The 44,508-nt window shown below is 67.4% G+C and carries 57 protein-coding genes, 3 tRNA genes and 1 pseudogene; 8 read left to right on the top strand and 53 right to left on the bottom strand.

Annotated features, from left to right (window positions below):
• Positions 1–18 precede the first annotated feature (18 nt).
• Positions 19–1,557 (bottom strand): MFS transporter, encoded by a 1,539-nt coding sequence (locus ASG69_RS15540; protein WP_056445939.1) that lies wholly within the window; start codon positions 1,555–1,557, stop codon positions 19–21.
• 126 nt (positions 1,558–1,683) lie between these two features.
• Between ASG69_RS15540 and ASG69_RS15535 the strand changes: the two genes are divergently transcribed.
• Both ASG69_RS15535 and ASG69_RS15530 read left to right on the top strand, forming a co-directional pair.
• Entirely contained in the window at positions 1,684–2,346 is a 663-nt protein-coding gene (locus ASG69_RS15535) for a TetR/AcrR family transcriptional regulator (RefSeq protein WP_027505628.1), read from the top strand.
• Positions 2,347–2,393: 47 nt separating this feature from the next.
• Positions 2,394–2,795, top strand: a complete 402-nt coding sequence (locus tag ASG69_RS15530) for a GtrA family protein (RefSeq protein ID WP_155957030.1) — start codon at positions 2,394–2,396, stop codon at positions 2,793–2,795.
• On the opposite strand, the gene ASG69_RS15525 is transcribed toward ASG69_RS15530, so the two are convergent.
• Together ASG69_RS15525 and ASG69_RS15520 are read right to left on the bottom strand one after the other, a co-directional pair.
• The gene (locus ASG69_RS15525; protein ID WP_056445944.1) at positions 2,792–4,828 is read right to left on the bottom strand and encodes a cytochrome c oxidase assembly protein; all 2,037 of its coding nucleotides are present in this window, start codon (positions 4,826–4,828) and stop codon (positions 2,792–2,794) included. The genes ASG69_RS15530 and ASG69_RS15525 overlap by 4 nt on opposite strands.
• A gap of 147 nt (positions 4,829–4,975) precedes the next feature.
• Positions 4,976–6,067, bottom strand: a complete 1,092-nt coding sequence (locus ASG69_RS15520; RefSeq protein ID WP_156380557.1) for an XdhC family protein — start codon at positions 6,065–6,067, stop codon at positions 4,976–4,978.
• A 114-nt stretch (positions 6,068–6,181) separates the two neighbouring features.
• Here ASG69_RS15520 and ASG69_RS15515 point away from each other — a divergent pair.
• Positions 6,182–6,257, top strand: a tRNA-Arg gene (locus ASG69_RS15515).
• 324 nt (positions 6,258–6,581) lie between these two features.
• A complete protein-coding gene (locus ASG69_RS15510) occupies positions 6,582–7,100 on the top strand; it encodes a DUF2510 domain-containing protein (RefSeq protein ID WP_162246775.1) in 519 nt (172 codons plus the stop codon).
• A gap of 88 nt (positions 7,101–7,188) precedes the next feature.
• On the opposite strand, the gene ASG69_RS15505 is transcribed toward ASG69_RS15510, so the two are convergent.
• Positions 7,189–7,434, bottom strand: coding sequence for a hypothetical protein (locus ASG69_RS15505; RefSeq protein WP_056445951.1), 246 nt, complete (start codon positions 7,432–7,434; stop codon positions 7,189–7,191).
• Positions 7,435–7,570: 136 nt separating this feature from the next.
• On the opposite strand from ASG69_RS15505, the gene ASG69_RS15500 reads away from it, so the two are divergent.
• Positions 7,571–7,768, top strand: coding sequence for a hypothetical protein (locus ASG69_RS15500; protein ID WP_056445954.1), 198 nt, complete (start codon positions 7,571–7,573; stop codon positions 7,766–7,768).
• Positions 7,769–7,926: 158 nt separating this feature from the next.
• Positions 7,927–8,184, top strand: coding sequence for a hypothetical protein (locus ASG69_RS15495; RefSeq protein WP_156380550.1), 258 nt, complete (start codon positions 7,927–7,929; stop codon positions 8,182–8,184).
• 185 nt (positions 8,185–8,369) lie between these two features.
• Here the strand turns inward: ASG69_RS15495 and ASG69_RS15490 are convergent, their stop codons facing one another.
• Positions 8,370–8,789 (bottom strand): hypothetical protein, encoded by a 420-nt coding sequence (locus tag ASG69_RS15490; protein WP_056445960.1) that lies wholly within the window; start codon positions 8,787–8,789, stop codon positions 8,370–8,372.
• Positions 8,790–8,875: 86 nt separating this feature from the next.
• On the opposite strand from ASG69_RS15490, the gene ASG69_RS15485 reads away from it, so the two are divergent.
• Positions 8,876–9,334 (top strand): hypothetical protein, encoded by a 459-nt coding sequence (locus ASG69_RS15485; protein ID WP_056445963.1) that lies wholly within the window; start codon positions 8,876–8,878, stop codon positions 9,332–9,334.
• A gap of 249 nt (positions 9,335–9,583) precedes the next feature.
• Complete coding sequence (locus ASG69_RS15480) at positions 9,584–9,751, top strand: hypothetical protein (RefSeq protein WP_156380549.1); 168 nt, start codon at positions 9,584–9,586, stop codon at positions 9,749–9,751.
• 190 nt (positions 9,752–9,941) lie between these two features.
• Here the strand turns inward: ASG69_RS15480 and ASG69_RS15475 are convergent, their stop codons facing one another.
• From ASG69_RS15475 to ASG69_RS15245, 48 genes and pseudogenes are all read right to left on the bottom strand, one after another.
• Complete coding sequence (locus ASG69_RS15475) at positions 9,942–11,507, bottom strand: hypothetical protein (RefSeq protein WP_056445970.1); 1,566 nt, start codon at positions 11,505–11,507, stop codon at positions 9,942–9,944.
• A gap of 1 nt (position 11,508) precedes the next feature.
• Positions 11,509–12,300, bottom strand: coding sequence for a hypothetical protein (locus ASG69_RS15470; RefSeq protein ID WP_056445972.1), 792 nt, complete (start codon positions 12,298–12,300; stop codon positions 11,509–11,511).
• Between the two features lie 15 nt (positions 12,301–12,315).
• Positions 12,316–13,605 carry a hypothetical protein gene (locus ASG69_RS15465; protein ID WP_156380548.1) on the bottom strand — a complete coding sequence of 430 codons (1,290 nt, stop codon included), beginning with the start codon at positions 13,603–13,605 and terminating at the stop codon, positions 12,316–12,318.
• Positions 13,606–13,613: 8 nt separating this feature from the next.
• Positions 13,614–14,975, bottom strand: coding sequence for a hypothetical protein (locus ASG69_RS15460; RefSeq protein ID WP_056445976.1), 1,362 nt, complete (start codon positions 14,973–14,975; stop codon positions 13,614–13,616).
• Positions 14,976–14,985: 10 nt separating this feature from the next.
• Positions 14,986–15,417 (bottom strand): hypothetical protein, encoded by a 432-nt coding sequence (locus tag ASG69_RS15455; protein WP_056445979.1) that lies wholly within the window; start codon positions 15,415–15,417, stop codon positions 14,986–14,988.
• Entirely contained in the window at positions 15,414–15,803 is a 390-nt protein-coding gene (locus ASG69_RS15450) for a hypothetical protein (protein ID WP_056445982.1), read from the bottom strand. Before ASG69_RS15450 ends, ASG69_RS15455 begins: the two co-directional genes overlap by 4 nt.
• A gap of 1 nt (position 15,804) precedes the next feature.
• Positions 15,805–16,254 (bottom strand): hypothetical protein, encoded by a 450-nt coding sequence (locus tag ASG69_RS15445; protein WP_056445985.1) that lies wholly within the window; start codon positions 16,252–16,254, stop codon positions 15,805–15,807.
• Complete coding sequence (locus tag ASG69_RS15440; RefSeq protein WP_056445987.1) at positions 16,254–17,072, bottom strand: glycoside hydrolase family 19 protein; 819 nt, start codon at positions 17,070–17,072, stop codon at positions 16,254–16,256. The genes ASG69_RS15445 and ASG69_RS15440 overlap by 1 nt, the downstream gene beginning before the upstream one ends.
• Positions 17,072–17,800: a C39 family peptidase gene (locus ASG69_RS15435; protein ID WP_156380547.1), complete on the bottom strand. Its 729-nt coding sequence runs from the start codon at positions 17,798–17,800 to the stop codon at positions 17,072–17,074. Before ASG69_RS15435 ends, ASG69_RS15440 begins: the two co-directional genes overlap by 1 nt.
• Positions 17,801–17,808: 8 nt before the next feature.
• Positions 17,809–19,362 carry a Gp37-like protein gene (locus ASG69_RS15430; RefSeq protein ID WP_056445997.1) on the bottom strand — a complete coding sequence of 518 codons (1,554 nt, stop codon included), beginning with the start codon at positions 19,360–19,362 and terminating at the stop codon, positions 17,809–17,811.
• Positions 19,359–20,234, bottom strand: a complete 876-nt coding sequence (locus ASG69_RS15425; protein WP_056446000.1) for a hypothetical protein — start codon at positions 20,232–20,234, stop codon at positions 19,359–19,361. Before ASG69_RS15425 ends, ASG69_RS15430 begins: the two co-directional genes overlap by 4 nt.
• A complete protein-coding gene (locus ASG69_RS15420) occupies positions 20,231–23,956 on the bottom strand; it encodes a phage tail tape measure protein (RefSeq protein ID WP_056446002.1) in 3,726 nt (1,241 codons plus the stop codon). The genes ASG69_RS15425 and ASG69_RS15420 overlap by 4 nt, the downstream gene beginning before the upstream one ends.
• Before the next feature lies 1 nt (position 23,957).
• Positions 23,958–24,320, bottom strand: coding sequence for a DUF7426 family protein (locus ASG69_RS15415; protein WP_056446004.1), 363 nt, complete (start codon positions 24,318–24,320; stop codon positions 23,958–23,960).
• On the bottom strand, positions 24,320–24,994 hold the full coding sequence (locus ASG69_RS15410; protein ID WP_056446007.1) for a DUF7426 family protein: 675 nt from the start codon (positions 24,992–24,994) through the stop codon (positions 24,320–24,322). The genes ASG69_RS15415 and ASG69_RS15410 overlap by 1 nt, the downstream gene beginning before the upstream one ends.
• 3 nt (positions 24,995–24,997) lie before the next feature.
• Positions 24,998–25,798, bottom strand: a complete 801-nt coding sequence (locus ASG69_RS15405; RefSeq protein ID WP_056446010.1) for a phage tail tube protein — start codon at positions 25,796–25,798, stop codon at positions 24,998–25,000.
• A gap of 11 nt (positions 25,799–25,809) precedes the next feature.
• Positions 25,810–26,247, bottom strand: coding sequence for a minor capsid protein (locus tag ASG69_RS15400; protein ID WP_056446013.1), 438 nt, complete (start codon positions 26,245–26,247; stop codon positions 25,810–25,812).
• Entirely contained in the window at positions 26,244–26,561 is a 318-nt protein-coding gene (locus ASG69_RS15395; protein WP_056446016.1) for an HK97 gp10 family phage protein, read from the bottom strand. The genes ASG69_RS15400 and ASG69_RS15395 overlap by 4 nt, the downstream gene beginning before the upstream one ends.
• A 10-nt stretch (positions 26,562–26,571) precedes the next feature.
• Positions 26,572–26,916 (bottom strand): hypothetical protein, encoded by a 345-nt coding sequence (locus ASG69_RS15390; RefSeq protein WP_056446019.1) that lies wholly within the window; start codon positions 26,914–26,916, stop codon positions 26,572–26,574.
• Positions 26,895–27,269, bottom strand: coding sequence for a hypothetical protein (locus ASG69_RS15385; protein WP_056446023.1), 375 nt, complete (start codon positions 27,267–27,269; stop codon positions 26,895–26,897). The genes ASG69_RS15390 and ASG69_RS15385 overlap by 22 nt, the downstream gene beginning before the upstream one ends.
• A 1-nt stretch (position 27,270) precedes the next feature.
• Positions 27,271–27,648 carry a hypothetical protein gene (locus ASG69_RS15380; protein WP_056446025.1) on the bottom strand — a complete coding sequence of 126 codons (378 nt, stop codon included), beginning with the start codon at positions 27,646–27,648 and terminating at the stop codon, positions 27,271–27,273.
• Complete coding sequence (locus tag ASG69_RS15375; protein WP_056446029.1) at positions 27,645–28,571, bottom strand: phage major capsid protein; 927 nt, start codon at positions 28,569–28,571, stop codon at positions 27,645–27,647. The genes ASG69_RS15380 and ASG69_RS15375 overlap by 4 nt, the downstream gene beginning before the upstream one ends.
• A 27-nt stretch (positions 28,572–28,598) precedes the next feature.
• Positions 28,599–28,964, bottom strand: coding sequence for a capsid cement protein (locus tag ASG69_RS15370; RefSeq protein ID WP_056446031.1), 366 nt, complete (start codon positions 28,962–28,964; stop codon positions 28,599–28,601).
• A 3-nt stretch (positions 28,965–28,967) separates the two neighbouring features.
• Positions 28,968–30,119 (bottom strand): head maturation protease, ClpP-related, encoded by a 1,152-nt coding sequence (locus ASG69_RS15365; protein ID WP_056446034.1) that lies wholly within the window; start codon positions 30,117–30,119, stop codon positions 28,968–28,970.
• On the bottom strand, positions 30,116–31,432 hold the full coding sequence (locus tag ASG69_RS15360; RefSeq protein ID WP_056446037.1) for a phage portal protein family protein: 1,317 nt from the start codon (positions 31,430–31,432) through the stop codon (positions 30,116–30,118). The genes ASG69_RS15365 and ASG69_RS15360 overlap by 4 nt, the downstream gene beginning before the upstream one ends.
• Before the next feature lie 15 nt (positions 31,433–31,447).
• On the bottom strand, positions 31,448–32,998 hold the full coding sequence (locus ASG69_RS15355; RefSeq protein ID WP_056446040.1) for a hypothetical protein: 1,551 nt from the start codon (positions 32,996–32,998) through the stop codon (positions 31,448–31,450).
• Complete coding sequence (locus ASG69_RS22540; protein ID WP_156382969.1) at positions 32,955–33,317, bottom strand: hypothetical protein; 363 nt, start codon at positions 33,315–33,317, stop codon at positions 32,955–32,957. The genes ASG69_RS15355 and ASG69_RS22540 overlap by 44 nt, the downstream gene beginning before the upstream one ends.
• A gap of 242 nt (positions 33,318–33,559) precedes the next feature.
• Entirely contained in the window at positions 33,560–34,330 is a 771-nt protein-coding gene (locus ASG69_RS23100) for an ATP-binding protein (RefSeq protein ID WP_235578971.1), read from the bottom strand.
• Positions 34,327–34,635, bottom strand: coding sequence for a hypothetical protein (locus tag ASG69_RS15335; protein WP_056446049.1), 309 nt, complete (start codon positions 34,633–34,635; stop codon positions 34,327–34,329). Before ASG69_RS15335 ends, ASG69_RS23100 begins: the two co-directional genes overlap by 4 nt.
• Complete coding sequence (locus ASG69_RS15330) at positions 34,632–34,922, bottom strand: hypothetical protein (protein WP_056446052.1); 291 nt, start codon at positions 34,920–34,922, stop codon at positions 34,632–34,634. The genes ASG69_RS15335 and ASG69_RS15330 overlap by 4 nt, the downstream gene beginning before the upstream one ends.
• A gap of 395 nt (positions 34,923–35,317) precedes the next feature.
• Positions 35,318–35,405: transfer RNA gene (locus ASG69_RS15325), tRNA-Tyr, on the bottom strand.
• Positions 35,406–35,409: 4 nt separating this feature from the next.
• Positions 35,410–35,482, bottom strand: a tRNA-Trp gene (locus tag ASG69_RS15320).
• A 314-nt stretch (positions 35,483–35,796) separates the two neighbouring features.
• The gene (locus ASG69_RS22535) at positions 35,797–36,048 is read right to left on the bottom strand and encodes a hypothetical protein (RefSeq protein ID WP_156380545.1); all 252 of its coding nucleotides are present in this window, start codon (positions 36,046–36,048) and stop codon (positions 35,797–35,799) included.
• Positions 36,045–36,776 carry a hypothetical protein gene (locus ASG69_RS15315; RefSeq protein ID WP_056446056.1) on the bottom strand — a complete coding sequence of 244 codons (732 nt, stop codon included), beginning with the start codon at positions 36,774–36,776 and terminating at the stop codon, positions 36,045–36,047. The genes ASG69_RS22535 and ASG69_RS15315 overlap by 4 nt, the downstream gene beginning before the upstream one ends.
• The gene (locus ASG69_RS23285; RefSeq protein WP_268788578.1) at positions 36,769–36,900 is read right to left on the bottom strand and encodes a hypothetical protein; all 132 of its coding nucleotides are present in this window, start codon (positions 36,898–36,900) and stop codon (positions 36,769–36,771) included. The genes ASG69_RS15315 and ASG69_RS23285 overlap by 8 nt, the downstream gene beginning before the upstream one ends.
• On the bottom strand, positions 36,897–37,079 hold the full coding sequence (locus ASG69_RS15310) for a hypothetical protein (RefSeq protein WP_056446058.1): 183 nt from the start codon (positions 37,077–37,079) through the stop codon (positions 36,897–36,899). Before ASG69_RS15310 ends, ASG69_RS23285 begins: the two co-directional genes overlap by 4 nt.
• Positions 37,076–37,486 (bottom strand): RusA family crossover junction endodeoxyribonuclease, encoded by a 411-nt coding sequence (locus tag ASG69_RS15305; protein ID WP_056446061.1) that lies wholly within the window; start codon positions 37,484–37,486, stop codon positions 37,076–37,078. The genes ASG69_RS15310 and ASG69_RS15305 overlap by 4 nt, the downstream gene beginning before the upstream one ends.
• Positions 37,486–37,824 carry a hypothetical protein gene (locus ASG69_RS15300; RefSeq protein ID WP_056446063.1) on the bottom strand — a complete coding sequence of 113 codons (339 nt, stop codon included), beginning with the start codon at positions 37,822–37,824 and terminating at the stop codon, positions 37,486–37,488. Before ASG69_RS15300 ends, ASG69_RS15305 begins: the two co-directional genes overlap by 1 nt.
• Positions 37,824–38,729: a hypothetical protein gene (locus ASG69_RS22880; RefSeq protein ID WP_056446066.1), complete on the bottom strand. Its 906-nt coding sequence runs from the start codon at positions 38,727–38,729 to the stop codon at positions 37,824–37,826. The genes ASG69_RS15300 and ASG69_RS22880 overlap by 1 nt, the downstream gene beginning before the upstream one ends.
• A complete protein-coding gene (locus tag ASG69_RS15290) occupies positions 38,704–38,886 on the bottom strand; it encodes a hypothetical protein (RefSeq protein ID WP_056446070.1) in 183 nt (60 codons plus the stop codon). Before ASG69_RS15290 ends, ASG69_RS22880 begins: the two co-directional genes overlap by 26 nt.
• Positions 38,883–39,107 (bottom strand): hypothetical protein, encoded by a 225-nt coding sequence (locus ASG69_RS15285; protein WP_156380544.1) that lies wholly within the window; start codon positions 39,105–39,107, stop codon positions 38,883–38,885. The genes ASG69_RS15290 and ASG69_RS15285 overlap by 4 nt, the downstream gene beginning before the upstream one ends.
• A gap of 101 nt (positions 39,108–39,208) precedes the next feature.
• Positions 39,209–39,484: a VWA domain-containing protein gene (locus ASG69_RS15280; protein ID WP_056446075.1), complete on the bottom strand. Its 276-nt coding sequence runs from the start codon at positions 39,482–39,484 to the stop codon at positions 39,209–39,211.
• Entirely contained in the window at positions 39,484–40,194 is a 711-nt protein-coding gene (locus tag ASG69_RS15275) for a hypothetical protein (RefSeq protein WP_056446078.1), read from the bottom strand. The genes ASG69_RS15280 and ASG69_RS15275 overlap by 1 nt, the downstream gene beginning before the upstream one ends.
• Positions 40,191–40,640 (bottom strand): hypothetical protein, encoded by a 450-nt coding sequence (locus tag ASG69_RS15270; RefSeq protein ID WP_056446082.1) that lies wholly within the window; start codon positions 40,638–40,640, stop codon positions 40,191–40,193. The genes ASG69_RS15275 and ASG69_RS15270 overlap by 4 nt, the downstream gene beginning before the upstream one ends.
• The gene (locus ASG69_RS15265; RefSeq protein ID WP_056446085.1) at positions 40,637–40,984 is read right to left on the bottom strand and encodes a hypothetical protein; all 348 of its coding nucleotides are present in this window, start codon (positions 40,982–40,984) and stop codon (positions 40,637–40,639) included. Before ASG69_RS15265 ends, ASG69_RS15270 begins: the two co-directional genes overlap by 4 nt.
• Positions 40,981–42,054 carry a hypothetical protein gene (locus ASG69_RS15260; protein ID WP_056446088.1) on the bottom strand — a complete coding sequence of 358 codons (1,074 nt, stop codon included), beginning with the start codon at positions 42,052–42,054 and terminating at the stop codon, positions 40,981–40,983. Before ASG69_RS15260 ends, ASG69_RS15265 begins: the two co-directional genes overlap by 4 nt.
• Entirely contained in the window at positions 42,054–42,911 is an 858-nt protein-coding gene (locus tag ASG69_RS15255) for a PD-(D/E)XK nuclease-like domain-containing protein (protein WP_056446091.1), read from the bottom strand. Before ASG69_RS15255 ends, ASG69_RS15260 begins: the two co-directional genes overlap by 1 nt.
• On the bottom strand, positions 42,908–43,867 hold the full coding sequence (locus ASG69_RS15250; RefSeq protein ID WP_056446093.1) for a DNA cytosine methyltransferase: 960 nt from the start codon (positions 43,865–43,867) through the stop codon (positions 42,908–42,910). The genes ASG69_RS15255 and ASG69_RS15250 overlap by 4 nt, the downstream gene beginning before the upstream one ends.
• A pseudogene (locus ASG69_RS15245) lies at positions 43,864–44,508 on the bottom strand (hypothetical protein); the annotation flags it as partial. The pseudogene ASG69_RS15245 and the gene ASG69_RS15250, both read right to left, overlap by 4 nt.

The raw sequence follows: 44,508 nt of genomic DNA, 5'->3' as shown, positions 1-44,508 counted from the left end.
ATCCGGTGACTGTGTACGTCAGTGAGCGACGACGGTGGCACCCTCGGGTCCGTCGGGCAGCTTGCCCGAGCGGACGAGCAGCGCTGCCATCACCGAGCCGGCGAGGAAGATGCCCGACGCCCACCAGAACGTCGTGGTGTAGCTGGCGATCTCCGCGTTCATCCGGAGCAGCGTCGCGGCGGCCTGCGGATCCGCGGCCTGAGCCACGGCCGCCTGGTTGTCGGTCGCGTAGTTCGTCGCTGCCGTCGCCGCGATGGTGCTGAGCAGCGCCGTACCGATGGATCCGCCGATCTGCTGCATCGTGTTGACGGTCGCGGAGGCGACGCCGGCGTCGTCCGGCGAGACTCCGGACACGGCGCCCTGCATGGCCGGGGCCATCGTGGCGCCCATGCCCACGCCCATGACGAGCAGGCTCGGCAGGATGTGCGCGGCGTAGGAACTGTCGATCGAGATCTGGGTCAGCAGGGCCATGCCGGCCGACGCGATCAGCATGCCGGCGGACATGAGAACGCGAGGCCCGAAGCGCGGCAGGATGACCGACGTCGCGACGGTGGCCGTGACCACGAGGGTCGCGATCATCGGCAGGAACGCGAACCCGGTGGTGATGGGCGTGTAGCCGAGCGTGCTCTGCAGGTAGTACGTGAGGAACAGGAACACGGCGAACATGCCGGCACCGATGACGAACACCGCGAGGTACGCGCCGCCGCGGGTGCGGTCGAGCACGATGCGCAGCGGGAGAAGCGGATGCGTCGCCCGCGTCTGCAGGTAGACGAAGACACCGAGCAGGACCACACCGACCGCGAGGAAACCGATGGTCACCGCGTTGCTCCACCCGTCGGACTCGGCGTGCGCGAATCCGTAGACGATGGAGAACAGCGCCGCGGACACGGTGAGGGTGCCGGGGATGTCGAGTACCGGACGCTCGGTGGCGCGGTGCTTGGCCAGCAGGAGGAAGCCGCCGACGAACGCGATTCCCGCGAAGATCAAGTTGACGTACAGGCTCCAGCGCCAGTTCGCCCACTCCGTGAGCACACCGCCGAGAAGCAGGCCGATGGCGCCGCCGGCACCGGCGACCGCGCCGAAGATGCCGAACGCCTTCGCACGTTCCTTCGGATCCGTGAACGTCGTGGTCAGCAGGGACAGCGCTGCGGGAGCGAGCAGGGCGCCGAAGACACCCTGTCCCGCACGGGCCGCGACCAGCATGCCGAAGTTGACGGCTGCGCCGCCGACGGCGGACATCACCGCGAAGCCGACGAGTCCCACGAGGAACGTGGTGCGGCGACCGAAGAGGTCACTGAGTCGACCACCGAGCAGCAGGAGGCTGCCGAATGCCAGAGCGTAGGAGGTGACCACCCACGAGCGGTCCGCGTTGTCGAAGCCGAGATCGAGCTGTGCGGCGGGAAGCGCGATGTTCACGACGGTCGCGTCGAGCACGACCATCAGCTGGGCCAGGCCGAGTACGCCCAGGATGAGCCAGCGAGTGCGGTCGGGCGCGTCGTGCGCGCTCGACCGAATCGTCGGTTGGACGTTTCCGACGTCGGATGTGGTGGAAGACATTGATCCTCGCTTCGGTACGGCGTGAAATGGGAGCTATACGGAGGCGTACGCTCCGGATAGCAAGACGATAGCAGCGATGCGGAGGTATGCCCTCCGGTTAACCGACGAACCAGGACGAAACGGACTGTGAAACCCACCACAGCGGCGAAGCCGCTTCGAGCGGACGCCGAGCGGAACAAGCTCAAGATCATCGACTGTGCGCGAGAGTTGTTGGCACGCAAGGGTCTCGAGATCACGCTCGACGATGTCGCTGCGCGCGCCGGGGTGGGTGTGGGCACCGTGTACCGGCGGTTCGCCAACAAGCAGGAACTCATCGACGGCATCCTCGAGCAGCGTCTGGTCGACGTGCTCAGCCGCGCAGAGGTGGCCGCGGAGGCCGACGATCCCTGGGCTGCGATGGTCGATTTCTTCGAATTCATGTGTCGACACATGGCCGCGGACCGTGGTCTCGGTCACGTCGTCCTCGGGTGCGACGACGGCCTCGACCGCATCGCGGCAGTCCGGTCCAAGCTCGAACCGACCATCGACACTCTCATCCAGCGCGCCCAGAAGGCCGGGAAGCTCCGCCCGGACGTGCAGCCCGGCGACCTCTTCACCCTGGTGCGGATGATCGTGGCCGGCGCCGAGGTTGCAGACGAGGTGGACGAGGACAACTGGCGACGCTATTTCGCCCTGGTGATCGATTCCCTCGCGGCGGTGCCGGATCGGTCGGTGCCCCTGCCGGGTCGAGCGCTGACACCGGACGAGATCGTCAGCGTCAAGAGCAGATTGCACGGGAGGGCGTCGTGATCGACAACGTGGTCTCCCCCGTGCTTCCCTCGCACCCCGGGCATCCGATGCTGGTGGCGCTGCGCAGTGACGGAGCGTTCCCCCAGTTGGTCCGCTTCGCACTGGTCGGCGGGCTCAGCAACGTCCTCTACGTCGCCGTGTTCGTCGCGATGCACAGCGAGGGTTCCATCGTGGCCAATGCCGTCGGAGCAGTGGCGTCGACCGTTCTCGCCAACGAACTGCACCGCCGTCTCACGTTCCACGCCGCCGATCGGGTGGGCTGGTTCACCGCGCAGTGGGAGGGCGGCGGACTGGCACTCATCGGTCTGGGCGCCAGCACCGCAGCGCTGACCGCGCTCGACGTCGCACTGCCGACCGCCGGCGCCGCGTTGTCGGCCCTGATCCTGGTCGGAGTCACCGCCCTCGTCGGCGGACTCCGCTTCCTCGCCCTGCGCGGTCTGGTCTTCTAACTGCGCTCACGCTCGCGGCGCGCCAGCTCCGCGAACATCGCGTTGTGCGCCGCGAGGTCCGCACCGTCGTCGCGATCGGCCGCCCGGTCCGTGCGGACCGCTTCCTTCCGGTCCGTGTTGGACCACTGCACCAGCAACGCCAGCATGACGAGGATCAGCGGGATCTCGCCCGTCGCCCACGCGATGCCGCCGCCGAGTCGCTGATCCGCCAGGAGGTCGGAGTTCCACGGCAGCGACAGGCCGCGGAAGAAGGTCTGGCCCATCACCGTCTCGGTGCTCATCAGCGCGATACCGAAGAAGGCATGGAACGGCAGCGATCCGAACACCATCGCCAGCTTGGTCACGGGCGACAGTCGACGCGGTGCCGGATCGACGCCGATGACGACCCAGTAGAACAGGTAGCCGCTCAGCAGGAAGTGCGCGTTCATCAGCAGGTGGGCGCCGTGCGAGTCGACGGTCGCGCCGTAGATGCCGCCGAGGTAGAGCGCGTAGAAGCCACCCACGAAGATGACGGCCGCGACCAGTGGCTGGGTGAGGAACCGGGACACCGGGCTGTGCAGGGCCTCGAGGATCCACTCGCGCGGTCCCGGCACACCGTCCCGGCCGGCCGCAGGCAGCACCCGTAGGGCCAGGGTCACGCCGCCGCCGAGCGCGAGCAGCACCGGGGTGAGCATCGACAGCACCATGTGCGAGCCCATGTGCACGCTGAACATCGCCATCGAGTAGCGGTAGACACCCGACGACGTCGCGAACAGCAGCGTCGCGCAGCCCAGGACCCAGGCGATCGTGCGACCCACCGGCCACGCGTCGCCACGGGCCCGCAGTCGACGAACGCCGAGGAGGTAGACGACGGCCATGACGACGGCGGCGGTGCCGAAGATCAGGTCGAACCGCCAGTCGAAGAGGAAACGCCCGAGGCTCGGGGGCGCGGTGAGGTCGTATCCCAGTTCCGCCTCGGTGAGCGTCAGCTCCCGAGCGCTCCCCAGCGGGGGCGGTGTCCGGGAGAGTCCGACCGCGAGCCCGATCGTGGCCGCGAAGACCAGTACCTCGGCACCGGCGAAACGCACGAGATTCGCGCGCGACGTCGGGTCCGCGGCGAGCGCGGGCAGGGCGCGTCGACGCTGGGTGTAGCCGAACACGCCGAGGACGACCAGGGCGACGACTTTGGCGAGTACGAGTCGGCCGTAGGTGGTGTCGAACAGATCTGCGGGCTCGACGCGGACGAAGGCGTTGACCACTCCACTGACACCCATGACCACGAACGCCACCGTGGCGACCGCGGAGAAGCGGCGCGCCGCGACATCGGTGTGCGCGCCGGCGCGACGGGCATGCGCCAGGACGGCGAACAGTCCGCCCGCCCAGAGCGACGCGGCGAGAAGATGCAGGATGAGGCTGTTGGTGGCGACGTCGTGCGATCCACCGGACGACGAGTGCCCCGACAGTGCGAGAGGCATGAGCGAGCCGAGCGCGACCACCAGCAGGATCGGCGTCCACGACCACCGCAGCACGGCACGTGTCCCGAGTGCGAGCACGATCGCGATGATCGCGGTCCACTGCCACGCGCGGGCCAACTCGATCTGCGACAGGCCCGACCACAGGTTCTCGGGACGCAGCGCCTCGGACACCGGCTGACCGGACGTGTCCGAGAGGGTCAGCGGCACCAGCACGATCGCGCAGGCCGCCCACACGATTGCCGCCGACGACGCGGTGCGCAGCGCGCGATAGCCGTCGATGTCGAGGACGCCCGATCTCTGCGGCGGCACGAGGAAGGCTGCGAGCAGCAGAGAGCCCACGGCGATGACGGCCGCGACCTCCCCGAGCGCGCGCACAGCGGGCAGACCGTACGTCGTCACCGGACCCGGATCCGGGATGCCGAGCAGGACCAACGCCTGCGACGCGGACAGTGCGACGATCAGGCCGGCCACCACCGCGGCGATCAGTCCGGCACTCGCGAACACGCCTGCCGATCCGGCTCGTCGCGCCCCACCGTCCGGTTCCGCGGTCGCGGAACGCGGTGCCTCAGTCGTTGCCATACCTCCAGGGTAGGAGGTGACCGGCATCGCAGCACCTACGGGACGTAGTAGACGCGCAACTCACACGTCACCCCCTCCGGCGAGTACGCCGGAAACGTCGTGATCCTCCGTGCTGCAGCAGCAGTTCGGACGTACTCGCGAGGGGCGTCAATGGTGAATGCGTCCCTCGCGCTCCCCCAGCGGCCGTCCGTTCCCGCCCCAACGCCTCGCGACGATCTCCGCCGCGATCGACACCGCCGTCTCCTCCGGTGTCCGGGCGCCGAGGTCGAGCCCGATCGGGGACGACAGTCGCGCGAGCTCGTCGTCGCCGATTCCCACCTCGCGCAGTCTCGCGACCCGATCGTCGTGGGTCCGCCGCGACCCCATCGCCCCCACGTAGCCGACGCGGGGCAGCCGCAACGCCACCTCGAGCAGCGGCACGTCGAACTTGGGGTCGTGGGTCAGTACGCAGATCACGGTGCGCTCGTCGATCTCACCCTCGGCCAGCAGTCGCTCGAGGTAGCGGTGCGGCCACTCGACGACCACCTCGTCGGCCGTCGGGAATCGCTCGGTTGTCGTGAACACCGGCCGCGCATCGCAGACGGTCACGCGATAGCCGAGCAGCGCACCCTGACGCGCCACCGCCGACGCGAAGTCGATCGCACCGAACACGATCATGCGAGCACGGGGCGCGAAGGAGTTCACGAACACCGTCATTCCCTCGCCGCGCCGCTGACCGTCGGGGCCGTAGTGCAGGACGTCGGTGCGGCCCGCTTCGAGAAGGCCACGGGCGTCGTCGATCACCGCGGCATTCGCGCGGGGCGACCCGAGCGTGCCGGACGCCGCCACCGGGTCGACGACCAGGCGAGTACCGACCCGCGCAGCATCGGGGTGCTCGAGGACTGTGGCCACCGCGACCGGCCGGTGCTCCGCGATCGCCGACGCCACCGCGCCGAGCTCCGGAAAGGTCGATCGGGACACGGTCTCGACGAAGACGTCGAGGATGCCCCCGCAAGTCAGACCCACCGCGAACGCATCGTCGTCGCTGACTCCATAGCGATGCAGACCCGCCTCACCGTTCTGCGCGGCCTCGTACACCGCGCCTTCGACGCAGCCACCGGACACCGACCCGACGACTCTGCCGTCCGCGAGCACAGCCATCGACGCACCCGGCGGACGCGGTGCCGATCGGAACGTGCGCACCACGGTGCCCACGCCCACGGACTCCCCCGCGCGCCACGCCGCGAGCACCTGGTCCATCACGTCCTGCACGCCTGCTGCCTTCCCTCGGAGCGAGAAGTCTAAGCCGCACCTCCGGCCCGGGCAGGGCGCAGCGTCTCGCTACACTCGACGGCGCATCGGACACCGATGCGCGCCTCCGTAGCTCAGGGGATAGAGCAAGGGCCTTCTAATCCCTTGGTCGCAGGTTCGAATCCTGCCGGGGGCACCACGCAGGATTACTAGGCAGCGAATAGCGCCGCTGACCTGCACTGATCAGACCCTCTCGACGCGCACCTTCACAGGTCAGCGGTACCGCGTTCTGCCGCGTAACCCCGCCCTATTGCTCCCAAAGTGGAGAGTAAGTGGAGACCTCCGAGGCCACGTTCTGCCGCCTGATTGGGCGGCCCGAAGCGCGCCCGTGCCCACATTTTGCCCACACCTCGCGAGGTGAATGGTCCCGAAGAACGGACTTGGAGATAGTTACTTGCACGACGGAACTACCTCGCGGCCAGTGCCCGCACGCCGCGGCCAGTTCGCCCGGGACAATTCATCCATGACGACACCGAACCCCGGCTGGTACTCCGACCCGAATCCCGCCAACGCTGGTGGCCAGCGCTACTGGGACGGCGGCCAGTGGACCAACCAGGCCACCCCAAGCACCTCGCCGGGAGCGGGCGCACCGCAGCCACCGGCGGGCGGGAACCGCGGGCTCCGGATCTTCCTGGCGATCGCTGCGGGCATCGTGCTGCTCGCCGGCATCGGGTCGCTGCTCGGGCTCGGCCAGGAGGACGACGAGGGCGAGGAAGCCGCGGCCGTCACGACAACACGGAGCGCGCCCCGCACCGAGGGGCCGATCTCGTCGACGGGTGCCAGCGTCGTGTGTGAGGACACCGTCGAGGACCGACTGGGAGACGATGTGCGCTTTAACCAGACATCGATCCGGTCGAACAGTGGCGAGTGGGACGTGCGTGGCACCGCGGCGCTGAACGGCCGCCAGTGGGTGTACGGGTGCTTGGTGAGCGGGAAGCTGTCCGACCCGACGGTCGCGCTTTCGGAATTGAGCGAGCGGTAGCGTTTATGGCGAAGCCCGGTTACCTATAGACGATACCCTATAGGGTGCAATAGTGCAACCCCTGCGGCAGGGGGATTCCCCCTCCCCCTCAGGCTGCCAGGTGGAGGAGGTCGGGTGCACTCTCCCGGTGGGCTGCCTCGTTCAGCCACTCCCACACCGTCCCGTCGTCCGGGAGGCTGGCCGGAGTTCCCTCTGCGGCCTCGCCCATCTCGATGTCGTCCTGGTGGCTTCGGACGATCCGGCCAGCGGTCTCCGTGAGGCTGTAGTCGTGGTAGTCGTACCCGGCCTCGGTGATCGTCTCGATCAGGCTCTCGATGATCTCTGTCTTCGTCATGTTTATAGTTTAGCACCCAGTTGGGTGCATTGTCTACCCGAAATCAATATTTCTTTTCTCGGTTCACGCCTTGCGGTATTGCACCCTATCGGGTATCGTCTATAGGTAACCGGCCTCGATTCCCATCAGGAGACTCATGATCACCTACCTGTCCATCAGCGACATCGCCGAGCGCACCGGCTACAACATCAACACCGTGAAGGGTTACGCCCGCCGCGGGCAACTCCCCGACGCCGACGCGCAGATCGGGCTCGACGGCCGCGTCTGGTACGGCTGGCTGCCCGAGACCATCGACCAGTGGGCACCGCCCCGGAAGGCCGACACGGAGGCCTGAGACGCAGAAGGAGCCCCGCCCCTCAGCCGTGAGGGGTGGGGCTTTGTCGTTCGAACATGTGTTCGCTATCGTGTGTCACGCGGGGTCGAGTGGTGGTGGCCGGCCCGTGTTGGTCACCCGGGAAGCACTCGGCCCCGCATCACATCGAGGAGGGCGCGGTGGACTGGACCCACGCAGCCGAGCAGGTCCGCCGGCACGCCCAGGAGCACGCCGACCGCCTCGCCGCCGAGACCGGCACCAGACACCGCATGGACCCCGCGTACTACCGCCTCGCCGCCCAGTGCGACGCCGCGGCCTACTCCCCCACCGTGCCGAAGCCAAAGCTCGAACGAGCCGTGAAGGCCGCGCTCACCACCGAGCCGAAGCCCACCCCGTCGTGGGGCAGCTTCGACCTCAGCAGCGGAACCGGAGTCTGACGGAACCGGACAGTGCCGAGGTGCGTTCTACCGAACATGGCCGTGCCCGACGAACCGCTGACGCCTGACGAGGTCATCGAAGTCCTACGCGCGCACCGGCGTCTCGTCTCCGAGGACGGACCGCTGCGGGACTGGTGGCGTGAGACCCGGCGAGACGGGCGGCCACCGGACGATTGAGCTTGCCGTTACCGCAGCTTCCAATCTCGTTCAAGGCGCGCGCACTCGGTGCGCAGCCGCTTGGCCGCCTCCAGGAGGTAGTCACTGACATTGCCTGGGCGGTTGGAAGGACCGTCGTCGATGAAAGTCCGATGTTCCTGCGCCAAGTCTTCCCGAATGTCGATGAACCATTCCTGCGACGCCGCTCCGTTTGCTGCGTTGAGGATTGCCGCCTGTGACGGTTCGGGGGGCGGCATGCCTTCGTAGTAGACGAGGCTCTGCACGGGTTCCGTCGCCGCAACGAGGTCGTCTGCCCCGCTACGCGCTTGGGTAAGAATCTCTCGCCGCCGGTCCCGTTTGCTGGTCCAGCGATCCTGTCCCCACTTGACGAGGCCACCGGCGATGCCGCCTGACAGGATGGCAACAACGGCTGCCGTCAGCAATTCCATACGTCGATAGTTCCACGATTAGCGAGCTGAGTGGGTCCTTGCGCTCACTGTGCGGCTTCTGACATGACTCGTGTGAAGATGCTCAGATGAACGATTGGTTGGTGTTCGCGGCGGCCGTGCTTGTGCCTCTCATCGGCGTTGGCGCAACGTACTTCAAGGCTCGATTGGATTCGAACGATCTCCGTTCGCAGTTGACAACTGATATGGAGTTGCTCAACAAGGTGCCCGACACCTGGTCGTCGAAACCGGCTTTGCAGGCGAGCATCGAGAGGCGCATCGGTGAGATAGCGAACCCTCCGATTGGATGGGGGTTGGGGTCGAGCTGGGGTGTCTTGCTGATCGGCGAAGTCTTTGGCGTCGCCGGAACTTTGGGAATCATGGGGTCGCTCCCCGGCCTTCCCGACGACCTGTCCGACGACGCCCGAAACGTAGTGATCATCGCATCGGCGTGTGTGTACTCCGCCGGCGGCGCGATCATGGCATTCGCAGTGTTTCAGCTCCTTCGGCGGCGCCAGCACGAAGCTCGATCAACCCCTCGGCCTTGACCCCTCCCAGACCACACCTCGCGTTATGCGCGGGTCATTCGGACGACCGACACGCCCTCCAATACCGGGGCGGAAACTTGGTTCCCTGCCACACTTCGGGACGTGCGAAGGATCGACATCGGCGCCGGCCTCCCAGCCCTCATCACAAACCGCGCCCATCCCGGTAGTGACCCGCTACGAATCGCGCGCGTGAACACGATGCGGTGCCGCCTCCGATCCCACCGATGGGCCGAGGTCGCCACACGACCCGTGCAGTGGCTCGACCGGGGCAAGTTGATCGACGCCGAGATCCGCTACCGCCGCTGCGACTCGTGCGGCCGGCTGCAACGCCAGGACTTCTGGACCAGGCAGTACCAGGATGTCGACGTCATCGCCGCCATCGAGACCGACCCCGGACTCCCGCCCGACCTCGAATAGTTGGTCGTAATCCGTGGCATCCTCGGCCATTCTCGCCACGGCGCTCGACGTGGCGGAGGTCGGGCTCGAACCGACGTGGTTACCGGAGTCGTTCTCCCGGGCCACCCACTCCGTTCACCCTTTCGGGTTACTACTTCACCGCCACCAAGATCCTCCCACGCCCGACGCACCGCCGACCATCAATGACGGGTCACGCCCCCAGTCCGATACCGACCAGGTCAGCGCGGAAGTCGCGGGCGTAGAGCATCGCCAACCCCTTCTGTCCGAGCACCGTGGGATGTGTGCCGTCGGCGAACACCAGCACGTCGCGATTGCCATCGCCCTTGAGCTTCGAGAACACCGCAGAGACGCCCGAGGCCGTCGCGGTGGCCGCAGCGCTGAGCACTGCGGTGGTGGCATTCGTTCGGGAGACCAGCGTGGTGCCGGCGGGGATGCCCGCGCCGGTCACAGTCGCGCCCAGGTCGTTGTCGTTCAACGCACCGGAGGCGGTGGTGATCGTGGCAGACCCGCTGGTGGTCGCGACGGTCGCCACAGTCTTGTCGAGCGCCACACCTGTGCCTGTGTAGTGCGACGCGTAGGACCAGTACGCCGAGTCCAGCACTGCGGGGGCACTGGCGACCGGCACACGGCACGTCACGACACTGCCCAAGTAGAGGGCCTTGGCCCCCACTGCGTAGCTCGCACCTGCCGTGTAGGTGGTGACCGTCGAGTCGGTGTCGACGTAGTCGTGGTACCCGATGACGTTCGGTGCGGCCATCGCCGCGGCGCGCAGAATCGGGGCCGCGGCCTTGAGCGTCGCGTTCGACGAGAACGCGGCGTTGCGCGGGGGCATCCCGAACACCACGACCGGGACACCAGGCAAGCTGGTGTTGAGCAGAGCGAGGTACGCGGTAAGCGCGTCGGCGATCTGCTGCGGCGTGAAGCTGTCCAGATCATTGCCGGCCAGTTCGAGCGCGAGCGCATCCGGGTAGTACTGGAACAGCGGAACAGTCCGCGACGGGTCACCGTAGGGAACCGACGCCAGAAGACCCGAACCGGGGATGCTCGCCTGCGCGATGTCGACGCCGAGTGCTCGGCCGAATCCCCACGGCCACCCGTCGAGTTCAGAGTTCACGCCCGCGCCGCCCGCGCCGAACGACGCGGTCACGCACGCCACCTTGAGGCGCTTCTCGTTCAGCGGTGCGATCGCGCCGGTGGGTGCCACCAGAACGTCCCTGATGCCCCAGCGACGACCGAGGAACTTGATCCGGTACGCGCCGACCTGAGCGAACGTCAGGACGGTGACGTAGTAAGTGTTCGCCGTGACCGCGAACGGTTGGCCGTCCGGCCCCACCGGGAGGACGGGGTCCAGGGTGAGCAGTCGTCCGTCGACCTCGACGTGCTGGTAGGCGTTGACCACGGCAGAGCGCCACCGAATCGCGACCTGGTTGCCGAACAGGGTGAAACCCGGTCCCCACGCCATCTTCTCGGCGTCGGCGGTCTTGCCGTTGATGACGTTCGTCGTCGGGTACGTGGTGCCGTTGGGGACCGAGGGGATGCACCCGAGCAGCTCGATGCCGCCCGCCTGCGGGTACCAGGAGACAGGGTTGGCGATCGGGTTCGACGCCTGCGGGTAGGTGTAGACGGTGGGCGGGGACGGGTGGACCGTGGAGACCAGGGACGGCTCACGCTGGGTGATGGAGCGATACTGATCGCCACGCCGTGCGTACTTCTTCTTCGCCTGCGCCGCCGCGATGCCGAGGGTTACTACGTCCATGTCAGACCGCCGTCACTGTCGAAGAGGTGGGGAGACCGTTGGTGTAGGTCCAGGTCTTGCGGAGACCCTGACTGGTCTCGGTGTTGACGGTGCCGTCCGCGTTCCAGGTGTAGGCGGTCGTGATGCCACCCGACGTCGAGCTGGCGACGGTGCCGTCCGGGTTGTAGGTGATGCCGTCCGGGACGAGGGCTGCGCGCACCAGATTCCAGTTCGCGGCGCTGTAGGACGCGCCGGAAGTGAATGCCGCCTTCGCGGTGACGATGTCGCCCGTCGGGTTGATCACCCGAGCACCCGCGGGGTACGCGGTATCCGCCTGCCACAGTGGTGCATAAGTCGTGTCGAGTGCCGTCTTAATCGGCGCCCCGGGTGTCGTCGCTGCGGTCGCGATCTGCTGCTCGGTCAGCCCTCCTCCTCCGCCGCCCTCGATGGGGTTCGCTTCGAGGTACGCCTGCACGGCGGCGAGGAGCCGCTGGTAGCTGATGTCGGGTGACTGGCCGACGGCGACGGCGATCAGCGGCCACAGCCGGGAGGTGCCCGTGGCGGGGACGACGATCGGCCACGGGCCCATCTGTTCGCGGAGGCTGTTCCCGGAGCGCACTCGGACGGTGTACCGACCGGGCTGCAAGGTCGCGCTGAAGGTGCCGTCCGTGTTCACGGGAACGGGTTCCGGTCGGGTGGTGAGGATCTTCCCGCCCACGTCTCGAGGCTCGTCGGCTTCGAAGCGGATGGTCGATCCCTCGTCCCAGTCGGCTGACCCGTCCGGGCCGATGAGGGTGTCGCTGATCGTTGTCACAGTGCCTCCTGAGGGCTACGCCGCGTTGAGGACGCGAAAGTCGTTGAACGGGGCCGGGTTGGTGAACGCGAACCGCTGATGGATGGCGCCGTAGTACCGCTGATCGGCCAGCACCTGGCCGGCCACCCCGTCGCACCAGAACAGGCACTCGTTGCGGCCGCCGTCGATGCGGTCGACCCACGCGAGGTCACCGTCGACGTGGAAGGCGAGCTTCATGGGGTTGTCGAGGATGTACGGGATCCGTTGGCCGATGAGCTCGAGTAACGCACCCGAGGACGTCGGGACTCCCGTGATCCTCATGAGGGTGATCTGTTGCTTCTGGATGCGGAACGCGAGCCCGGACGACATAGCCGAGTTCGCGCGGACCACGACGAACGCGGACGCAAGATCTTCCGGCTTGCTCGTGCCGCCGCCGAAGGTGACCTCGACGCGTATGTTTTCCGACGGCGCCGGGCCGCGCCACGCTCGGCGGAAGCCGTCCCCCGGCGGGAGGAATGGGCTCTGCATCGACAGCGCGCCGCTGTAGATGCCGTACTCGCCACCGGCGTTCTGCCATCCGTTGCCGACGGTCGTGGTGTCCGGTCGGTTGAAGTCGTCGTAGAAGTGACTGATCCAGTTCGACCGCAGTCCGGCGACGTCGCGAGTCGCGAAGTTCGTCAGCGTGACGACGGGCCCGGACTGCTGGGTGAAGTTCGCCGAGCGCTGACCACCAGTGAAGTTGTACCGGGCATCGGTGATGTCGCCGAACAGATACCGCGTGCCATCGATCCACACGATCACCACGCGGTCGCGGTACACCCGCACCCGCACCGCGATGGGCTTCGACCACTGTCCGTTGTCGAGGGTCGCACCGAACGATCCGGCGATGAACCATGCGCCTTTCTCTCGCAGGAACAACTGCACTCGACGGCGCACTGTCCGCGTGGTGGTGCCGTCGTCGTTCTCCTTCTCGTCCGTGTCGCGTTCAAGTTCGAGGTACGTCTGATACCTCGTGGCCGCCGCGCTGCCGCCGGCCGTCCAGTTGCGGTCGATGTAGACGACGAACCGTCCGTCCTGGGTGTACGACGCCAGTGCCCTGGTGAACTCGAACTCCCAGTTTGGTGTGAGCGGCATGTGCTCGTAGCCGATACCGCCGTCGGGGTTGGGCTGGAACCACCCGCCGTCGTTGCCGAGCACCATCCCCGCCGGGGTGATCGACACCGTGCGCGGGTCACCCCACGGTCGCCACGGCTGCAGGGGCGGGTTCTCGCTCCGCCCTTGCAGGGAGTCCACCCACCCAGCGAGCGCCTTCCGTGTGCGTCGCATCAGATAGCTCACAGCAGCGCCCCGTCCACCGAGCACAGCAGCACCGACGCCTGGCCGACGAGACCGATCACGTTGCAGGCGTAGCGGTATCCGTTCTCCACGGGGATGTTCAGTCCGGTCGCCTGGTATTCGAGCTGGTTCGCCGGGATGTTGGCGGTGTGCATGACCGTGGCCGCACGCGTCGGTGAGATCTTGAGCAGCTCGATGGCGATACCGCCGGTGTTCTGTTCCAGGCCGTAGGTCACCGAGGTGGCGCGGAAGTCGCGGCCGGGTGGGACGACGACGGACGGTCCGATGTTCACCTCGTTGCGGCCGAGCACGACGCCGGCCGACGCGACCATGAACTCCTTGCCTGTCTGCTGGGCGCCGTTGAGGGCATCCTGCACGCTGTCGAGTGCCGCGTTGGCGGTGTCCTGCGCCTGGGTGGCCTTCGCGTCCGCGTTCTCCGCGATGCCGAGCACCGCGCCGGCGGCCGCCTCGGCGTTGGTAGCCGTGGTGGCCGCACTCCCGGCGGTCGTGGCGGCGTTGTTCGCGACCGTCTCCACGGTCTCGATCGCTGTGAAGGTTTCCGACTCGGAGCGGAGGCTGAACACCGTGACCCGCCACCCGTACCGGTAGACGAACGGGAACGGGATGCTCATGCGGATCGCGAAGCCGCCCCACCGGTGCGCCGCGTCGATCGGCAGGTCCGACGTGCCCGAGAGGACCTGCTGGTTCTCCACCCACAGCGAGTAGGTTCCAGTCCCGTTCGCGCGAAGATCGATCGACTGGGTGCGTTCGATCTTGTACGCCGGGTCCTGCGCGAAGTCGGCGAACGTCCAGGTGTTGCCCGACCGGGCGAACCTGGCGAGGTAGACGCCGGCGCCGAAGACGTTGGCTGCGATGCCTTCGGTGAACTCCTGGTTTGCGCAGACGATGATCGTCGTGAGGTCGTCGGAGGACAGTGCCCGGTCGTCGACGCCGAGGTTCACGGCCATTGCCGATGTCGACGCCACGACCGGGTATCGCGCCCACCGACGCCCTGCCTGCGGTGCGATCGACTCCTGCAGCGCCGCCGCGTTGCCGAACACACCCAGTGCGGGCCCGTTGCCGCCTGTCACCCACGGGCCCGGCATTCCTGGGCCCTGGCCAAGTGTCGCCGAGTCGACACGGTTGAACATGTCGCTACCGCTGGCGCCCTTCGACACGATCGCTTCAAGCCGCGACAGCCGAGCATTTGACGTGGACGTGCGCCCGAACAGCGACGCGATGAACGCCAGAATGTCGCCGATAATCGGTACCTCGGACAGCATGTCGGCAAGAGCGTCGAACACCATACCGACGATGTTCGGCTGCGCCGACGGTGTCCGCGGCGGGTACTTGAACGGCACAGTGTCCCCTCTACGTGTCGAGTTCGGACGGTCGCTCGGGGACCGAACCGCCCCGCTCGATCAGTGCCGCAACGAGCTTCGTGATGTAGCGGCGACACGCGAGGACCAGCCGGTCCGCGGTGTTGAGCTCGGCGTCACGCTCGTCGACCTGAGCCTCAAGCATCGCGACCCGACGGTTCAGTCGCTGGATCTCGACGTCGTGCTCGGCGCGGAGGTCCGTCCGGTCGGAGACGCGCAGCCGCTTCTCCTCGTCGCGTTCCTCGCGGGCCTCGTCGCGTTCCTTCATCACCTGGGCGAGGGCGTCGAGCTTCGACTTCGACTTCGCGCCGAGGACGGTGGCGATGCCGCCGGCGATGGCGACGATGAGCGCTGTTGCGACACCCACGTTCTCGGTGGTGAGGACAGGGTCGGCGAACAGGATCGTGGTGGAAGCCAGGCTCACCGGTAGCCCCTCTCTGCGGCCCCCAGCGCCAACGTGACGTGAATGAATCCCATGAACACCGCGATGGTGGCGGCGAGTACCGGTGTCGGTGGTTCGGAGAACCAGGCACCGAAGAAGATGGCGAGGCCGTAGAACGTCCACGCCACCATCGACACGCTGTGTGCGACGACGAAGCCCTTCCCCCGGGCGGCCGCCGTCAGCAGGAACACGCCGGTCACGGCGAACAGGAACACCCAGTACGGGCCGGCCTGCTCGATGTAGACGACGAGGCTGATCTGGTCCGGCGGCTGCGGCCGGCGGACGAGTTGGGAGGGGCCGAGGTAAAGGGCGCCGACGGCGACCTGCATCAGCCCGCACACTCCGGCTGTCAGCCGGGTGCCCAACATGTCAGGCCTTCGGCGGCTGAATGAAGCGCTGCACGTATGCGATCAGCGCGGCGACAGCCGCCGTTCCTGCCGCGGTGCCAGCGGTCCCGAGTGCTGCGGACGAAGTGATGTCGAAGCCTGGTGCGGCGACAGCCTGGCCGACTGCGCCACCGACGCCGACGATGACGGTGGCGATGAGACCCTGGACGAGGGTTCGCCACGATCGATTCCGAGCGTCTGCCTTCACGCTCGGCACCGTGTCGAGTACCTGGCCGACGACTGCAGGAGCCTCGAGACGAGCGCGAGCAACGAGTTCGTCGACCCGCGCTGCGGCGTCCGCGGCCGCGGCATCCAGACGCGTGCGTGCCTCTGCCTCGATCGGAGCGAGACGCGCCTCCATCTCGCCGCGGAATCGCTCGGCAAAGACGTTGGCGATAACCTCGTAGCCGGTCGGCTGCGTGCCCGCGCCCACTACTTCGCCACCTTCGCGAGAGCGGCCTTGGCGCCGACGTCGCCCTTGTCGGCCTCGCGGCGCACCAGGTCGATCGCCCACTGCTGGCCCTTCGCCGCCTCACGCTCGACGAACTCCTCGTGGATCCGTGCGTCGGTGTTGAGCACCATGCCAGCGAGGGTGTCGATCGGGTCGTCGTTGTCGCGGTACTTCGATCGGCTGGGGAACTTCTTGGTCAGTTCGTCGTCGGCGTACGACATGGTGATCCTCTCGGGTAGGAGTGCGTCTCCCAGGGAGTCGCAGAGGGCGAAGCGGCGCTCGCGGTCCTTGAGACCGTTCGTGCCGCCGTTGATGGCCCGCGTCGCGCCGACAAGGTCACGACGGTCGGACAGGCCGTTGAGGTCTCGTTGGGTCGTCCAATACCAGACGGCCGGGAGGAACACGTATTCGTCCCGCTCGGCGGCCGCGGGGTCGTCGAGGAAGTAAGTCGGCGTCGGGACGGCGCCGCGGGCGTGCGCCCAGACCGAGCAGTTCCGGTAGTTGTTCTTGCCGGTCATCTGGATGGCGCCGCGTCCGCGGTAGCGGAATCCGTCGCCTGGCTGGTCGTTGCCCATGCGGCCGTCGTACGTGCGCTGATCGGGCGTCGGGTCCCACAGCTCGCGGAACATGCTGAGCCCGATCGATTCGTGGCCGAGCTGGGCGAACCACATCGCTGCTCGGTTACGGGTGGTGATCCCGGCCAGCAGCATCGCCTCGTTGAACGACGGGGCGAGAGCTGCGTACCGGCCGACCGAGTTCGCCGCGCTGAACGCGCGGTGCATCGTCGATGCGGTGACCATTACCGCTCGCCGCGCTGGCGTTCGACGGAGCGCTCGTGAACGCGGCCGTCGATGTTGAGGATCATCCCGGCGAGACTGTCGATCGCGTCGTCGTTGGTGCGGTACTTCGACTTCGACTGGAAGCGCTTCGACAACTCGATGTCCGCGGGCGAGCGGGTGTCGACGGGCGGGGCAGGCTGGATCGGCGCGACATTCGGCGTCGCGGTGTACCCCTTGCCTGCGATGCACGACGCGAGCTGGTCGACGTTCATCCAGTACTCGTACGGACGGAAGCCACTGTCCGCGACCAGGACCTCGCGGGTGTCGGGATTGCATCCGACGACCGTGAAGTAGTGGTACACCGTCCCACCTGCGTAGGCCGGTCGCTCGCCGCGGGTGCCGCGCGGGTAGTTCGACGGCGGCACCACGACGTTCACGACGACGGCGTAGCCACCGAGGATCGACGCCTTCACGTCGGACCACAGCAGATCCTTCTGCGCCTGCGTGGCGTCGTTGCCGGGGATCTGTCGAACGACGTAGTCCGCGGGGACGTTCCGATTCAGGAGCGCGGCGACGAGCCCTATGTGGTTCGTGCCGTTCGTCGTCGTGCCGAGCTGGCTCGCGAGGTCCCGCTCGGTGGACCCGATGCCGCGGACATCGAGGGCCACCTGACACGACGCAGGACCGCACCAGTAGTAGGTCTCCTGCGGGATGATGCTGACGTTGTGTGGCAGGACGATGTCGCCCATGGTCACTCCTATCGGTTGTTGGCAAGACCGCGGGACAACTGCCCGAAGTTCTGCAGACCGCTGATCGCCCGCTCCCACGGGCCGCCGAGACGCTTCGGCTCCCCCAGCGTCGGGACCTCGACCATCCGGCCGTCCCGCTCGTCGGAGATGGTCACCGCGGACACGAATTGCTCAGCGGTAGTGCCCCGGTCGTAGACCGTGTGGATGTCGCCGACGTCGTACCGCTTGTTCGATCCGTCCAGCGCGCCGAAGCGGTAGCCGTCCGGGTTGCCGGTGTCGACGGTTAGACGGAGAGCCTCGGACCCGGAGTGGTCCTTGAGTGCTCCCTTGCCGACGGCGTACGAGTCGAGGGACCACGCCGCGGTGTTGTCGGCGAACACCTCGCCGAACGCGTCGTCGATGCCGATGTCGTCTTCGAGGTCCTCGTCGAAGAACTGCTGGTACGCGAAGAAGATGTCGTCGAACAGGTCACCGACGACGAACCCGAGACCGAGCCCGGGTGCGATCGCCGTGATGAGGAGCTGGATCGCGAAGTTCGCGGCCCACTCGATGACCTGGTTCAGGATCTCCGGGGCGCGGCCGCCGACGATCGCGCGGGTCGCGTCCGCGTGGGTTTCCTCGAGCTCGTAGTTCTCGATCTGCCCACCGTCGGTGCGCCACTGGATGTGCCGCATGTCCCGCTTCGCCCGGGTGTCGAAGATGTACCCGGCCCGGTCCATCTGCCCCCACGACCCCGGATCCGTGAGCCCGAGGTAGTTGTTCGGGTTCAGGAAGTTGAGGAAGTTGTCGCTCGTCGCATCGATGACGGACTGCAACTGCGACAGCCCCGACGTGTTGAACACCTGCGGCCGGTCGCCGTACCCGTCCCACAGGTCCATCCGGTACCCGAAATCGAGGCGGTCGCGGGTGAGCTTGAACAGCTCGTCGAGCGGGGTGAAGCGGGCCGACACCACGCACATCTGCGCGAGGGAGTCGGTGACGAGACCGAGGAGGTCGTCGAGGCTGTTGACGTCGGCGAGATCCGGGAGGTCGTTCGTCACCTGGTGCAGCGGGAGCGCCGCGTAGATCGGCTTGTGCAGCCGGATCATGTTCTTCGCGAGGAAGTACTTCAGCACGAAGTCCGGCTCGCCGGCCATGATGTCCTGCTTGCCGGTCAGACCGATCTGCAGCTCCGGCGGGAACAGCGGATTCACCCAGGCGAGTGCACGCTTGAGCTGGAACTTGTTGTCGAACCCGGAGAGGGTGACCGTCTCGCGGCCGGGCTTCCCGGCGACCTTGCGGGTCATGACGCGGCCGGTGAACGGGATGCCGTTGTGCGTCATCTGGACGTGCACGGCCTTGCGGCGCAGCCCGGTCATGTACGGCACGAGGCGATGATCGGGTTTGAGGTCGATCGAGAACGCCGCCGGGTCCTTCCAGTCCCACGAGAACGACGCGGCCTTGTACGACCCGCACGGTGTCCACTCGATGCGGCGCCGGTCCGACGAGCGGCGGCCGAAGCGGATGTCGAACCCGTCGGTGGGGATCGTGTTCGGCTTCGCGTACCCGGGTGCCCCGATCACAGGGCGCTCCGGAACACCTGCGGCAGCACGATCTTGACGCGCGTCGCCGCCGAGGTGCCGCTACCGCCGAGGGTGACGGCGACGTCGCTGGTGCCGTTGTTCAGCGACGCCGCTGTCCGGCGCGGTGCTCGCTTGCGCCAGTACGCCCGCACCCACGACACGTCGACGCCCGCGGCGTTGAGGATCTGGAACCGGTTCGGGTCCGTGTTGATCTTCCACACCTGCCCGGCCGAGATCGTCGTGAGGATGGTGATCGATTCACCGGCGACTCCGAACGTCGGATTGGTGATCGGACCGGTGATCTCGAAGTACGGCCACACGTCGTCGTCGCAGACGTTCGGCACCGAGGCGCCAGCGAACTGCGCTGCCGTCCACGTCTTCTCCACCGGCACCTGACGCCACCACGATTCGTCGGAGCGGAGCTGCACGTCGCCCTCGTCGACGAACCCGACGTTCACCGCCGCGGAGTAGTTCGCCTCGGGCAGTGCACCGTCCGGGAGGCGCCAGTACTGGAACCGGTCGCGGCGGATACCGCGGCGGACGGAGGTGACGTGGAACTCGCCGACCTGTCGGCCGTCGCCCATCGCGTCGCGGTACTCGCAGTATCGGTCCAGCGCCGCCTCCCCCGCGTCGAGCGGTCCGAAGCGGATCGGGAGGGTGATGACGTTCGGCTCGAACATCCGGGCACGCCACGTGACACCGGCCTGGTCGACGTTCTGGTCGTCGTCGTGGCGGCCGGGTGCGCCGCCGAGACCGCCCGGGTCCTTCGCCAACCGGAGAGGAGTCTCGAAGGACTCCTCCCCGATCGTCACGAACGGGAACTCCGAGCCGTCGACGCCGACCATCCGGTACCGGACGGGCCGAAGGGTCACGCGATACCCGCTGCGTCGAACTTGATGCCGACGGCGCCGGTCGAGGTGTTGACGTCTGCGTCGACCTTCACGAGTCCGCCCTTCTTCAACGTCGCAAGGATCTCTTCCAGAGGCGCGACGAGTTGCTGGAATGCCTTGTCGGCACCGGGGATCGAATTGCTCGACGTGTCGAACTGCGGGGTCAGCTTCGACAGGTCGACCGTTCCGGACGACGCCATGTCGAGGTAGTTGCCGAACACGGACGCCGCGGTGAACCCGAGACCCGTCGCGAGCGATGCGGCCTCGTAGAGGTTCCGGGGCTTCATGTAGTCCGTGGTGTCCGGACCCGAATAGCCACCGAACCCGCCCTCGGCGAACTGCTGGATACCGAGGTGCCGTCCCGTCTCCCGCCAGATCGCGCGGGACCGGGCGCGCTTCGCGAGGCCGAGCGGGATGTACGCCTCGCCACCGGTTTCCGGTTCCGCCCACACCCGTATGGCACCGGCGCCGGCAATCTGCGCCGTGTGGTTCTCGACGCCGCCATTCGCGAAGAACGTCGCGGTGGCGATCGCCCTCGGCTTCGGCCCGTCGCTCGGCTCCGCACTGGAACCGTCAGGCCAGTTCGTCACGAAGACTCGCTGACCATCGGTCGAGTCCTCAGACGTCGAATCAGTTGTCGCGTAGCTCGCACCTGACGAGTCAGACGACTGACCACCGACGGCCGGCGCCGAGGGCGAGTCGAGCTCGGACGGCGCCGGATTGCCCTGCACTGCGTAATGCATGATGTTCGCGAAATCCTGCGCGCCGGCAGCACCGCCACCGAACTGTCCGTCTCCGCGCGCGCCGCCCATCTCGACGTTCGTGCCGTCGGGCAGCGTCGACGCCGCGTGCCCACCACCGGGGCCGCCCGGGTCGTTGTACCACCCGATATTGAGTGCGCCCTGACGGAATCCCTCAGCGAATCCGCGCGCGGACAACGCCTCGCGAGCGTTACCCGTGGCGAAGCGGCCGCCGGTGTCGGGATCGCCGTAGACGGCCATGTTCGCCAGCCGGGACGCAGCACCCGTGCAGTCGGTGTTCCAGGTTCCGTCCCACCCGCCGAACACGTACTCGGCGCCCTCGATTGACTGACTGCGTGCGACGAGATCCTGGGCGGTGATGCCGCCGTCGGCCATCTTGAGGAGCTGATAGCCGAACTTCCCTGCGACCTCGGACAGGATCGACGTCGACCGGCCCCGCTTCATCGGCGCGAGGGGAATGAACGCTTCCCCGCCCGTCTCGGGCTCGGCCCACTGGATGAGCTGCTTCCGTTGGATCCGGGCGTCGGCGGGGAGGTTCTGGATACCGCCGTCGGCGTACGTGACCGCGCCGGGCTGGGCACCGTTGACGGTGTAGCCGCCGTTCGGGTTCGTGACCTTCTGGCCGCCGTTGCCCTGCGCGACCTCGTTACCCGCGCGGTCGCGGTAGACGACTCGAACAGCGACTTCCTGGTTCTGAGCTCGACGAATCATCTCCTGCAACCGCGCCGCGGCATCCTCAGTGTCAGCGGTGACGCGCACGTTCTTGCTGCCGGGGATCTCTTCGACGATGAACCCGAGGTCGCGGAGACGTTGCGCCGCTTCCGGGCTGTTGTCGTTGATGACGACCGACGCCTCGTCGGGGATGGCCACGACGGAGCCGTTGAGGATGTCCATGCCCTGCGCGGCCAACCGTGCCTGCTCGCCGGCGGACTCGGCCCCCTCCCGCATGTTCTGCAGCACGGGGAGGACCGTCTCGTCGAACGTGTCGGCCATCGACCGGCTCGTGTCCGCGGCGTTGTTCAGCTTGTCGCGAAGCCCGCCGATCGTGTCACCGGCGGCTAGGAATGACGCACCGACGTCGCCCATACCGGGGACGACGGACAGGAACGTGCCGATGGCGCTGGTGGCGGTGCCGATCCAGTCCATGACCCCACCGAACGTGACCGCAACACCGTCGAGGAGCAACGCGCCTGCCCGCATGGTCCCCGACCACGCCGTGCCGAGCCCCTCTGCGAACATGAGAGCGGCGACGAGCGTGTCAGCGAAGAACGCGACGATCTCGTCCTTGTTCTCGAGGATCTTCTCGGTGAGGTCCGTGACACCCGGACCGAACGCTTCGGCGAGGGCCGTCTTCACGCCCATCGTCGCTTCCTCGGCGGTGCGGCGCAGCGTCTCGAATGAGGCAGCACCGTTGCCCGACAGGGTGTCTGCGGCCTTATCGGCAGCACCGGCGACCTCACCGAGGTTGCGAGTGGCCGTGGACAGGTCGAACTTGTCGAACGCGCCGCCCAGGTCTTCCCACTGGGTGCCGAACAGTCCGGCCGCGACCTTGCCGCGTTCCAAGGGGTCCTCGATGTTGCGGATCGCGTCGAGCACTTCGTCCATGGCGGTGCGCGCGGAGTCGCCACCGGCGGCGAACCGCGCACCCATGTCGTCGGCGTTCATGTTCAGCGCCTCGAACGCGGTAGCGGTGGTCTCCGACCCGTCGACGACGCGGATCGAGAACTCCTTGAGTGCATCCGCTGCGACGTCGGCGTCGCGGGCGCCGCCCTGCATCGCCTGCGACATGAGACCCGCGGCGTCGGCGCCGTTCAGTCCGAGCTTGCGGAACTGGGTGCCGTACTCGTTGATGGTGTCGAGGAAGTCCTCGGAGGTGTTCAGCCCGCGCTGTTGCGCGACGATGAACAGGTCCATCGCCCCGGCGCCGTCGGTGACGAGTCCCGTCTTGATCGCCTGCCCGGCCGCCTTCGCGATCGCGGGGATCTCCTCACCCATGATTCCGGAGACGGTCGACAGCTTGCCGATCATCGCTTCGATCTCGGGCTGCGACTCCTCACCGGTCAGAAGGCCGGACTGGATTGCGGCGCGCGCGGCGTCCATGTTCTCGCCGACGGATTCACCGAAGTTGCCCATGTACGCGTCGCCGGCAGCGCGACCTATCCGACCTGCCGCCTCCGCGCCGATACCGAGCTTCGCCTGGATCTCGTCGACTTGCGCTTCGCGCTCCATGCCGTCCTGCAGGCTCGACGCGAGCAACGCGCCCGCGGCCAGACCGATACCGGCGACACCGACGAGGGCCGCGCCGATGGGTCCGGCTTTGCCGCCGAGACCGGAGATTCGCTCGGAGAACGACGACAGGAACTCCCCGCCCATGCCGCCCCCGTGCTCGGCGCCGAACGCGGACAGTCGTTGTCCGGCCGTGCCGAGTCGGTCCATGAACCCGTCGATGCGCGACGGGTCGGGCGCCGCTTCTTCCATCTCACGGCCGGCGCGTTCCGCCGCGCGCGAGACGTCACGCTGCTGCGCCTCGAGACGCCGCAGCGACGCCGTGTACGTGTCGGTGGAAGCCTGGGCGCGCTCCGCGCCACGCTCGGCATCACGGCGGGCGCGGGTCAGCCGCTCCGTCGCCTGCCGAGCCTGCTCGGACTCCTCGCCGTGCTCGCGCACGGCGGCGGCGGCGCGCTCCTCGACGATGCGGACGCGCTCGGCGGCAGTCGCGGCGGCAGATCCCTGCGTCTGCGCGGTGCGGTACGCCTTCTGCGTCTCCTGCTCAAGACGCTGGTATGCCCGCTCCGCCTGCGTGGCGGCGCGCTGCATCCGCTGCCCGGACTGGTCCGCCGCGTCACCGAGTTGCCCCGCGGTGCGACGGGTGCGTTCCATCTGCTGATCGGGGTTGCCGCGGATCTCGAAGTCGGCGTAGAGCTCCGCTACGCGAGTGGACACGTCAGCTCTTTTCCAGGCCGGCGATCAGCGCGGCGATGTCGATGCGCGACGCCAGGTGCTCGAACTCCCAGTACGCGCGGCCGAGGATCGCCGACGCACCGAAGTGCACGAGGGCTGTCATGCCGGCGTGGTCGCGCTCCGGTGACAGGACACCGTCGGCGGCCATCTTGGCGTGCGACGCACCGAGCATAGTGACGATCTCGTCGTGCAGTTCCTCGGCTCCGAGTGGCTTCGCCCAGATGAGCTCGCGGATGCGGTCGGCCTCGGTGATCGTCGGGGCGGTGATCTCGTAGACCGTCCCGCGGATCGGGAGGTACAGCGACGGGTCGAGGTGCAGGGAGAGGTCGTCGAGTTCGGTGGCCATCAGGATGCTCCGTTCTCGATTGCTCGCTTCAACCGCGACCGTGGGTTCGCGATGAGCTCGTGGATGCGTAGTTCGAACCAGCGCCACGACCGGTGTCCGGCGACGCCTTCGAGGTCGATCCCCATCTGCTGCAGGTCCATCTCGAGTGCGTTCCAGTGCCCGAGGATGTCGCGCCAGGTGACGGCGCCGGGCCTGGGCTCGTTGCGGAATGCGGGGGCGAAGTTCGGCGGGTTGTACCACTCGCGGTCGCCGTATTCGGCGCGGTACGGGCCGCCGCCGGGGTCGTGGGCCCCGTAGGTTCCGGGTGCGGAGTCGTCGAACGGGTCCGTCGACACCGGGGGCGGTTCGGGGTCGGTGTCGAATCGGCCGGTGGACCAGTAGGTGATCGCGACGTCCGCACCGGCGGTGTAGACGGCGAGCGCGGCCTGTCCTGCTCGGATGGCCAGCGCTTCGGGGACACCGTCGTCGATCATGTGTTTCCACGCGGAGCCGAGGATCAGTGCGATGTGCACGAGCTCGGAGTCGCGGGTGCGTTCGAAGTCGTCGTCGAACAGGTCGCGGTACACCTGCAGCACAGCGGTGAACGGGGGTGCCTCGACTCGGTACCTGACCCCATCGATGGGCAGGATCAGGCCCGAGTCGAGGAACTCCCCGAGCGGCCGGAACGACTGCACAGGCTAGGAGCCTGCAGCGCCCGTGACGAGGGTCGCCGTCTTGACCGACATGTTCGTGCCGCCGGTGAGGAGGGCGCCGTTGCCGACGAGCGTCGACACGTCCTTGGCGGCGAGGGCGCCGGTGAACGTGACGAGGTACTGACCCGCCGATCCGGTGACGGTGACGTTGTTCGCGCCGATCGACGTGAGCGCCGTCAGCGCTGCCTGCACCGCGGAGGGTGCCGCGTTGTAGGTGAGCGGTGCGGTCGTCTGCCCGCCGAAGCCGAGGGTGAACGTGCCACCGGTCGGTGCGCCGAGGATCACCGCGGTCTGGATCTCGTTGGCTGCGACGGCGGTGGGCTTGCTGATGGTGTTCAGCCGGCCGTACCCGGTCAGGGTGACGGTCGCGCCCTGCAGCGCGCGCTTGTCGCCGCCGGTCGAGGTGAAGTTGACCGACGCGCGACCCTGGTACGCGTCGGGCAGGCCATCGGTGCGCCACCAGCGGATCTCGACGAGGCCGTCCTTGCCGACGCCGACACCGCGCTCGCGGAGGTACTCGACACCGGGGTCGGGTGCGGCGTTCTCGTCGAGCTTGCGGCCAACTCCGACGGAGATGGTCCAGTCCTTGCCGGTCGAGATCTGAGCGCCCCAGGCGCCAGTCTCGTAGTCGCCGGCGTCCTGCAGTGCGTCGGCGATCTGCGGGTCGAACGACATGATCGACCGGACGAACGTCCACGTGTCGGCGATCTTCACCTGGAACGCCCAGTTACGGGCCAGTGTGGCGTCGAGGGTGCTGCTGTCGGGAGGAGCGAGTGGAGTGGTCACGAAAGTGCCTCCTATATCGAGGGGTTGAGGGTGAGGCGGTACGAATCGGCGCGCATCCAGTTGCCGTCCGAGTCCGTCACGGACTGAGCCCGCACGAACCGGCGGACGTCCAGAACCCGGATGCCACCGGGCCAGGTCTGAGGCCGGAACACGTACTCCGGCACATAGAGGTGGTCGTACACACGCTCGGCGAGTGCATCGACAGCACGAATGTCACTGCCCGGCGCGCGGAACCGCAACCGAACATCGACGTCAGGGTTGAACTCGTCCCGGTCCCGAGAGTCGGACGTCACCGCGATGGACAATGCCGTCGTCGGGGAAGACGGGAGTTCGCCGAGACCGATCGCCGGACGCACCGGGTCCTCCACGTACGGTGAGGATTCCGAGTACTGAGCGAGGTCGGCCGCGACCAGGTGAAGCGCCAGCGCGGTGGGGATGTCACTGCTCACAGGAACCGCCGCAGTTCGTCGGCGATGACCTGCTCGATCTCCGGTCCGGACTCGGCGACCGCCTTGTTGAGGAACAGGCGGTCACCGCCGCCCGGGTGGCGCTGCTTCTTGAAGTTCTGCTTCACCGCATACTCGGCGCTGAACCCGACGCGCACACCGCGCGAGCCGACGTCAGCGGACCCCGAGTCGATCAGATCGCCCGACAGTTTCGGTGCCCGAGAGCGCGCGTTATCGAGGATGACCTCGCCGGCCCGCTGCTCGGCGCGACCACGAGCCCGGTCGAAGCCGCGGAGACCGTGCCACCGAAGTCCCATGCCACGCCTCCTAGGCCATGTCGATGCGGTAATACCGCGGGATGGACTCGATCCCGGAGTCCCGCACACCCTCCGCGACGACGTCCACCGTGGAACCGCCGAATCTCGCGGGCAACACCACACGAGATTCGGCGGGGATCCTGGGTGAATCGGCGAACATCAGAATGTGCGCGGAACTCGTCACCTCGCGGCCGTCGGAGTCCAGAACCAACTGGGTCTGCACCCGAACGAACCCGCGTGCCGTCTCCCGTGGAGCGAACAGGCGGCCTGTGGCGCCGGCACCGCGGCAGCGGTCGACGTCGAACTCCCACAGGTCCAACCAGTCCTCGTACATCAGCAGTCCCCGAAGCGCCACGACGGACCGGCCGACGCGGACACACCGAACAGGGCGAGCAGTGATGCGGTGAGGACGATCTCGCAGTCCGGGTTCGTCAGGGTCGCCGATTCGACGACGTCGTCCATCGTCACCGAGTACGACGACATTCCGGAGTGCTTCCCGGCCCCGAGGGCACGCTCGGTCATCTGCATGACCGCGTACTTCGCGGTGCCCTCGAGACTGGGGTCGGAGTCGACCGCCGGGACTCTGCGTCGCAGCAGATCTGATGCGACGCCGAGCACGACGGACGCCCGGATGCTCTCCTGAGCGGTCAGTGTTCGGGACTTCCAGTACTTCCCGAACTCGTCGAGATCGACGATCGACTCGCTCACGTCAGGGCAGCGTCGCGATCAGGTCCTGCTTGGACGCTGCTTCGGCGTCCTCGCGGGTGTAGCCCTGCTCGCCGTTGGTGGCCTCGTGGAGAGCGACTGCGTAGTCCTCCCACTCCTTCACTGCCGCGGCCTGGCGAGGCTTCTTCACCTCGGCGGCGCGCGGGTCGAGGTTCGGCGCGGGTACCGGGTCGATCGGCTCGACGGTGGGGACCTCGAAGGTGAAGTGGGAGTCCACGTCGTCCTCGACGAACCCTTCCGCGATCAGGCGCTCGCGGTCGTCGTCAGACAGCCACTCGATCGGCTGACCCTGGTAGTAGTACCGGACATCGCCGCCCTGAGCCTTGGCCAGAACGAGAGGGGCCTTCACGATGAGCGTCATGCCGACACCCCCGTAATCTTCCAGGCCGCGGTCGGCTCGACGACGATGGGAACGGTGATGCGGCGCGCGCGAACTCGCCACATGTCGTTGTCGTCGTCGCGGATCGTCTTGGTCTGCACACCCGCAGCACTTCCGACGTATCCGGGTCCCGCGAGCGGCTCGTCGGCCATGCCTCCGAGGAACGACGAGTCCAGGACCAGCGCCGTACCCGCGACGGGCAGGTTCGGCGTGGGCAGGAACCGGATGCCTGCGATCGAAGGCAGGCTACCGGTGTAGACCGGGGTGTCCTTCGACTCGCGTGCGAACAGAGCGGCGAGCTTCTCGTCGCTCATGACGTTGGCGAACGTCAGGTCGTCGATGACGACGGTGTCCGGCTCAAAGCCCTGGTTCAGGGCGCGGACGTTCGCGACGACACGCAGGATGTCGCGGAGGATGGCAGGGGTCGATCCGGTGCCTGCCCAGGAGGCGGTGGCCGGCGTCGACTGGGTGACCGATGACGCGATCGCCGCGAGAGCGACACCGTCGACGGTCTTGACCATCTGATTGACCAGCTTGTTGAAGGCACGGTTGACGGGGTCGATCTTCTGACGCGAGATCGACTCGTCGGTGATCTCCGCGTCCTGTCCCCACTTCACCGTCTTGGCGATCTGCGTGGGGCCCGAGGAGAGTCCGGTCAGCGGGTACTCGCCACCGGGCGCGACGGCCTCGGGAGCGCGATCCGGATAGATCGACTCGCCCTGTTCGTACTGAACGGATCCCGATTCGGTGGTGAACCGGGACGTCAGCAGAGCGTCGGCGATGAACCGCTGCTCGGCGAGCGTGCGCAGACGGCGCGCGACGAGAGTCGGGTCCTTGAGGAACCGACTGATGGTGGTGTTGTCGCCCGAGACTGTCGGCGCAGCAGGGGGGTAGAGATACGGCATGGTTAGCCCCTTCCTTTTTTGCGCCCGTTATCGAGCGAGCTTGACTCGGACCTTGCCGCCGGTAGCCGCCGCGAGGGCGATACCGACGACCTGGGAGTAATCGGTCCCTGCTCCCAGATCGGCGACCGCGCCGGCGGCGGCGGGCACCACGCGGGCGCCGGCGGCGACGGCACCGGACGCGGTCAGCTCGTGCACCCCGCCCGAGAGGACGGTCACCTTGTCGCCGGACGCGACGTCGAAGCGGGCGACACCGAGCCAGGCGTGCGTTGCGGTGGACGAGAGCGCGACCGTGTCGCTACCCGACACCACGACGAGCTGGCCGCCGGTGACGGCCGCCGACGCGGTACGGGTGATCTCCTGGCCGGGCTTGAAGATCGGCGTGTATTCGGCCATGGCTCAGGCCTCCTTTCCGAACAGTGCGGTGTAGGTGGACTCGTCCTCGTTCGAGGTGTCCTCGGTGTCGACCCCATGGCCGGACTCGGAGACGGGGACGGCGTGCCCCTTCTCCATCCGGTCGAGGGCCGCCTTCGCGCCTTCGGGGTTCGACTCGACCAGCGCGTTCCAGGTGTCCTTGTCGGCCGCGGTGATCTTGCCGTCGCGCAGCGCATCTTCGACGATGCGCGCGTTCGCGGTCTTGGCCTGCTCCGCGCGGATCTGGTCGAGGTTGTCGACCTTCGCCTTGTAGTCGTCGAACACCGACTGCGACACGACGACGTTCCCGGCTGCCTTCACCGCGTCCATGGCCTGATCGAGAGTCGGGCCGTCGGTCCGCTCGTTCAGCGCCTCGTCGATCGCGGCGACGATGGTTGCCTCGTCGGCGTCGGCCGAGATGCCGAGGCGCTTCGTGAGGTCATCTTTCAAGGTGCCCATCGGCTCCTCCTTCTTGTGATCCTCCGCCTCGGCGGCAGAGGGGTATGTGGGCCGCGGCGCGGCATGGCGCCCGGCGTACGCGAACACGGACAGGTCGAACGCGTTCTTCGCCTTGGCATCCGAGGGCTTCGCGCCGTCGACACGATCCGCGAGACCGGCTTCGACCGCTTCCGCGTCCGAGTACCAGGTCTCTGCGGTCATCGCGTCGCGCCACTGGCCGATGTCGCCACCAGCCTTGTCGGCGTAGATCGACGCGATGTTGTCCGAGATCCGGCCGAGCTGGTTCGCCATGTCGGCCATGTCCTTGGCGTTGCCGATGCACTCGCCCCAGGCGTCGTGGATCATCAGCTCGGCGTTGCGGCGCATGACGACCTCGTCGCCCGCCATCGCGATGAATGACGCGGCCGACGCAGCAAGCCCCTCGACGATGGTCGTGACCTTCGCCTTGTGCGCGCGCAGTGCGTTGAGAATGGCGATGCCCTCGAAGACGTTTCCGCCGGGAGAGTTGATGCGCACCACGATCTCCGGGGTGTCGATCGCGTTCAGCTCCTGCACCATCTCCGAGGCGGATACACCGCCGAAGAAGAAGCTCGCACCGATCCGGTCGTAGATCAGCACCTCGGTCGACTCCGCGGTGTCCGCGGCAGCGGAGATGCTGTACCAGTGGCGTGTGGTCACGCGTCCTCCTCAGAACTCGGCTCCTGGCCGTTGTTGCTGCCGCCGCTCGGCGGCTGTTGGCCAGGGGGCGGTGTGCCCTTCGGGGGAAGCCCGTACTGCTGGCGGGTGTACTCCTCGAGATCGCGGTCGAGGCGGATCAGACCGGCGTCGATCAGCATCTTGAGCGCGTTCGCGGTCAGGTCCTGGCGCGATCCGATCTCGTCGAAGACGATCTGCGGCGCGGGGACGTCGCGGCCGAAGTTGATGTCGACGAGGTCCTCGACGATGTGGGCGTTCGCGATGTCGCGCACCGTCTCTGCGAATGCCTGCACGGACTGCACGAACGTGTCCGCCTGCACCGACGCGAGGGCATAGGAGCCTCCGCGGTCGAGGTTCAGGAAGTGCGCGAGGCCTGCGAGAGCGATCTGTCGGTCGTGGTACTCGATCGCTTGACGCATGTCAGGCAAGTTGCCCTGCACGCCGAGCAGCTTGAAGTCGGCTCCTGCGGGCAGGCCCACACCGGATTTCTCACCGCCGCGGTACTCCGTTGCCATGTCCCTGTACTTGTCGACGACGCCCTGCTCGGAACCTTCCGGGGCGGTGGCCACCGGGACGCCCATGCCGTTGCGTCGTGCGACGGCGGCCTCGATGCGCATCAGCTCGTCCTTGAGCAGCCAGTGCTTGTACGCCGGCCGAAGCAGGGACGTGCCGACCCAGTTGCCCGGCTCGGGGTCGCGGACGTAGGCGACGAGCCGGTCCACGGGGATTCGGATGCCGCCGTTGATGACGTCCTGCGCGGTGTAGTCGAGCGACGGGATTCGCTGCACGATCGCCTTGAGCCCGCCGTCGCGCGCGACGTCGATTCCTTCGATCGTGCGAGACGGCCGCGGTGCCAGCTTCTTGAGGTAGAAGCGACCCTCGTCGTAGTAGTAGACCTGTTCGAAGTAGCTGTGCCCGTAGGGCAGCATCAGGAGCGCCACGCGGAGGTGCTCGGCCCAGGAGAACCGTCCGCGTGTGCGTGGTCGCGGCTTGTCCTCGCTCGACTCGTTCTGCACTGGGAGACCGAGGTTTCGTGCGACGAACTCGGTGACCTCGTCGGAGGCGCCGTTTGGCTCGACTCGCCACGGGGTCCGCCGGATCGGCAGTCCGATGGCAGATTCCACCGACGAGACACGGCCGTCCTCACGCCGCATCCGGCCGAACACGCCCACGCTGTACGGCCACCGCAGTTCCGGGACGCGCTCGTCGTCCATCCACTGCTGCCAGCCAAGGATGTTCGTTCCGCCGTCGGAGCGGACGTACCCGACCTCGTAGGAAGGTACTGGTGCCGTCATGTCACCTCACCTCTCTCAGAAGCCCGCTTCGAGCGGATCGAATTCGCGGTTGGACGATCTGTGCGAGTCGAATGACGGTGGCAGCGCCGGTGCCTTCTCGACCTCGACGCCGTACGTGATCAACCCGAACCGGGCGAGCGTCGCCGCCTGCAACGGAGCGATCGGAGCCATCACCCGGTAGTCCCACCCGAACAGGCCACCCGCCATCTCCCGACGCTCAGCACCCAACAGCGACGTCGTGATCGGCGACTCCGTCGGATGCGAGATCTGCTCCCCCATCACGTCGTTCACCAGACCCACACACGCCTGCGCCATCTGCGACGCCGACGTGATCTCCGGCTCGATGCCCGCTGCCTTCAACTCCGGAAGCAACGCCATCGCAGGCGACGAATGGTTGATCATCACCGCGCACGGATCCCACTTCTCGACCAGCGCAACGATCTTCTCGACGACCTTGCACGGCGTCTGCTCGTGGAACCCGACCTCGAGACGCTTCGCTCCGGCCTCCGTGTACGTCGCCGCCGAGATCGCGTACCAGTCGCGGTGCCGATCCACACCCAGCGCCACAGGCGAACTCGCCCGCAGCTCCGGCGCATCGTCACCGAGCTCACGCCACACCGACATGTCCACGGCCGGTTCGACGTCCGTCTCGTCAGGAGCGGGCCACCGACCAGCCGACAGCCGCTCGATCTCCCACTTGTCGAGATTCCGGCGGAACGACGCCATCTCGTTCCGGATGTACTCCTCCGTCACCAGATACCCCAGCGACGGGTTCGCAGCAGCCCAGTTCTCGCGGCTCTCCCGCCACTCCACCCGGTCACCGTCATCGGCGTCATCGGGCAGCTCGGGGGCGGACCACTCCAACCAGATCAGCGACGAGTCACCACCCGCAGTCGCGCGCTCACGCAGCGACGACCACTTGTGGCAGTACTCGTGTGTGTCCGCGTCGGCCGCCGACCCGAGGTACCAGATCTGCGGTCGCTCAGCGGTAGTCAGCAGCGGCATGATCGCGGCCTGCGACGCCGGCGACCAGATCATCGCCTCGTCGATCACCAGACGATCCACCGAGAAACCACGACCACCGGACTTCGTCCGCGTGCGGAACCGGATGATCGAACCGTTCTTGAGGCGAATCGACTCCTTGCCGTTGCCCTGCCGCACCGACGCGATCTCGCTCTCCAACAGCGGATGCGACCGGATCAGCGCTTCGAGCTTGTTCATCGATTCGAGCGCCGTCTGGAACTCGTGCGCCGTGTGCAGGATCGACACACCCGGCTCGTTGATCATCCAGCCGAGCTCGACGACCTCCATCGCACCGTTCTTGCCGTTCTGGCGCGACACCAGCACGCACACCTCGAACGCCGCCCACGCACCGTCGGGCTTCGCGGCCATCCCCGTCGTGACGACGTCCCGCTGCCAGGGGAACGAGGTGCGGCCGGCGATGTCGGACAGGTCCAGCGCATCCAGGCCAGGGTCGAGATCCGGTGACCAGTCGGTGTCGGTCCACGGAACCGACCGGACCCTAGGCGCCTGATGTCCGACGAGCGCGAGCGGCGGCGAGCTCATCTTGCAGAGACCCCCCAGCGCTTGCGGTCGGCTTCTCGGATTCGAGGGCGGCGATGATCTGCCGCAGGGTGTTCGACGTCTGCCTCGCCTCGACCGCTGCGTTGTCGATGCGCAGTTCGTACGACTCGGTGCGCAGGTCGTGGACCAACGCCATCCACGTCTCGCCGTCGCCGGCGAGGACCGCATCGAGCTTGTCGCCGCGGTCGACGAGCCGGCACGCCTCCGTCAGCAGCACCGCCCGAGGGGCGTCGAAGCCCGACTTGGCGCTGTAGTGCTTCCACAGGCCCGCGGCCCTCTCGCCAAGGTCCGGCGGTGGCATCAGACCTGGTCGGCGCGCTGTGGCCACGGTGGGACCCCCTGCTGGCTCGCTGGGGCTCAGCCCCAGGGGAGAGAAACCGGGACACTGCCCCGCCGCCGAGTGTCCGCCCCCCACCCCCTCGATAATCCTGGGGCTCGGCGCTGGGTGGCGGCGTGCGGCAGGCTGGCTGGCCCGTGGTGGGCGTGGCCGGTGTCGAGGTGGGTGGGGTGGTGGTCAGCGGGGTGGTGTCGGTGGTGGGCGGCTCAGCCCCAGTCGAGTGCGTTGCCGGCTGGCTCGGTCGTCGGCGTGGCCTTGCCAGTGAGCGCAGGCCGGAGGTGATCGCGGGTGCCATCGCCTCGACTGCGGTTGCAACGGATTCCGTTCTGGTTGAGGCCGTGCAGTAGTCGGTCGGCCTTGGGCCGGCCAGGCTTGCCGAGTCGTGCGTGTTCGTCTCGGGTCACCGAGTGGTCAGCTTCGAGCTCCTGGCTCTTGAACATGGGCAGGCCGCACCACCAGCAGATGTCGCCGTCGTGGTGTGCCCTGAGTAGCCGGGCTCGGTCTTCGCGGTGCGCTCGGCCGAGTTCCTTGTTCTTGTTCCGCACGGGTGACGCGGTGGTCCTGGTGCTCGACGGTGCGGCTTGGTCGTCGTACCAGCGCTTGATGACTGGCTGCATCCACCATGGTCGTTCCTTGCGTGCGCGGGCCATGACGACGTCGATGCCGGGGTCGACGGTGATGATCTCGGCGCCTCGGTCGCGGTAGTAGCGCAGCAGTGTGGGGCTGGGTGTGGAGTGGATGAGGTAGGTGTCGCTGTCGGTGAGGGTCAGCGCTTTGTCGATCGCCGCTTTGCGTGCGGCCTTGGCGACGGCTTTGACTGCGGGGGTGTGGTCGTGGTCGCTGCCTGTTGGGTCGGGCACGGTGAGGGTGTTGGCGAGTAGGTCGTAGTCGATGACGATGTCGCCGTGTGTGGCGTGTTCGCGTACCCAGGTGCTCTTGCCTGCGGCTGGTGGGCCGGTGATGACGTAGAGGGTCATCGTGGTGGTTTGAATGCCTCGGTGGGGTTGATGCCGCGTTGGGTGAGGGCGTCGTCGACGATGGTGTGGACGTTGGCTCGGCCTTCGGCCCATTGGCCTTGGGGTTGCCAGACGGGGCCCATGATGCGGCGTATCTCGAGGCTGATCTTGCCGGTGTCTCCGCCGTTGGTGCGGAGTCCTTGTGCGAGTGGGATGACGCGGTCTCGGAGTTCGGCGGTCTGGCGTTCGTCTGCGTCTTGTCGTGCTGCTGCGAGTAGGAAGATGCAGGAGAGGACGCGGTTGACGCGGCCGCGGGCGCTGGTCATCGTGCGGGTGGGAGCACGGTGGGTGTGCGGTCGGGGCGGTAGTTGTCGAGGTCGCCGCTGTAGTTGCGGGTGGATCCGAGGACGAGGGCGATTTCGTCGAATGCGGTGTTGCCGTCTTTGCCTGCGGCGAGGGCGTTGTCGATCAGGGTCTGGATGGGTGCGGGGTCGGCGTTGGGGATGGGTTGCCATCCGACGACGCCGGTGTCGGTGGTCCAGAGTGTGCCGAGCGGGAGGATGGTCCAGCGTCCGTGGCCGGTTCGTTCGTCGGCGCGTGTGGCTGCGGGCATCTCGTCCTCCTGGTGGTGTGTGGCCCCGACCCGAGGTGGCGCCAGCAACGTGTGTGCTCGGCTGCATCGGCCTCGGGTCGGGGTGTCTGTGGTGTCAGCACCGTCGGTCGTGTCTGACGGTGCGGAGGTACCAGCGGATCAGTGCGATGACGTGGGTGTCGTAGTAGTCGTCTGCTCGTCCCCACAGGGCGCGCATGGTGTCAGGCCCGGTGGCCGATGGTGCGGACGCAGTGCAGGAGTGCGTCGAGTGACCGGGTGAGCAGCCGGCGGGCCATGGGTCAGAAGATGGCTACGAGTGCGGCGATTGCGCTGGCGACGGCGAGGATGGCCTTGCCGATGGTGAGCAGGGTGTCGATGTCGTATCCGAACAGCATGGCAAGTCCCGTCATTCGAAGTGGTGCACAGCGGAGGGAATCGAACCCCCGATGCCCGAAGGCGACGGATTTACAGTCCGCTCCGACTACCAACAGTCGGCACGCTGGCGTAGCAAGTGCCGCAGGACTCGAACCTGCAACCGGCGGCTTTGGAGACCGCTGCTCTTCCAGTTGAGCTAGGCACCCATGTGCGCGTTGACCTGGTGATCAGTCCAGGCACCCGAAGGTGGACCTGAGTCGCGCCCCTCAGGGGTTCACGTTGTGCTCGGTGTGGTGCAGCGGTGCCCTCGTCAGCGAACACGGCGCCGGTCATGGGGCAGGCTTTGGCGAGGATGAGCAAGGAGTCTCACCGTTCACACCACACCGAGGTGGGCAGTTGTTCCGCGTGCCCGGGCGGTGTGTGCCGCGCGCTCAGCGTGCGGCGTTCCCCAGCTTCAGCAGGGGACGTGGTGGGGATATGCGAATGCCACCCGGTCTTGGAGACACGGGTGGCACTGCACTCAGCGTAACAAAGTTGAGGATTGGTGTCTTGCCATTCGTTTCCTGCGTGTCTTGGCTTCTCGTTCGATGATGTCGCGGAGGAGGTAGACGGGGGTTCCGTCGGGTGCTGTGCGTTTCTCGATGTCGCCTCGGTTGGCCCATACGCGGATGTGGGCGGGGTCGATGCCGAGGAGGTGGGCTGCGTCGGTGGCGGTGAGTTCGTCGTCGATTCCGTGTTCGGTTTCGACGCCTTCCCAGTGCGGCCGGCTCACGATGCCTCCTTCGGTCGGCGGCGGTCAAAGTCGAGAACTGACCCGAGGCGGGCGAACTGGTCCTTGTCCCACACTGCGCGGCAGCCCTGGCATGTGATGCGGGACTGGTCTTTCGACGCTGCGAGCGCTTTGCGGCCGCAGGCGGGGCATGGGTCCTGCATCCAGATGCGCACGGCCTTGGTCTGCAGGACGTGCTCGGCGCGCATGTGCAGGCGGGACAGCCGCAGGACTGCGTCGACGCCGTCCATGGTGGTGCGTTGCACGTAGTCGCCGCCGTCGGGATGCGCTTCCATGATGGTGATCTCGCGGCTGGGCATGTCGATGAGCGTGCCGAGTCGGGAGGTGATGGCGGCGTGGGTGGCTTTCACTGCGGGCCAGGAGCGCATCGGGAAGTCGTCGCCGCGGGTGAGGATCCGCGCCCACCGGTGCAGTTCGGTTTCGATGTCGTTGAGGAGTGCGTCGACGTCGAGGCGGATCGGGATGGGGTTCGGGCGTGATGCGGTGACGAGTACGGCCTGTTCTGCGGTGGCGGGGACGCAGTACTGGGCTTCGACCTGGGACCAGTCGTCGGCGAGGTGGTGGATCGCGTCGAATTGGATTTCTTCGCAGGTGGGGCAGAGGGTGTTGGGTCGTTCGGTGCCGGCGGGGTGCATGGTGTTGTTCTGGTCGCGTTGGCGTGCGGCGCAGCGGCCGGCTTGGCGGCATTCGTGTTCGCGGGTGTCAGTCACGGGGTTGCTCCTCGCTGAGTGGGTTGGCTGCGATCTCGGCGAGGCGGGCCTTCTCGCGCTGGGTGGCGCAGTGTGGGCAGCCTTCGCGTGGGAGGTCGGTGATCGGGCAGATGTCGTTGTTCACTTGATCCACCTCGGCCGTTCGGTCTCCCAGCGGTGCTCGGGGTCTTCGATCGCGGTGAGGTCGGTGCGGCCGAACCCGAAGTCACCGGTCGGGGTGTCTTTCGGTTGTCGGTCGCCGTTGGGCTTGTCGGTGCTGATGCCGAACACCTCTGTGCCGAGCAGGAAGAACGTGAGATTCATGCGAGCTCCTCGGTGAGGTCGGAGATGGTGATGGTGAGCCCTGGCTTCTCCCCTGCCGCTGCGAGACGCTTCGTGGCTCTCAGGTCCACGACTCGGGCGTCGTCCTCGAAGCAGAGGCCACTGAGGGCGTCGAACACGCCTCTCGTGAGCTTGTCGAGGTCGGGCTTGCGCATCGCGGGTGGTGTGCGGGTCTTGGGGGTGGAGACGGGGCGTGGCATGACGAACGCGAGTCGGACGGTGACTGCGCCGGTGCGGAGGGGGACGTTGTGTTCTCGGGCGGTCCAGGCGACTCGTTCGCGCCACGGCTTGAGCGCCTTGGACGATTCGATGAGCCGGCCGTGTCCGACGTGCCGCTTCGAGCCTTGTGGGGCGGGGATGCCTTCGACGTGGAAGGTGGTCGCTGTCATCACGGCACCCGCTTCGCGTCGGCGAGGCGTTTGATCTCGGCCATGAGCTCCGCGCGCCGCTCCGGGGATGCTGGTGGCGCGGAGGTCAGTTCGGCGAGCACCTCACTCACCGGTGCGGGTTGGCGCCTGGCCGCCTTAATCGCCTCGGTGACGTGGCCGGGCATCAGCCACGCCGTCGACGTCGCGTAGTGCTGGTGCACCGCCTCCAAAGCACGCGGGAAATCCCAGCGGGCACGAGCCGCAGCCTCCTTCCATGCAGCGACTGTCGGGCCATCGAGCTTGCGGGAGTCGTAGGTCGTGATGACCTGCAGCAGTTGAACGATCTGGTCGTGGGTCATCAGTGGCCTCCGTTGATGGCGCGGAGTTGCGGTTGGGCGGGTAGGAGTCCGGCACGGCGCAGCAGCTCCTCGTCGGGGTTCTCTTTGAGGAGTTCGGCGTTGGCGATCTCCATCTGGCGGGGGGTGAGTCCGTTGCCGTCTCGGCCGGCGGGGCGGGTGGCGACGCGGGCCTTGAGGAGGAGCTGTTGGTACTTCTCGCGGAACTTCGGCATCGAGAGGATGTTGGCGTGCCAGAAGGAGTCGTCCTGGCACCAGTCGATGAGTCGGTGCGCTTGCTCGGGGTCGACGCCGTCGTTGTCGATCAGGAGTCGGGCTTCGGTGCGCCACTTCGCTGAGATGGTGGCGCGCCCGCCGTTGTCGGTGATGCGTCGGTGGAGGTGGGTGCAGAGGGATTCGACGTCTTCCCTCGGCGGCGGAGCCGACGAAGAAGGGGTCTTTTCCTCTGCTCCCCTGTTCCCCTGTTCCCCTGTTACAGGCGCGACTGTTTCGGGAGGGCTCGCGAGGGTGTCGCGAGGCTTCCTGTAGGTGTCGCGATCGACGGGTTGGCCGTACTCCAATGTGCCGTCTGGCCTGGGGAAACGTCCTCGGCCGGGTTTGTCGATGCGTTGGAGGTCTTTCCACTTGTCGATGTAGAGCAGATTTTCGCCGTCGACGTCGTAGCGGGCGATGAGACCGCTGTTGGAGAGTCGGGAAATGGCTTCGGTAAGCCTCGCGAGGGTTTCGGGAGGGCTCGCGGAAAGGTCGCGAGGGAACACGTCGGCGGCGATGAGCGCGATGTCGTCCTTGCCGACACCGTTGTCGTCGACGTAGCTCTCGAGACCCTTGAGGACGAGCCGTACGTCCCACGGGAGAGCTGCAATCGTCTTGGAGCGCCAGAACTCAGGCTTGGTGGATCTGATTCGCATGGCGCACCTCCCAGTACGGTTGTCGGGCCTCGGGTGACCCCTTGACCATGGATGCGGATTTGTCGTTGTCGGCGCCGATGAGTCCCCACCGTTTCCAGAGGGTGACGATGAGCGCGAGGCCGGCGGTGAGGGTGAGGGCGCACCCCACGGCGGTCACGACGGGTCCGCCTTGGGCACAGCAGTAACGGTGAGTTTGCAGCCGACCGGCGCAACGGTGACCCGGTGCGAAGGATGGACGGCGACGGTCTGATAGGTGCCGATCTGGAGGACAATCAGCGGGTCGGTCATGCTGTCGGTGACGGCGGTGAGTTTCCCTGCATGGAGGCACCCGTATGCCCGGACTGCGACGGTCCGGCCGATGTGGTCGGAGTTGTACATGCCGCTTTCCGTGCCGTTCGTGGCGAGTTGGGATGCGGTGACTTCGTGCTCACCGAGGTCTGGGAGCGGTCGTAGTCGACGTGCGAGGCGGAGTGTGCCGGTCATGTCGGCTCCTGTCGGTCCAGGGCCGCGCGGACTACCGTCCGACGTTCTGCCTTCCGTCGTTCCGCGGCGGCGACCTCTTCGACGTGAGCGGTCAGTTGGTTCAACGCGTCCGCCAAGGCTTCGTCGATCGCCTCCGTCACCAACTCCTGATCGGTGTTGGGTGGGAAGTGGACGCGGACTTCCGCGGTGATCGCACCGACGTACTCGTTCGGGGACACACCGGGGTCGGCGGGGCGGTGAGATCGGCCGTACAGGCCCTTGCGCGTACCCATCAGCCGTGCACCTCCCAGTTGATGTCGTCGCCCACCCGAGCGAGCAGGGCGGGGTACGGCCGCTGGTGCGCCTGGCCGAACGCGTAGGCGTTGAACAGGGCGACCGCTTCGCCGTACGCGCCGAGGTCGTACCGCCGGCTGGCTGCGGCGGCGGCGAGCTTCACCCGCATCCGAAGGGGCATCTCCTTGCCCGGGCCGAGAGCGGTGAGGAACGCGGCGAGGGTGTGCAGCGGCGAGCCGTCCGGGGTGAACGGAATGGGGTCACCCCTGTCCGCCACGTACGTAACCCCGCTCGGCATCCACAACTCCTCGTCACCTGCGATACCTGTCGCAAGAATGCGGCGGCTGCCAACGACCTGGTCGCCGCGGTTGCCTGACCACCGCGGCATGGACGGGTCCGCGCAGAGGACGACGCGGGCCACCTTCTCCCGCTCCTTACCGGTGAGGTCGAGGAGCGCGCGTTTCACGACGTGCGCTCCCCCGCTGTACCCGGCGAGCACGACCGGCCCGGGCTCGACCCGGATGCGCTCGGCCAGCGCCCGCGACGTGCGTTCGAGGGCGACGTCGTAGTCGCCGAACGCGGCGGCCCACGGCCCGAACTCCTCCACCCGGAACCGGCTGTGGTCGAGGCGGTTTGTCAGGTTCGACAGCATGTTCCGGTCGGAGACGGCCTCGAACAGGCCACGGCAGGTGATGACGGTGACGGTCATGCCGCACCTCGCGCCTTCGACAACTGCGCTTCACCGGCGGAAGTGAGTGTCACGTAGCAGAACTCGTCGTCCCAGTCCGGCTCGACCTCGTACCTACCGACCAACAACGGGTATGCCTCGCCGGGCGGTTCGGCGACGGATGCCTGAACCGGGCATCCGTCGTACGGCACGGTCCAGGCGTATCCCGAATGCCAGGTGTGCAGTACCCCGTGGAACCAGAACTCCTCCTGGTCGTACCACGGGCAATCCTCGTCGCACTCGTACGGCCCCTCGGCGGTCTCACGCCACTTTCCGACCTCGTGCACCTCGCGGCACTCCATGAACCCCTCGCAGGAGTTCGAATCGGAGCACTCGACGCGCCACTTCATCGCGGCTTCGAGATCAGGGAAGCGTGCGCCGTACTCCTCGTCCACCTCTACGACCAGGGTGTGCGTCGTGGCGCTCATGCTGTCTCCCCCGCCCACAGGATCGTGACGGCGGTTTCACCGCGGGCGATGTACCCCGAATCCACCGGGCGCGGTGACCGCGTGGGCGACCACATGATCGGCGGCGCGTTGTGTCCATGCGCTGCCACGGCCTCGAACACCTGCGGCCCGTCCTCGTCCTCGACGATGCGGATGACGGTGCCCAACGGCAGCGCGTCGAGCTCGGCGGTGACGGTGTCGACGTCGCCGGTGATGACACGGGCCGGAGGCCGCCACCCCTCACCGATGAGGCCGTCGGCTACCGCGCTGCAGTCGGTGATCCCTTCGCGGTACAGAGCGAGTGCGAGGTCTGCGGCGGCGCTCACTGGAGCACGTCGATCGCGACGGCCGCCTGCGCAGCGGTGAGCTCGTTGATCCCGGTAACGTCGGCGATCTGGTTGTCCGAGAGGAACGCAACCTGCTTGGCGAGGGTGGTGATCCTCTGCGCCTTGAACGCCGCAGCCAGCGCGCGGCCCTGCTCCTCGGTGATGGGGCCGTCGAGCGATTCCTGGCCGTCAGCCGGTTGTTGTTGCTCGTCGACCTCCTTCGCCTGCGTCATGTCGGCGACAGGCTCGTCGGACTTCTGCGCGACGGACGACTTGATCTCGTCGGCGGTCACCCGGGTGGCCTCGAACTCCTGATCCTTGGTGACCTCACCGTTCTGGATCGACTTGTACGTCACGCCGAGCTGGGTGACGTCGTGCTCGGTCCACTCCTCCGACTTCCGCGCCAGCTTCGTCTCGAGCTGCACCCGGGTGACACCGATGCCCTCGAACGCCTTGATACTGTTCGCGATGCGCTGGGCGAGCGGCACTCCCCCACCCTTGGTGAGGGTGTCGCGGCACAGGTCCTGCGCCTCCTCTGTGAACCAGTTCGGGAGGACCGCGAAGATGGCCTCGCGGACGCGGCGGCTGCCGGCGTTGGCGTTGTTCTCGTAGATATCGCGCATCTCGGTGAGCTTTTGAGCGCCACGCTTCGTGTCGCGGATGTGCGGGACGATGAAGGTCGACGAGTTGCGGGCGTTCGTCTCGAGATCCCAGGCGTACGCCTGCATCTCGGACTCACCCTTCGCGTCGTCTCGACGGAGCTCGGTGAGGCCGTACTGGATGTTCCCCCAGCAACGGGCCAGTTCCCGGGCGAGGTGGATCGACGGGCCGGTGACGGTCTCACCGCCGCGGGGGAAGCGGAAGAATGCCTTCTCCGCGAGGTACGCCATCGACGTGGCTTCGCGCATCTCGGAGACGGCGATCGACTTGTTGCGACGGTTCTGCTGGGCGACGAGGACCGCGGCCTGGACCTCGGCGACGGCGCGGGACTGCTCGATCTGCGTGGCTTGAGACGCCGTCGACTGGACAGGGGGTGCGGCGACGGGCTGGTAGCGGGCGGGACTGGACATCAGATCTCCTCGAATCGGCGGTGGGTCCATGCGGGCAGGCTCACGAGGTGGGGCTCGTCGCCCCACCCGGGCCAGGTGTTGGTGGAGGTGCAGTGCGCGAACAGGTCGACGGCCTGTCGGTTGCGGCGGCGGCCGAGTTCGACTGCGTCGCGGTCGAGTTCGACGACAGACACGAGGTACGGCGCGGTCTTCATCTGGTTGACGAAGATGAATGCGGGGTCGTCGTCGATGCCGAGGCCGATGACGGCGTCTCGATACCAGGGGTCCTGCATGTAGTAGCCGAAGTCGTCGGCGGACTTCGCGAACTTGGAGGGGCTGGACGTCGTCGACGTCTTGTAGTCGACGATGAGCTGGCGGCCGGCGCCTCGGTGCGGCATGAAGTCCGGCCGGGCCCGGAGTGTCACTCCGGTCTCGGGGTCCGGGTAGTACAGGGACCGTTCGGCGACACCGTTGCCGAACAGCGCCTCGGCGAGCGGGTGCTTGCGAAGCTCGGCGACCATGGCGTGCACGGCCCGGTAGTCGGACGACCTGAGCGGTGTCTTGTTCTCGGCGTACGCCGTGTCCCGGGCTTCCTTCGCCGCTATGGTGGTGTACGCGTCGAAGCCGATGTCGACGATCTCGGCGCCTTCACCGAGCACCAGCGCGTGCGCCGCATGACCGACGTCGAACTCGTCCTTCTTCGCGGGCTTCGGGTGGTCCTGGTTCCACCGGAAGATGGCCGGGTTCTCGTTCAGCAGGGCACGTGCGCCGGAGGACGACAGCGACGTCTTGTCGGAGTGGTACTCGTGGTCGGGGATGCCGTCGTAGGCGCCGTACTGGTCGACGACATCGGACACGGTGTTCAGGGTGGCGGTCATGCGGCCACCGCCGACCCAGCGATGCGTGCTGCGACGCGCTCACCGAGGAACTGGGCGACGTTGACCGCCACCGCGTTCCCGATCTGCTTCTTGATGTCGGACGACGGACCGGAGAACACGTACGAGTCGGGAAATCCCTGAGCTCGTGCGCACTCGCGGTTGGTCAGCATCCTGAACCGCGGACCCTCGCTGGTGAGCGTGGCAATGCCGTGGTGGTTTCCGCCGGCCGTGACCGTGGCGAGCGGGTGGCGATCGGCGCGGCGCGCCTTCGCGTTCCGTCGGTACGTCACCAGGTGTGGCACGTCGACGTCGCTGATCTGCTCGATCTGCGGAGTCACGTACAGCGACCGGGTGACCAACTTGCCGGGGTCCCCCGAGATGATCGAGTCGGCGTGCACGCGGGCCCGGTTGGGCACGGTGAGGTCGACGTCGCCGCCTGGGGTGAAGACGATGAACAGACGCTGCCGGCGTTGCGGCAGACCGAAGTCGGCCGCGTCGAGGGTGACGGTCTGCGCCCTATAGCCGAGCGCCTCCATGCCCTGCAGCCACCACGGGTACAGCGACCACGCCGCGAATTCGCGGACGTTCTCTACGATCACCGCGGCGTACTGGTGCACCTCGGCGGCGGCGATGACGGCGAATGCGGTCGCCCGGTCGATGGCACCGGCGTCAGCGCGGAGCCGCTCGACCTCCTCGGGCGGACGGGTGCGGCCGCCGGACCGCGCGTGCCACACGCACGACGGGGACACCCAGCAGATGTCGGTTCGCGGGAAGGTGCGGAAGTCCGTCTCGGAGAGGTTCGCGATGCGGTGCTCGGTGTCCGGGTGGTTCGCCTGGTGGGTGGCGACGGCGATGGGCCAGTGGTTCGCGCAGATTCGGACGTCGATACCCGCCTGAGCGAGTCCTTCGCTACTGCCGCCGGCACCGGCGAACAGGTCGGTTGCGGTGAGTGTCATGCCGCCACCTCCCGGTAGCGGCGCTCCCACTGCTGCAGCGAGAACAGGGTGATCCCGAGCTTCCCGGCGATGGCCTCGTCCGACAGGCCCATGTCGCGGAGGAACGTGACCTCCTCGGCGCGGTACTGCTGGCTGTCCAGCCGCTCGGGGGCGGTGGGTTGCTCGAACCAGTCGTCGATGTCGTCCCAGTCGAGCGGGTGCACGAACCCGTTGGCCGTGGCCCACCGCTTCGTCCGCAGGTTGCCGCCGTCGAGGAGGTGCCACGCGTCGTAGACGCGGGAGATCGACTCGTACTGCCGCCACCCCGTGCGCTGGCCTCGGCGGATGATGTGCAGGGCGGTGTGGTCCATGCCCACCTCGGCGCCGATCTTCGCCAGCGACCATCCTTGGAAGGCGAGACCGTTCATGCGGCGGATCGTGGAGAACGACAACACCAGCGCCTGGTGGTGCATGGGCCTGGGTGTCACGGCCAGGAGGGCTCGTTCGATCTCCGGGGCGATGACGGCCTGGCCGTTCATGATGTTCCGCGGTGTCGTCGACGACGTACCGGCCGCCCGGGCGATCATCGAGCACGTCATGCCGATGGACTGCAGGAATCGCAGGTGCTCGCGGGTCTCGGTGGCGTCGCTCATCCTGGCGCG

Source organism: Rhodococcus sp. Leaf225, assembly GCF_001426145.1.
GTDB lineage: Bacteria > Actinomycetota > Actinomycetes > Mycobacteriales > Mycobacteriaceae > Rhodococcoides.
The sequence above is the reverse complement of the archived record's forward strand: the minus strand, read 5'-3'. Positions and strand labels throughout refer to the sequence as shown.

Excerpts from the sequence above, each read along its gene's own strand:
- ASG69_RS15530 (WP_155957030.1), top strand. The coding sequence starts at position 2,394 with ATGCTGGTGGCGCTGCGCAGTGACGGAGCGTTCCCCCAGTTGGTCCGC.
- ASG69_RS15435 (WP_156380547.1), bottom strand. The coding sequence starts at position 17,800 with ATGGGCGACATCGTCCTGCCACACAACGTCAGCATCATCCCGCAGGAG.
- ASG69_RS15380 (WP_056446025.1), bottom strand. The coding sequence starts at position 27,648 with ATGACGCTCATCGTGAAGGCCCCTCTCGTTCTGGCCAAGGCTCAGGGC.
- ASG69_RS22880 (WP_056446066.1), bottom strand. The coding sequence starts at position 38,729 with ATGCGAATCAGATCCACCAAGCCTGAGTTCTGGCGCTCCAAGACGATT.
- ASG69_RS15285 (WP_156380544.1), bottom strand. The coding sequence starts at position 39,107 with ATGTACAACTCCGACCACATCGGCCGGACCGTCGCAGTCCGGGCATAC.
- ASG69_RS15375 (WP_056446029.1), bottom strand. The coding sequence starts at position 28,571 with ATGCCGTATCTCTACCCCCCTGCTGCGCCGACAGTCTCGGGCGACAAC.
- ASG69_RS15280 (WP_056446075.1), bottom strand. The coding sequence starts at position 39,484 with ATGGGTACGCGCAAGGGCCTGTACGGCCGATCTCACCGCCCCGCCGAC.
- ASG69_RS15250 (WP_056446093.1), bottom strand. The coding sequence starts at position 43,867 with ATGACACTCACCGCAACCGACCTGTTCGCCGGTGCCGGCGGCAGTAGC.
- ASG69_RS15490 (WP_056445960.1), bottom strand. The coding sequence starts at position 8,789 with ATGGAATTGCTGACGGCAGCCGTTGTTGCCATCCTGTCAGGCGGCATC.
- ASG69_RS15465 (WP_156380548.1), bottom strand. The coding sequence starts at position 13,605 with ATGCGACGCACACGGAAGGCGCTCGCTGGGTGGGTGGACTCCCTGCAA.
- ASG69_RS15415 (WP_056446004.1), bottom strand. The coding sequence starts at position 24,320 with ATGGCCACCGAACTCGACGACCTCTCCCTGCACCTCGACCCGTCGCTG.
- ASG69_RS15500 (WP_056445954.1), top strand. The coding sequence starts at position 7,571 with ATGATCACCTACCTGTCCATCAGCGACATCGCCGAGCGCACCGGCTAC.
- ASG69_RS15440 (WP_056445987.1), bottom strand. The coding sequence starts at position 17,072 with ATGGTCACCGCATCGACGATGCACCGCGCGTTCAGCGCGGCGAACTCG.
- ASG69_RS15505 (WP_056445951.1), bottom strand. The coding sequence starts at position 7,434 with ATGACGAAGACAGAGATCATCGAGAGCCTGATCGAGACGATCACCGAG.
- ASG69_RS15525 (WP_056445944.1), bottom strand. The coding sequence starts at position 4,828 with ATGGCAACGACTGAGGCACCGCGTTCCGCGACCGCGGAACCGGACGGT.
- ASG69_RS15310 (WP_056446058.1), bottom strand. The coding sequence starts at position 37,079 with ATGAATCTCACGTTCTTCCTGCTCGGCACAGAGGTGTTCGGCATCAGC.
- ASG69_RS15370 (WP_056446031.1), bottom strand. The coding sequence starts at position 28,964 with ATGGCCGAATACACGCCGATCTTCAAGCCCGGCCAGGAGATCACCCGT.
- ASG69_RS15275 (WP_056446078.1), bottom strand. The coding sequence starts at position 40,194 with ATGACCGTCACCGTCATCACCTGCCGTGGCCTGTTCGAGGCCGTCTCC.
- ASG69_RS15355 (WP_056446040.1), bottom strand. The coding sequence starts at position 32,998 with ATGAGCTCGCCGCCGCTCGCGCTCGTCGGACATCAGGCGCCTAGGGTC.
- ASG69_RS15360 (WP_056446037.1), bottom strand. The coding sequence starts at position 31,432 with ATGACGGCACCAGTACCTTCCTACGAGGTCGGGTACGTCCGCTCCGAC.
- ASG69_RS15510 (WP_162246775.1), top strand. The coding sequence starts at position 6,582 with ATGACGACACCGAACCCCGGCTGGTACTCCGACCCGAATCCCGCCAAC.
- ASG69_RS15270 (WP_056446082.1), bottom strand. The coding sequence starts at position 40,640 with ATGAGCGCCACGACGCACACCCTGGTCGTAGAGGTGGACGAGGAGTAC.
- ASG69_RS15255 (WP_056446091.1), bottom strand. The coding sequence starts at position 42,911 with ATGACCGCCACCCTGAACACCGTGTCCGATGTCGTCGACCAGTACGGC.
- ASG69_RS15330 (WP_056446052.1), bottom strand. The coding sequence starts at position 34,922 with ATGCCCGCAGCCACACGCGCCGACGAACGAACCGGCCACGGACGCTGG.
- ASG69_RS15520 (WP_156380557.1), bottom strand. The coding sequence starts at position 6,067 with ATGGACCAGGTGCTCGCGGCGTGGCGCGCGGGGGAGTCCGTGGGCGTG.
- ASG69_RS15395 (WP_056446016.1), bottom strand. The coding sequence starts at position 26,561 with ATGGGACTTCGGTGGCACGGTCTCCGCGGCTTCGACCGGGCTCGTGGT.
- ASG69_RS15540 (WP_056445939.1), bottom strand. The coding sequence starts at position 1,557 with ATGTCTTCCACCACATCCGACGTCGGAAACGTCCAACCGACGATTCGG.
- ASG69_RS15485 (WP_056445963.1), top strand. The coding sequence starts at position 8,876 with ATGAACGATTGGTTGGTGTTCGCGGCGGCCGTGCTTGTGCCTCTCATC.
- ASG69_RS15335 (WP_056446049.1), bottom strand. The coding sequence starts at position 34,635 with ATGACCAGCGCCCGCGGCCGCGTCAACCGCGTCCTCTCCTGCATCTTC.
- ASG69_RS15260 (WP_056446088.1), bottom strand. The coding sequence starts at position 42,054 with ATGTCCAGTCCCGCCCGCTACCAGCCCGTCGCCGCACCCCCTGTCCAG.
- ASG69_RS15475 (WP_056445970.1), bottom strand. The coding sequence starts at position 11,507 with ATGGACGTAGTAACCCTCGGCATCGCGGCGGCGCAGGCGAAGAAGAAG.
- ASG69_RS15450 (WP_056445982.1), bottom strand. The coding sequence starts at position 15,803 with ATGTTGGGCACCCGGCTGACAGCCGGAGTGTGCGGGCTGATGCAGGTC.
- ASG69_RS15305 (WP_056446061.1), bottom strand. The coding sequence starts at position 37,486 with ATGACAGCGACCACCTTCCACGTCGAAGGCATCCCCGCCCCACAAGGC.
- ASG69_RS22540 (WP_156382969.1), bottom strand. The coding sequence starts at position 33,317 with ATGCCACCGCCGGACCTTGGCGAGAGGGCCGCGGGCCTGTGGAAGCAC.
- ASG69_RS15300 (WP_056446063.1), bottom strand. The coding sequence starts at position 37,824 with ATGACCCACGACCAGATCGTTCAACTGCTGCAGGTCATCACGACCTAC.
- ASG69_RS23100 (WP_235578971.1), bottom strand. The coding sequence starts at position 34,330 with ATGACCCTCTACGTCATCACCGGCCCACCAGCCGCAGGCAAGAGCACC.